Source organism: Agrobacterium sp. El2ro-1b (assembly GCF_048298475.1).
Lineage (GTDB): Bacteria > Pseudomonadota > Alphaproteobacteria > Rhizobiales > Rhizobiaceae > Agrobacterium > Agrobacterium fabrum.
Genome location: NZ_CP103458.1, coordinates 2,662,501 through 2,719,641 on the forward strand (window position 1 = coordinate 2,662,501; position 57,141 = coordinate 2,719,641).

The window sequence follows — 57,141 nt, forward strand, 5'->3', positions numbered from 1 at the left end:
GATCGCTTGTCCGAGGCATTTTTGTTGTTGGAGCTTTGGCTCCTCTGATGGGAATGCTGGATTGATGTTGCCTGACCGCGCATCACCGGATGATATCTCGAGAAGCTGGTCTTAATGATACGACCTCGAAGTGCACCGGCGTGCCTTCAAAGAGGATTGTATCGAACACGTCGATGTCATCGTTGGTGTTGCGGTTGTAAAAGGTAATCGTAACCGTTGTTCCTCTCTTTATCGTTAGAGATGGAATGGCTTTCGCGGCAGATTGAGTTTTGCCCGGATGGCCCGATTTGGCACCCCTTTGAGCGTAAGCGAGAAGGAAAGGTTCTGCCAAATCCAACAGATGATGAGCATAGACAATGAGAACGAAGAAGTGAATTAAGGGCATTTGGTGGATGCCTTGGCATGCACAGGCGAAGAAGGACGTGATACGCTGCGAAAAGCCGTGGGGAGCTGCGAATAAGCTTTGATCCATGGATCTCCGAATGGGGCAACCCACCTTAAATGCTTGGAAAATCCAGTCTGTTTTAACGAACGGCCTGGGTTTCCAAGCATTATTATAAGGTATCTTACTTTCGAATACATAGGGGTAAGAAGCGAACGCAGGGAACTGAAACATCTAAGTACCTGCAGGAAAGGACATCAACCGAGACTCCGTAAGTAGTGGCGAGCGAACGCGGACCAGGCCAGTGGCAATGATGAATAAAGCGGAACGATTTGGAAAAGTCGGCCATAGAGGGTGATAGCCCCTTACGCGTAGAACAGTCATTGTCCTTGAGTAGGGCGGGGCACGTGAAATCCTGTCTGAACATGGGGAGACCACTCTCCAAGCCTAAGTACTCGTGCATGACCGATAGCGAACAAGTACCGTGAGGGAAAGGTGAAAAGCACCCCGACGAGGGGAGTGAAATAGAACCTGAAACCGGATGCCTACAAACAGTCGGAGCCCGCAAGGGTGACGGCGTACCTTTTGTATAATGGGTCAACGACTTAGTGTAACTAGCAAGCTTAAGCCGGTAGGTGTAGGCGCAGCGAAAGCGAGTCTGAATAGGGCGATTGAGTTAGTTGCATTAGACCCGAAACCGAGTGATCTAGCCATGAGCAGGCTGAAGGTTGGGTAACACCAACTGGAGGGCCGAACCCGTATCTGTTGCAATAGATTGGGATGACTTGTGGCTAGGGGTGAAAGGCCAATCAAACTCGGAAATAGCTGGTTCTCCGCGAAATCTATTTAGGTAGAGCGTCGACCGAATACCCTCGGGGGTAGAGCACTGGATGGGCTATGGGGACTCACCGTCTTACTGATCCTAACCAAACTCCGAATACCGAGGAGTACTAGTCGGCAGACACACGGCGGGTGCTAACGTCCGTCGTGAAAAGGGCAACAACCCTGACCTCCAGCTAAGGTCCCCAAGTCATGGCTAAGTGGGAAAGGATGTGAGGATCCCAAAACAACCAGGATGTTGGCTTAGAAGCAGCCATCATTTAAAGAAAGCGTAACAGCTCACTGGTCTAAATAAGGGTCTTTGCGCCGAAAATGTAACGGGGCTAAAGCCATGCACCGAAGCTGAGGATTTGCACTTTGTGCAAGTGGTAGCGGAGCGTTCCGTAAGTCTGTGAAGGCGGACCCGTGAGGGCTGCTGGAGATATCGGAAGTGCGAATGTTGACATGAGTAACGATAAAGGGAGTGAGAGACTCCCTCGCCGAAAGACCAAGGGTTCCTGCTTAAAGTTAATCTGAGCAGGGTTAGCCGGCCCCTAAGACGAGGCGGACACGCGTAGTCGATGGGAACCACGTTAATATTCGTGGGCCTGGTGGTAGTGACGGATCTCGTGTGTTGTACATTCTTACTGGATTGAATGTGCGGCGAAGAGGTTCCAGGAAATAGCTCCACCGTATAGACCGTACCCGAAACCGACACAGGTGGTCAGGTAGAGTATACCAAGGCGCTTGAGAGAACTATGTTGAAGGAACTCGGCAAATTGCACGCGTAACTTCGGAAGAAGCGTGACCCTTTTGTACGCAAGTATGATGGGGTGGCACAGACCAGGGGGTAGCGACTGTTTATCAAAAACACAGGGCTCTGCGAAGTAGCAATACGACGTATAGGGTCTGACGCCTGCCCGGTGCTGGAAGGTTAAAGGGAGGGGTGCAAGCTCTGAACTGAAGCCCCAGTAAACGGCGGCCGTAACTATAACGGTCCTAAGGTAGCGAAATTCCTTGTCGGGTAAGTTCCGACCTGCACGAATGGCGTAACGACTTCCCCGCTGTCTCCAACATAGACTCAGTGAAATTGAATTCCCCGTGAAGATGCGGGGTTCCTGCGGTCAGACGGAAAGACCCCGTGCACCTTTACTATAGCTTTACACTGGCATTCGCCAAGGCATGTGTAGGATAGGTGGTAGGCTTTGAAGCATGGACGCCAGTTCGTGTGGAGCCATCCTTGAAATACCACCCTTATCTTCGTGGATGTCTAACCGCGGTCCGTTATCCGGATCCGGGACAGTGTATGGTGGGTAGTTTGACTGGGGCGGTCGCCTCCGAAAGAGTAACGGAGGCGCGCGATGGTGGGCTCAGACCGGTCGGAAATCGGTCGTCGAGTGCAATGGCATAAGCCCGCCTGACTGCGAGACTGACAAGTCGAGCAGAGACGAAAGTCGGTCATAGTGATCCGGTGGTCCCGTGTGGAAGGGCCATCGCTCAACGGATAAAAGGTACGCCGGGGATAACAGGCTGATGACCCCCAAGAGTCCATATCGACGGGGTTGTTTGGCACCTCGATGTCGACTCATCGCATCCTGGGGCTGGAGCAGGTCCCAAGGGTATGGCTGTTCGCCATTTAAAGCGGTACGTGAGTTGGGTTCAGAACGTCGTGAGACAGTTCGGTCCCTATCTGCCGTGGGTGTAGGAATATTGACAGGATCTGTCCCTAGTACGAGAGGACCGGGATGGACGTATCTCTGGTGGATCTGTTGTCCTGCCAAGGGCATAGCAGAGTAGCTATATACGGAATGGATAACCGCTGAAGGCATCTAAGCGGGAAACCAACCTGAAAACGAGTGTTCCCTATCAGAGCCGTGGAAGACGACCACGTTGATAGGACGGGTGTGGAAGCACAGCAATGTGTGAAGCTTACCGTTACTAATAGCTCGATCGACTTCTTCGTTCCCATTGATTATGTTCATCGAACAAAGTTCGATGACATCATTCTTCTGTCCTGACGCCCGATGGGCTCCGGACGGGCCGCGCCACAGGGCGCGACGACCTCTGGTCTGTATGGCTGCCATGCTCACTGTTGAGCAAAGGTAGAATACGGACAGGTCAAGTAAGACGTGTAATTAAGATAAAAAGTGGCATCGCCACCCAGCTTCTCGAAAACAACAGTCCATGTTAAAACATGAACAATGTTGCGTTTTGCCGACCTGGTGGTTATCGCGGGGCGGCTGCACCCGTTCCCATTCCGAACACGGCCGTGAAACGCCCCAGCGCCAATGGTACTTCGTCTCAAGACGCGGGAGAGTAGGTCGCTGCCAGGTCTGCAAAACGCAACTCAACAATCAATATCTTCTCATCACACACTTCGGCCCAGCCGACAAAAAGGGCCGCCTAAAGCGGCCTTTCGTCGTTTAAGACAGAGCTCTAAAGGCAATAAAACGGCGCGCCAAATCAGGTGCGCCCATCACAGGAGATAAATTGCTCAGCAATTTACTCCGGCAGTGTGCATCACAGGGAAGCTGTTATGCAGTCGCGATAAATCCCATAGGGATTTACGCTGGTAACGCGGGGTGGAGCAGCCCGGTAGCTCGTCAGGCTCATAACCTGAAGGCCGCAGGTTCAAATCCTGCCCCCGCAACCAAAGATACAAAAACCCCGTAGCTCAAGCTGCGGGGTTTTTGCGTTCCTCCAGAAACGATAACAACCATCAGAAAAACCATCTCCGGCATTGCCAGGATGCCTGAAATGGACATGATGCGCCATCAAGCCTAGCGTGGAAAAACGACGTGAATGCCGATCCCTTAAATATCCTCAAGGCCGTCTATGGTTATGATGCGTTTCGCGGACGGCAGGGCGAAATCATCCAGCATGTGTTGGCAGGCAACAATGCGTTCGTTCTGATGCCGACGGGTGGCGGAAAGTCGCTTTGTTACCAAATCCCTGCGCTTGCCAGAGAGGGCATGGGGCTTGTCGTTTCGCCGCTGATCGCGCTGATGGTTGATCAGGTTGCCGCACTGCGTCAGGCGGGTGTCAGGGCGGAAGCTCTCAATTCCGACCTCTCTCCGGAAGAGCGCCGCACGCTTTGGCGGGATATGCGGGCCGGCAATGTCGATATTCTCTACGCTGCGCCAGAAACCCTTCTGAAGCCTGATGTCCTAGATGCGCTTCAATCCATTGACCTGTCGCTGATCGCCGTCGATGAGGCCCATTGCCTGTCGCAATGGGGGCATGATTTCCGGCCGCCTTATCGGCAACTGGACATGTTGATGGAGCGTTTTCCAAATACACCGAGGATGGCGCTGACGGCGACGGCTGACGAACCCACCCGTGCCGAGATTCTCGGCCATCTCGCCATTGATGAAGGGGATGCCTTCATTGCCGGCTTCGATCGCCCCAACATCCGCTATGCGATTATGGAGAAGGACAATCCACGCGCCCAGCTGAAACGTTTTCTCAACGGCCGGGAAAATGAAAGCGGCATCGTTTATTGCCTGTCGAAACGCAAAGTGGATGAAACGGCGGCATGGCTGCGGGAAGAAGGGCGTGACGCGCTGCCCTATCATGCCGGCATGGATAAGGCCGCCCGCGAGGAAAACCAGACCCGTTTCCAGCATGGTGAAGCGGTCATCATCGTCGCGACGGTTGCTTTTGGCATGGGTATCGACAAGCCGGATGTGCGCTTCGTCGTTCATATCGATCTGCCCGGAAGCATCGAGGCCTATTATCAGGAAACCGGCCGGGCCGGGCGCGATGGCCTGCCGTCCGATGTGCTGATGCTCTACGGTTACGAAGATATTGCCCTGCGCAACCGTTTCATCGAGGAGTCGGATGCTGCGGACCAGCGCAAACACATGGAACGACAGAAGCTCGATGCGCTGCTTGGCCTTGCGGAAACCGCGGGTTGCCGGAGGCAGGTGCTGCTCTCCTATTTCGGTGACCGGTGCGAGCCCTGCGGCAATTGCGATACGTGCTCGTCGCCGCCCGATCTATTCGAGGGGGCCATTGCCGCACAGAAGCTGCTTTCCTGCATTTACCGCACGGGAGAACGTTTCGGGCAGGCCTATGTCATCAGCGTCTTGCTGGGCGCGCAGGATGAGCGGATTACAAAGTTCGGGCACGATCGCATCACCACTTACGGGATCGGCAAGGAACACGATAATCGCACCTGGCGGGCCATTTTGCGCCAGCTTGTGGCGTTGCGCCTGATAGAGGTGGATCTGTCCGGGCATGGCGGATTGTCCATTTCAGAGGAAGGCAGGCGGTTCCTGCGCGAAAAGCCTTCCCTGATGCTGAGAATACCATCCGCGCCGCGGTCGACACGCCGGGATGCGCCACGAAATGCAACATCGACGGCCCTGCCGGAGGCTGACCGTGGCCTCTTTGAGGCGCTGCGTGCCAGGCGCATGGAAATTGCCCGCGCGCAGAACGTTCCGCCCTATGTGATCTTTCACGACAAGACCCTCATTGAACTCGCGGCCGCGAGACCTGCTTCTGCGAAGGAGATGGCGCAGATCGCCGGCGTTGGGGAAACCAAGCTGGAGCGGTACGGTCCCGCCTTTCTGGAGACGATAATGCAGCACGCCGCGGGTGAATGATCGCGAGATCAGCCGAAAAAGAGCCGGGTAAAGAACCCGATAAGGCCGTCAGCCCGTCGTATCCTTGAACAGCACGTTCTGATCGATGAGATAACGCGAAAACAGCGGAAGGCTTGCGCCGCCGATTGCCCGGGCCTGGCTGCCAACCGCACCTTCGACGATTTCCGGAAGCGTGACACCCTGAAGATCGTGATGCTTCAGGGCAATCCGGGTGGCGGAAACGATTCTCGTCCGGACCCAGTCGGGAAAGCCGCCATCGATGATGACGCTGGAAAAATCGATGATGGAGGCGGCGGCAATAACAGCCTGGGCCAGCGCTGCGGCGGTTTTTTGGATCCAGTTTTCCAAGGGCTCACCGAAGTCGATCCACTCGTCCGGGGAGAACCATAGGGGACGGGGATCAATGCCCCTTTCGCGCAACATGTTTTCCAGAACGAAGATCGACGCGATTTTTAGAAGCTGAACCGTATTGCCATCCTGCCCCTGTACCGGCAATGGACCGATCGCGCCGGCGGTGCCCGTCTTTCCGGAAAACAGCGCTGAATTCAAGACGACACCACCGCCGATGAAGGAGCCGATGAAGACGTAAAGAAAATCCGCATAGTTCTGGCCCGCGCCGAAAACCAGTTCGGCACCGCAGGCGCTTGTGGCGTCATTCTGCAGAAAGACCGGATAGCTGATGCCATCGGCAATTTCTGAGCGGATATCGACGTCCCGCCACCGTTCCATTTCGGCTTGCGGCGCGCCCACTTCCTGGGCCCAGTTCCATAACTCGAATGGGGCGGCGATGCCGACACCGGCAATTTTTTGCCGCTCGGCCGCAGAGAGTTTTGATTCGAGCTCGGATATGCCCTCTATGACAAAGGGTAATATCCACTCCGGCATGGGATAGGGATAGGTCTTGCGGAGCTTGAGCCTGATGCGCCCAACGAAATCCATCAGCACGAGATCGACGCTGCGCCGGCCGATCTTGACGCCGAAAGAAAATACGGCATCGGGATTGAGGCGCATCGGCGTCGATGGCTGTCCCACCTTGCCGCGCAGTCTTTCGCCACGAATGAGAAGCCCATCCTTCTCGAGCGAACGCATGATGACGGAAACGGTCTGCGCCGAAAGGCCACAAAGTCTTGATATTTCGGCTTTTGACAGACCGCCATGGCGGCGAACGAGGGACAGCACGAGCCGCTCGTTATAAGCGCGCACCCCGATCTGGTTGGCACCGCCGCTCATATCCATGGTAGTGAGCGGCGCTTGCGGCGCCGTCTCGACAGATTGTCTCATAATGTCATCCTCCCGCCCGCCATATCCGCCGTGACCGATATAGGGGGCTTTATGGCAATCTTGCTATCGCAACGTTAAACGACGCGGCGATATTCCTCCTTGCCGCTTGTCAGAATGCCATACGGAATTAATAATTCAATCGGATTTATTTATTGACAGCCGTTTCCTTTGGTGGTTCCATCTGCATCAACGGTCGTCGATCTCGGAGGAGACGGGATCGTCGGGTAACCGTCACGGTGCTCAAATATCCATTGGGAGGATCTCATGAAGACCACTGTTTCCGCTCTTCTGGGCGCGCTCGCGCTTGGCGTTTCTTTCGCTTCCGCCGCATCTGCCGCCGATACGTCGGTTTGCCTGATTACCAAAACCGACACCAACCCCTTTTTCGTCAAGATGAAAGAAGGCGCGACCGCCAAGGCGAAAGAACTCGGCGTGACGCTGAAGTCCTATGCCGGCAAGATCGACGGTGATTCCGAAAGCCAGGTTGCCGCGATCGAGACCTGCATCGCCGATGGCGCCAAGGGTATCCTGATCACCGCATCAGACACCAAGGGCATCGTTCCGGCCGTACAGAAGGCGCGTGACGCCGGCCTTCTCGTCATTGCCCTCGATACGCCTCTGGAACCCGTCGATGCCGCCGATTCCACTTTCGCCACCGACAATCTTCTGGCCGGCGAGCTGATCGGCAAATGGGCCGCCGGTACCCTTGGCGACAAGGCCAAGGACGCAAAAATTGCCTTCCTCAACCTTACCCCCTCCCAGCCGACGGTTGACGTTCTGCGCAACCAGGGCTTCATGAAGGGCTTCGGCATCGACGTGAAGGACATCAACAAGATCGGCGATGAAGACGACAAGCGCATCGTTGGCCACGACGTTACCAACGGTAACGAAGAAGGTGGCCGTTCGGCGATGGAAAATCTGCTTCAGAAAGACCCGACAATCAACGTTGTCCACACGATCAACGAGCCTGCTGCTGCTGGCGCTTATGAAGCGCTGAAGGCCGTCGGCCGCGAAAAGGACGTACTGATCGTTTCCGTCGATGGCGGTTGCCCAGGCGTGAAGAATGTCGCGGAAGGCGTGATCGGTGCAACGTCACAGCAATATCCGTTGCTGATGGCGGCGCTCGGTGTCGAAGCCGTCAAGAAGTTTGCCGACACGGGCGAAAAGCCGAAGCCGACAGCTGGCAAGAACTTTTTCGACACCGGCGTGACGCTGGTAACGGACAAGCCGGTTAAGGGCCTCGATTCCATCGACACCAAGGAAGGCCTGAAGAAGTGCTGGGGCTGATGCCACGCCTTTGAAAAGCCGCGGGGGCAATCTGCCCCCGCCCTTTAACCTGAATGGTTTAAGAGCTCGATCTGGGTGATCGGACAGAAACAAACGAGCGCGCCGGGCCATCGCTGACGGAACTGAGGCACGCTTCTTAACAGTTTGAATCTACGCATTATCCCTATCCGGTGAGCGATCCCGGCTTCAGGGCTGATGTGATGGAGCGATCGGGAGGAAAATCCATGAGCGATCAGCCAGTGCGGGCGCAACCGCATAATGAATTTGAAAAAGTGCTGTCGGGAAGTTCGACCCAGGTCGCTGCTTTTGATACGCACAACAAGAGTCTGCTGGAAAAATTCCAGCACTTTCTGCATTCCAGCCCTGCGGCTGTTCCGCTGATCGTTCTGGTGCTGTCACTTGCCATCTTCGGCATGACGCTGGGCGGCAAGTTCTTTTCGGCTTTCTCGCTGACGCTTATTCTTCAGCAGGTGGCAATCGTCGGCATTGTCGGCGCCGCGCAGTCGCTGGTCATTCTCACCGCAGGTATCGATCTTTCGGTCGGTGCCATCATGGTTCTCTCCTCCGTCGTCATGGGCCAGTTCACCTTCCGTTATGGTCTGCCGGCGGAACTTTCCATTATCTGCGGTCTCGCAGTCGGCGCGTTTTGTGGTTTCATCAACGGTGTGCTGGTGTCGCGCATGCGGCTGCCGCCCTTCATCGTCACGCTCGGCATGTGGCAGATCGTGCTGGCAACCAATTTCCTCTATTCGGCTAACGAGACGATCCGCGCTCAGGACATTGTCCAGCAAGCGCCCATTCTTCAGTTTTTCGGCAATAATATTCGTATCGGCAATGCCGTCTTCACCTACGGCGTTCTCGCCATGGTTCTGCTCGTCGCTCTGCTCTGGTATGTGCTCAACCGCACCGCTTGGGGGCGCCATCTTTATGCGGTCGGTGACGATCCAGACGCGGCTGAACTTGCTGGCGTTAACGTCAAGCGCATGCTGACGACCGTCTATACCCTGTCCGGGCTTATCTGCGCCCTCGCGGGTTGGGCTCTCATCGGTCGCATCGGCTCGGTGTCGCCGACTGCCGGTCAGTTCGCCAACATCGAATCCATCACTGCAGTGGTCATCGGCGGCATCTCGCTGTTCGGCGGACGCGGTTCCATCATGGGCATGATCTTCGGTGCGTTGATCGTCGGCGTCTTTTCGCTGGGCCTCAGGCTCATCGGGACAGATCCGCAATGGACCTATCTGTTGATTGGCGTCCTCATCATCTTGGCCGTTGCAATCGACCAGTGGATTAGAAAGGTAGCAGGCTGATGGCAAAAGAACCTATCCTCACAGCGCGCAATCTCGTTAAACGCTACGGTCGCGTGACCGCACTTGATAATGCTGACTTCGATCTTTATCCGGGCGAAATTCTCGCGGTCATCGGTGATAACGGCGCCGGAAAATCCTCGCTCATCAAGGCGATTTCCGGTGCGGTGACGCCCGATGAAGGGGAAATCAGGCTTGAAGGCCAGCCCGTCCAGTTCCGTTCGCCAATCGAGGCGCGCAAGGCTGGTATTGAAACGGTCTATCAGAACCTTGCGCTCTCGCCGGCGCTTTCCATAGCTGACAATATGTTTCTGGGCCGGGAAATCCGTAAACCCGGCATTCAAGGCAGCCTGTTCCGGGCACTCGACCGTCCGGCGATGGAAAAATTCGCCCGCGAGAAACTGTCCGAACTCGGCCTGATGACGATCCAGAACATCAATCAGGCAGTGGAAACCCTTTCGGGCGGCCAGCGTCAGGGTGTGGCTGTGGCGCGTGCGGCAGCCTTCGGCTCCAAGGTCGTCATCCTCGACGAACCGACGGCGGCGCTTGGCGTCAAGGAAAGCCGTCGCGTGCTGGAGCTTATTCTCGATGTGCGCTCACGCGGTCTGCCGATCGTTCTGATCTCGCACAACATGCCGCATGTGTTCGAGGTTGCGGATCGCATCCATATTCACCGGCTGGGCAAGCGCCTTTGCGTCATCAATCCGAAGGACTATTCGATGTCGGATGCCGTCGCCTTCATGACCGGTGCCAAGGAAGCGCCCCAGGAAACGCTTGCCGCATGACGCTGAAGCTTGAGACGATCGTCGAAGACGTGCTTCGACGGGCAGAGGGTCGATCTCGTTTCATCATTGCCATTGCCGGTCCCCCTGGGGCCGGCAAATCCACGCTGGCGGATGCGCTTTGTGACGCTTTGCTGGCGCGGGGCGAAACGGCGGCCGTGCTGCCCATGGATGGCTTCCATATGGACAATGGACTTCTCGAAGAACGGGGTCTGTTGTCCCGAAAGGGTGCGCCCGAAACATTCGACGTGCGTGGTTTCCTTGATATCGTCTCCGCCGTCCGCAAGGGCGGGCAGGAAGTTCTTGTCCCGGTTTTCGACCGTTCCCGCGAGATTGCCATTGCCTCCGCCCGCGCGATTGCGCCGGACACGCGCCTGATCCTTGCGGAGGGCAATTATCTGCTGCTCAACGAGGCGCCATGGACAGTGCTTTCCAGGAGTTTCGATCTCACCATTTTTGTGGGTCCATCTGTCGCGGTGCTTGAAGAGAGGCTGCGTAACAGGTGGCAGGGCTATGGGCTCGATGCCGCTCAAATCCACGCCAAACTGTTTGAAAACGATCTTCCCAACGGAAAAAGGGTGATCGAAAACGCCCGTCCCGCCGATATCCACATCGATATCTGGGAATAGATTAACACTTTTCCCCTCTTGAGCGGCCGTTCCGATCTGCCGTTAAGCCTTTGTTGACCATGTGTTGAATCTTTTTGATCAACAGGGTGGGGCTTTTGTATGTCTATTTATTGACGAGAAAATTTCCTCATATACTATATGTGGTGTTCGAGGTTCTTCCGATTCGCAAGGGTTGGGAGCTAAGACGGGAATTCGGTGCGTAACGCCATCACGGCGGATCAAGGCCGAAACTGCCCCCGCAACTGTAAGCGGCGAGCATCGTTCCAATTTGGGCCACTGGGGCTGAAAGCTCCGGGAAGGCCGGAATAGATGTTGTGACCCGCAAGTCAGGAGACCTGCCTTGAGCGCAAACGTCCACGGGCGGGGTGTCCGGAGGAAGGTGTCTGACGCAAATGATTTGCGTGCGCCCTTTTCTGCCCCCTCCAGAACAAGCTTCGGGGTGAAGTCATGCCAGTGCATTTCTTTGAGTTGCTACGCTCATCGGCGTAGAAAGGGATTTTCCGCGGCTTGGAGTATGTCAGGGAAAGGGGACCCGGTTTCCCGCCTGAAAATACGACGAACTCTCAAGCCGCGCGCCTTGCCTGAATGACAGATCCATCGCCACCCGATTGCGATTGCAATCGGCAATGTTGAGCCGTGTCCGAAATCGGCTTCGAAAGGGAAATTATGACCGTCACCGTTTACAGCAAGCCCGCCTGCGTCCAATGCACCGCCACCTATCGCGCGCTCGACCGCATCGGCGTTCGCTATGAGATTATCGACATTTCCGAAGATACGGATGCCCTCGATCATGTTCGCGGCCTCGGCTACATGCAGGTTCCCGTCGTCGTCGCTGGCGAACGCCATTGGGCGGGTTTCCGGCCTGATATGATCGGCGCGATCAGCTGAGGCGGCGGGGGCGATGGGCCTGATCGTCTATTATTCCAGCCGTTCTGAAAATACCCATCGTTTCCTTCTGAAACTGAGACGGCGTTTGTTTCGCCTGCCGCTCGGCGCTGAGGAAGATGTGCCTCAGGTGTCGGAGCCCTATGTGCTCGTCACCCCTACCTATGGGGGCGGCGGCACCAAAGGGGCCGTGCCGAAGCCGGTCATCCGGTTTTTGAACGAGCCCTCCAACCGAAATCTCATTCGCGGCGTCATCGCGGCGGGCAACACGAATTTTGGCGCAGCTTTCGCATCCGCCGGAGATATCGTCTCGCGCAAATGCGCAGTGCCGTTTCTCTATCGTTTCGAGCTTCTCGGCACGGAAGAAGATGTCGCCAACGTCAAACATGGATTGGAACGATTTTGGACACGCTGACCTCAAGCGCGCTGCGCAAGGATGCCAAACAGCCCGTAGCCGCAAACCAGAAACCGGTTGATACGGGACTGGATTACCACGCGCTGAACGCGATGCTGAACCTTTACGACGAGAACGGGAAGATCCAGCTCGACAAGGATCGCCTTGCGGCCAAGCAATATTTCCTCCAGCATGTCAACCAGAACACCGTGTTTTTCCATAATCTGCGGGAAAAGCTCGATTATCTGGTCACGGAGGGATATTATGAGCAGGAAGTGCTGGACCAGTACTCCTTCAATTTTGTCCGTGACCTCTATGACGAGGCCTATGCCCGGAAGTTTCGTTTTCCGACTTTTCTCGGCGCGTTCAAATATTACACGTCCTATACACTGAAGACCTTCGACGGAAAACGTTATCTCGAGCGTTACGAGGACCGCGTCTGCATGGTGGCGCTGGCTCTTGCGCGCGGTGACGAGCAGCTGGCGCGCGACCTCATGGACGAGATTATTTCCGGCCGCTTCCAGCCGGCAACTCCCACATTCCTCAACGCCGGCAAGAAAAGCCGCGGCGAGCTGGTCTCGTGTTTTCTGCTGCGCGTGGAAGACAATATGGAAAGCATCGGCCGCTCCATCAATTCGGCGCTGCAGCTTTCCAAGCGCGGTGGTGGCGTGGCGCTGTCTCTGACCAATATTCGCGAATTCGGGGCACCGATCAAGCAGATCGAAAACCAGTCTTCCGGCGTCATTCCGGTCATGAAGCTTCTGGAAGACAGCTTTTCCTACGCAAACCAGCTCGGCGCACGCCAGGGCGCGGGTGCGGTCTATCTGCATGCCCATCACCCTGACATCATGCGTTTCCTCGATACCAAGCGCGAAAATGCTGATGAAAAAATCCGAATCAAGACCCTGTCGCTCGGCGTGGTGATACCCGACATTACTTTCGAGCTCGCCCGCAACAACGAGGATATGTACCTGTTCTCGCCCTATGATGTGGAGCGGGTCTATGGCGTGCCGTTGACGGAGATCTCGGTCACCGAAAAATATCACGAAATGGTCGCCGACAGCCGCATCCGCAAGAAGAAGATCAAGGCGCGCGAATTCTTCCAGGTGATCGCCGAAATCCAGTTCGAAAGCGGTTACCCCTACATCATGTTCGAGGATACGGTGAACCGCGCCAATCCGATCGCGGGCCGCATCAGCATGAGCAATCTTTGCTCGGAAATTTTGCAGGTCAGCGAAGCGAGCGAGTTCAATGCTGATTTGTCCTACAGCCATATGGGCAAGGATATTTCCTGCAATCTCGGTTCGCTCAATATTGCCTCTGCCATGGATTCCGCCGATTTCGGCAAGACGATCGAGACCTCCATCCGGGCACTGACCGCCGTATCGGACATGAGCCACATCTCTTCCGTTCCCTCGGTCGAAAAGGGCAATGATGCGAGCCACGCCATCGGCCTTGGCCAGATGAACCTGCACGGTTATCTGGCGCGTGAGCGCATCTTCTACGGTTCGGAAGAAGGTATCGATTTCACCAATATCTATTTCTACACCGTAACCTATCACGCTATCCGCGCCAGTAACCGGCTCGCCGTGGAACGGGGCCAGAGCTTCAAGGGCTTTGAGAACTCCAAATATGCTTCCGGCGACTATTTCGACAAATATACCGACCGGGAATGGTTGCCCGCGACGGAAAAGGTCCGCGAGTTGTTCGAAAAGGCCGGTATCGCCATTCCGACACAGGAAGACTGGACGGCCTTGAAGCAGGACGTCATGGCATCAGGCCTCTATAACCAGAACCTTCAGGCCGTGCCGCCGACGGGCTCGATCTCCTATATCAACCACTCCACCTCTTCCATTCATCCGATCGTTTCGAAAATCGAAATCCGTAAAGAGGGCAAGATCGGTCGCGTTTATTACCCGGCTTCCTATCTCTCGAACGACAATCTCGAATATTATCAGGATGCCTATGAGATAGGTCCTGAGAAGATCATCGACACCTATGCGGCGGCCACCCAGCATGTCGATCAGGGCCTGTCGCTGACGCTATTCTTCCGCGATACCGCCACGACGCGCGATATCAACCGGGCGCAGATCTACGCCTGGAGACGAGGCATCAAGACCATCTACTACATTCGGTTGCGCCAGATGGCGCTGGAAGGCACGCAGGTTCAGGGCTGCGTTTCCTGCACGCTCTGATTTGAGGGACAAGAGAATGAATATCGCCGTAAAACCCGCGTCCCGCATCCGCGCGGTCAACTGGAACCGCATCGAGGACGACAAGGATCTCGAAGTCTGGAACCGCCTGACCTCGAACTTCTGGCTGCCGGAAAAGGTGCCGCTTTCCAACGACATTCCCTCCTGGGGGACGCTCAAGCTGGAAGAACAGAAGCTGACGATCCGTGTCTTCACCGGGCTGACATTGCTCGACACCATCCAGAACGGTGTAGGCGCCGTGCGCCTGATGCCGGATTCGGCGACGCCGCATGAGGAGGCGGTGCTCTCCAACATCTCCTTCATGGAGGCCGTACACGCCCGTTCCTATTCGTCGATCTTCTCGACGCTGTGCTCCACACCTGACGTCGATGATGCCTATCGCTGGTCGGAGGAGAACGAGTTCCTGCAACGTAAATCCGCGATCATCATGCGGGAATATGACAGCGGCGATCCGCTGAAGAAGAAGATCGCCAGCGTGTTTCTGGAAAGCTTCCTGTTCTATTCCGGCTTCTACCTGCCGATGTTCTGGTCAAGTCGCGCCAAGCTCACCAACACGGCAGACCTCATCCGCCTCATCATCCGCGATGAGGCCGTGCACGGCTATTATATCGGTTACAAGTTCCAGCGGGCGTTGGACCGTCTTGGCGAGGCGCAAAGGCAGGAGATCAAGGACTTCGCTTTCGATCTCTTGCTCGAGCTCTACGACAATGAGGCGAAATATACCGAGGACCTTTATGATGGCGTCGGCCTGACGGAAGACGTGAAGCAGTTCCTGCATTACAACGCCAACAAGGCCCTGATGAATCTGGGTTACGAAGCGCTGTTTCCCGCCGAAGCCTGCCGGGTCAATCCGGCGATCCTCTCGGCGCTCTCGCCCAATGCCGATGAAAATCACGACTTCTTCTCAGGTTCCGGCTCGTCCTATGTCATCGGCAAGGCGGTCGCCACCGAGGATGAAGACTGGGATTTCTGAAGCCGGGACTGTCGGCAGGAACCCGCAAACTATTGCGGGTTCACCACCTGGCTCGCAAGCCGGAAGGGGCTGGAGACGGTTGCGCCGATTGCATCGAACACGAAGGCGCCGGCACGACCGATGCCGTTTTGTCCATTGCCGTTCCGGCTTGCCTCCAGCTGTGGCACCAGCGACGCCAGTGCGGCATAACGGTCATGGTTGAGCGGGTCCGAGGCTTTCAGGTTGGAAATATCCACGAACTGGACACCTTCCTTCAACGCCGCTTCCTGCACCTGGGGATCGGTGACATCCAGCGCACCGATCCGCGTCACGTCAGCGCCCAGGATGGAAGACGCCTTGAGGGCGCGGTCATCCTTGGAGACCAGGACCGTGAGCGCCGGATTGAGCCGCCCGACCACCTCGACCTGCTTGCGGAAAACATCGGCATCGATATCGGGTGCGGCCAGCACCACTTGCAGCTTGGCGATAACGTCATTTCGGCCCTCGAAGCGCAGCTGTCGCAACGCCTCCATGACCAGCCAGCCGCCCATGCTGTGACCAAACACGACAATGCTTTTGCGCGGGGTCTGCCGGGTAAGGTCGGTCAACAATGTGGCCAGTGCATCACGCGAGTAGGTCGCTGATTCCTTATCGGCCACATAACCGGTGAGGTTGGCTTGCGACGGCCAGGAAAAGACCAGCGGTACACCATCCATATTGGCATCAGCAGCCATCTGCGCCGCGCGGAAGAGTGCTTCCTGATAGCTGTAATTATAACCGTGGACGAAAAGCGCGATCTGTTTGCCGGAGCGGGAAATATCGCCGAGATCGGTGGTGAAACTTGTCTTGCTCAGCATCTGCGCCTTTGTGACGACGAAATCCTTTTTCGCATCAGGCTTGCCGGTCGACCATTCGATTTTTCCACTTTTGTGGGTCGGTGGTATCGAAATATCGAAGCGGGCATAGTTTGGCTCGGCCGCGCGAAGGGCGCTGAACCCCTTTTTTGCCTCTTCGCTTTTTTCACGCGTACTCGCCACATAGGCAGTAACGATTTTAGCGTCCTTCGCCCTCGTATCGACGGCTTGCAATACATCCGCTCCCGGCCGTCCGGCGCAGGACGACAGAAGGCTGATCATAAGAACGAGAGAAAGAATGAGGCGCATGGACGGGTTACCGGTGACAACGAAAGTCCATAAATAGCTGCCCGCTAAAAAAGTTGCCACTACTGAATAATTCGCGTGGTTTTGGCGCTCGTCGATGGGCTCGGGCATTCGCCACCTTGCCATCCGGCCAGCTTCGTTTTAGGCCGTAAAGATGACGAACAAGGTGTCGCTTTCCCGACTGAAACTTACGGACTTCCGCAACTATGCGGCCGCCGCACTTGTGCTTGATGAGCGGCATGTGGTGCTGACCGGTAACAACGGTTCAGGCAAGACCAACCTTCTGGAGGCGGTTTCGTTTCTTTCGCCGGGACGCGGCCTGCGCCGTGCCGTCCTGTCCGACGTTACGCGCGTTGGCGCGGAGGCCACCGGTTTTTCGATCTTCGCCGATGTTGATGGCATGGATGGTGAGGTCGCCATCGGCACCGGGATAGAGGGTGATGGCGAGGTGGTGTCGCGTCGGCTGCGGCTGAACGGTACGCCGGTGAAGTCCGTCGATGAATTGACCGACCATCTGCGGGTTCTGTGGCTGACGCCCGCCATGGATGGCCTCTTTACCGGCTCATCATCGGACCGCCGGCGTTTTCTCGATCGGCTGGTGCTGTCCCTCGATCCCGGCCACGGCCGGCGGGCAAGCGATTTCGAAAAAGCCATGCGTGGCCGCAACCGCCTGCTTTCGGAAGGCCGTTTTGATCCGGTCTGGCTGGATGGCATCGAAAAACAGATGGCCGAACTCGGCATCTCCATGGCGGTCGCCCGTTATGAAATGCTGGGCCTGTTGAAGACCCTGATTGAAGGCAGGGCCGGCAATGCAGCCTTTCCGTCGGCAACGCTGTCGCTTGCCGGCTTTATGGATGACGGGCTGAACCGCCCGGCTGTCGATCTGGAAGACGAATATCGTCTCATGCTGCGGGATGGTCGGTATCGGGACGCGGCGGCAGGCCGCACGCTGGATGGGCCGCACCGGGTCGATCTTTTCGTGCGCCACGCGGAAAAGAACATGGAAGCCGAACGCTGTTCGACCGGGGAGCAGAAGGCGTTGTTGGTTGGGCTGGTGCTTGCCCACGCGCAGCTGACAGCCAATATGACCGGTTACGCGCCGATTCTGCTGCTGGACGAAATTGCCGCCCATCTGGACGAGGGCAGGCGGGCCGCCCTGTTCGATCTCATCCACGCGCTGGGCGGTCAGAGTTTCATGACCGGAACGGATGCGGCTATGTTCTCCGCTCTCGGCGAGCGGGCACAGTTCTTCAATGTTTCCCATGGGGGCATCACGGCATGACGGCAGAGAAATGGAGTACGGCATGGACCCGCTGAGTCCCGAAGAAATCGAACGCTACAAGCGCCAAATCCTGCTGCCGGAGATCGGTGGCACCGGCCAGCAGCGGCTGAAAGCGGCGCGGGTGCTGGTGATAGGTGCCGGCGGTCTCGGCGCTCCCGTCCTTCAATATCTTGCCGCCGCCGGTGTCGGCACGCTCGGCATGATCGATGATGATGTGGTCTCGCTCTCCAATCTCCAGCGGCAGGTGATCCATGACACCGGCACCATTGGCGAGTTGAAAACGGAAAGTGCCCGCAAGACCATCGCCCGTCTCAATCCGCATGTCCGCACGCTTATGTATGAAGAACGTTTCTCGCAGGTCTGGGCGCATGACCACCTGCCATCCTTCGATCTCCTGATCGATGGTTCGGACAACTTCGATACACGTTACGCCGCAGCGGATGCCGCGGAGGCGGCAAAAAGACCGCTGGTCACGGGCGCTGTTGGTCGTTTCGATGGCTCGGTAACGGTCCTGAAACCCTATGAGACCAACGCGGAAGGCAGTTTGCTGCCGGGTTATCGCGACCTGTTCCCGGCGCCGCCGCCACAGGGCCTCATTCCCAACTGCGCGGAAACGGGCATTGTCGGCGCGCTGACCGGGGTCATCGGTACGCTGATGGCGATGGAAGCAATCAAGGTGATTACCGGTGCCGGTGAGCCCCTCATTGGAAGACTGCTGCTTTACGATGCTTTGTCGGCGCGGTTCGAAACGGTAAAATACAAACGTCGGGCAAGGGAAAAATAAACCATGATCGAGATAGCAAAGATCGGCGATGACTTTGATCGCTGGCAGGATCTGCTGGCACTCATCATGACCTCCTTTGCCTATATGGATGCTGTCATTGACCCCCCATCGTCGGCCCACCGTCTGACGCTCGAAAATCTAGCCGAAAAAGCCAGGGTAGAAATCGCTTTCCTGGCGCTCGATAGGGATGAGCTGCTCGGCTGCCTGTTTTGCCGGCCGGAACCGCCGGCCTCGCTTTATGTCGGCAAGCTCTGCGTTTCTCCGAAAGCGCAGGGAAAAGGCATCGGCAAGCTGCTTCTGCTGCAGGCTGAAGCGCTGGCTCGGGACCTGGCGCTGCCGGCGCTCAGGCTGGAAACGCGTATCGAGCTTCTCTCCAACCATACGAAGTTCGCCGCCTGGGGTTTCGTCAAGACCGCTGAAAACGCTCATGCGGGTTATGATCGGACCACCTCGATCGAAATGACAAAATTCCTCGGCTGAAGCCGCCTATTGCAAAAGGCCGGATTGCACCATCTGGGAGAGGAAGACGGAAGACACGCGGTCAATACCGGTCTGCGGTCGGACTTCTGCCGTTCCCACTCGCCAGATGCTCTTGTCCGGCCCGCTGACGAGCTGAACTTCCGTCGTGACCTTGTGGGTCAGCGGAGCCGTCCTCGTCGCTTCCACCATTTGTTTCATGAGTTTTACGGAAGGCATACGGGTTCTGTCACCAATCTCATCGGCATTTGTGGCGGCCTTCAGCCGCTGGAAGGCTGGCCCGACATCCGGCAGAGAGCAGTTCATTTTTATACGCGCGACAAAAACACCGGCAGGCGTTTGCGAGCCGACATGTGCAGGCTCCGCCTTGCAGAGCGCCCGCGCAGTACTCGCCACCCACAGCTTTGCGAACTGGTCCGATTGTTCGCTCGTTGTCCCCTTGGGGGAATGCATGCCCTTGTATTTACGTTGCCATGCGATCGGGTCTGCAACCAGTTCCATATCGGTATAGCGCTGCCCGCCGCCAGACGATCCCCACTCTTTGTCCAGGCGGACCATGCTGGCGCGATCAAAATTCAGCCACGCGCGGTAATAGAGTTCGGCGGTCTCTTCCGGTGAAGGCGGTTGAGCCCGGGCCGGGCTGCCGACCAGCACGAGCAGAACGGAGATCAGCAACAAAAACTTTGCCTGTATTCCCATTGAACTCTCACTCCCTGTGTTGCATCGAAAGATGCTTGGCTAAGCCGGCTTAGTTCCGCCCCGGCAGCACCCGGTTCGGTGGGCGGTGCCCGTCGAACAATGTGCGGATATTGATGATGACCTTGTCGCCCATTTCGATGCGGCCTTCGATCGTTGCCGAGCCCATATGCGGCAGCAGCACGACCTTGCCTTCCTTGGCGAGCTTGATGAGTTTGGGGTTCACCTGCGGCTCATTCTCATAGACATCAAGACCGGCGCCGGCGATCTTGCCCTCGCGCAGGCACTGGATCATCGCCGCCTCGTCGATGATATCGCCGCGCGCTGTGTTGACGATGTAGCTGGTCGGCTGCATCAGGGCCAGCCGCCGTGCCGAGATCAGGTGATAGGTCGCTGGCGTCGAAGGGCAATTGACCGATACGATATCCACCCGCGCCAGCATCTGGTCGAGACTGTCCCAGTAGGTGGCCTCAAGCTCCGCCTCTGTCGCCGGATTGACGCGCTTGCGGTTGTGGTAATGGATGGAAAGCCCGAAGGCCTTGGCGCGCCGGGCAACCGCGGTACCGATGCGGCCCATGCCGACAATGCCGATCCGCTTGCCGGAAATGCGGCGTCCGAGCATCCAGGTCGGAGACCAGCCCAGCCATTCATCGGCGCCATTGGCGAGCACGCGCGTTCCCTCGATCATGCGGCGCGGCACGGCCAGCACCAGCGCCATGGTGATATCGGCGCTGTCCTCGGTCAGCACATTCGGCGTATTGGTGACGGTGATGCCTTTGCGGGCGGCGGCATCGACATCCACATGGTCGATGCCATTCGAGAAGCTGGCGATCAGCTTCAACTGCGGTCCGGCTTTCTCGATCATCGCAGCGGTGACGCGGTCGGTCACGGTCGGCACCAGCACGTCCATACGCTGCATGGCGGCGACAAGCTCTTCCTCACTGCGTGGGCTGTCGTCGATATTGAGTTCCGCATCGAAGAGTTCGCGCATTCTGGTCTCGACGACGTCAGGCAATTTGCGGGTGATATAGACTGTCGGTCTCTTCTTGTGGGTCATCGTTTGCCGCTGCCTTGTTCAGAAGTCATTAACCAGAAAGAGCGATAATTTCTTTCAATCAGGGCGTTTCTACCAGACCCACCGGCGAAGACAAATAAAACTCGCCGTGGCTTGAGGCATGTGGAAACGCGCCCCCTCGAATATCATCCGGTTTGCAGAAGGCGGGAAACGGAAATGGGCATGCGCAGTGTGGTTTCTATCGTTTGCATTGCATTGTCTCTCGGCATCCTCGGTGCGGCGGGAGAAGCCATGGCGCAGGGTGCGGCCAAGGGCGCAAGCGGCCTGCCGCTGCCGCGTTTCGTCAGCCTGAAATCCAAGCGCGTCAACATGCGCATCGGCCCCAGCACGGATTATGCCGTGTCTTGGATGTATCTGAAATCGGGAATGCCGGTGGAAATCATCCAGGAATATGAAAACTGGCGACGCATCCGCGATGCCGACGGCACGGAAGGCTGGGTCAATCAGGCGCTGCTATCAGGCGAACGCACGGCTGTCGCCGCCCCGTGGATGCGCGGCAAGGGCAAGGAAGTCTATGTGAACATGCGCCGTGAGGCACAGTCTGGCGCTGCCGTGACCGCCCGGCTGGAGCCGGGCGTCGTCTTCCGGATCGGCGAATGTAATGGTGACTGGTGCCGTGCCGAGGCCGGTCAGGCCTCGGGCTGGGTATCGCAGGGGGAAATCTGGGGCGCTTACCCTGGCGAAGCCTTTAAATAAGGCCGTGCTTTTCGCCCAGCGCCTTCAGGGATGACATGGGACGAGGTCCAACCTGCTGAATGACGGCGGCAGCCGCAAGGCAGCCAAGCTTGCCGCAATCTTCAAGCGAACGGTCCTGCGTATAGCCGAACAGGAAACCTGCGGCGAAAAGGTCGCCCGCACCGGTCGTATCGACCACGTCATGCACGGGATAGGCTTCCACCTTCACGCGCTCAGTGCCGCGCAGGATAACGGCGCCTTCTTCGCTCATAGTCACCGCGGCGATCTTGCAATCGGCGGCGATTTTCGTCAGCGCCAGTTCGAAATCCTCGGTTTCGTAAAGCGAAAGCGCTTCCTGCTTGTTGGCGAAGACGATGTCCACCGTGCCGGACCGCATCAGGTCCAGAAACTCGTCGCGGTAGCGGCCGACGCAGAAGCTGTCGGAGAGCGTCATGGAGACTTCGCGGCCGTTTTCATGGGCAATGCGGGCGCATTCGCGAATGGCATCCTTGGCGCGCGGCGGATCCCACAGGTAACCTTCGAAATAGGTGACCTTGGTCTCAGCCACGACGTCGTCTTCCACATCTTCCGGGCCGAGATCGACGCAGGCGCCGAGATAGGTATTCATCGAGCGTTCGCCGTCTTCGGTCACGAAGATCATCGAACGCGCGGTCGGTGGGAATGTGCCTTCCGGCTTGGTTTCGAAATAGACGCCCTGGGCGCGGATATCGTGCTGGAAGATTTCACCGAGCTGGTCTTCGGCCACCTTGCCGAAATAAGCGGCTTTGCCGCCGAAATTCGCAACGCCCGCCGCCGTGTTGCCCGCGCTGCCGCCGGAGGCTTCGAGTGCCGGTCCCATCAGCGAATAAAGCAGTTCGGCGCGCTCCGCGTCGATCAGGTTCATCGCACCCTTGGTGATGGCATTGTCGTTGAGGAAGCGATCATCGCAGCGGGAGATGATGTCGACGATGGCGTTGCCGACAGTCAGTACGTCGAATTTCGTCATAGGCCCTATCCGGTTCGCACGGGGTGTGCTTTTTTGAATGGTCTTAAACATTTCTGGCTGCAAGAAAAGCCCAAAGAGAAAATATGCGGTTCGCCCAAAAGAGCTAAGGCGCGTCATTTGTCTGTAATGTAGTTGAGCTATCTCTGCTTTCAGAGCAAACGGTGGGTGATTACACACTGTAATCGAAGACATCAGGTCTTCGGGCTCAACCGTTATCTCCGCCACGGATGTACTGGCGGCGCTTAACGGACATAAAAGGCGGGGGTGACCCCGCTTTTTCTTTTTTGGGGGACGTTCCAGCTTGCGGCATCGCGTGGGCGGTGAGCGGCGGTTCTGCCCATGGCTCTCAAAGTTCCTTCCCTGCGGCACGCCTCATTTGATGAAAACAAAGAGTGAAAGCGTATTCGCGATTCCATTCCCGCGCAAAAGGCTCTAAAGCGGAGTATCTCCCGCAAAAGCCGCGAAAGCTTTCCCTCCATGTCTGCCGTTGCCGCGAATGTCGCCCCGATTTTCATTCTTATCCTGATCGGCTGGCTGACCGTCAAGGCTGGCCTGTTCAGGGCGGATGCCGGCGATATCCTGAGCGACTTCGTGTTCAAGATCGCGGTGCCGACATTGATCTTCCGCACGCTGGCGGAGGCGAATTTTCACGGGGCATCGCCCTTCCGCCTTTGGATCACCTATTTCGCCGGCGTGGCCGTCACCTGGACGGTCGGGCATATCGTCACCCGTTATGTCTTCAAGCAGGATGTGCGAATCGCCGTCATCGCCGGCATTTCCTCGGCTTTCGCGAATAATATCTTCATCGGTCTGCCGCTGGTCGGGCGTTCGGTGGGGGATGAAGGGCTGGTGGCTCTCTCCATCCTGCTCGCCATCCATTTGCCAGTCATGATGATCGCCGGCACCATCCTGATGGAAAATGCCACACACAAGGCGGTGGGTGGCGAAAAGCGTGGCATGGCTGCGGTCTTCAAACAGGTGGGCCGCAACCTCATCACCAATCCGCTGGTGATCGGACTTGCCATCGGGCTCTCGACCAATGTTTCCGGCGTCGCGCTGACACCCATTTTGAAAACCGTGGTCGATCAGATTGCCTCGATGGCGGGGCCGGCGGCTCTTATCTCGCTCGGCATGGCGCTGACGAAATACACCATTCGCGGCAATATGGGCATTGCCGTCACCATGACCGTTTTCAAGCTGCTGCTTCTGCCTGCCTGCGTATGGGCCATGGGCCATGCGCTTGGCCTCAGCCACGAATGGACGGCGGCGCTCGTGCTCACCTCGTCGGTCCCGACGGGCGTCAATGCCTGGCTGATCGCCAACCGCTTCGGTATCGGCCACAGTGTTGCGGCCTCCACCATCAGCATTTCCACAGCGACCGGCGTTCTGTCCGTATCGCTATGGGCCTGGCTGCTGAGCTGATCCAGATTACTTCTGGGCGCTCAGGATCTTGAAACGGGCGTTGCGGCACACTTCGGCGGTCGTGCGGAATTCCGCCGCCAGAACCGGTTCGTAGGGCAGACCGCGATTGGCCACCATCAGCAGCTTGCCGCCGCTGCGCAACGCGCCGGCCGCAGCTTTGATGAAGGCCTGGCCAAGCGCCGGTTCCGCTGCCTGTCCGGCCGCATGGAAAGGCGGGTTCATGATGATGAGGTCGTATTTTTCCTTCGGCGGCTCGTTTGCCAGATCCTGCCAGAAGAAGCGCGCCGTCAGGCGCGGATTGTTTTCGAGAAGATTGGTCTTGGCGAACTCAAGCGCATGCCAGTCCGCTTCGAAAAGATCGATACGGGCGGTGCGCGGCGATTTTTCCGCCAGCATGATGGAGAGATAACCCCAGCCAGCACCAAAATCGGCGGCATTGCCGTCAAAGTCGGTCGGCAGGCGCGATGCGAGAAGTTCCGAACCGTCATCCACGCGATCATGGGAGAACATGCCGGGCAGAGCGGTAAAGCGGCCCTCGACCGTGGCGGCCTTCTGGGCAAGCTTGGAGACGGCGGCGGACACATCCTCCGGTCGTTTGAACCAGATTGCGACGCCGTGATATTTCGGTGTCGATTCCGAGTCGATGCCGAGCTTCGCCAGCGTCTTGCGCAGCGTCACGATGCCATCTTCCTTCGATCCGGCCGCGACGATCAAACCGCCGGCCTTAACCCGCGAAAGCGCTTCTGCGACACGGTTTTCGTTCTCGCCACGGTGCTTGCCGCAAAGCAGCAACGCCGCATCGTAGTCTTCGCCCGAAACGTCTGGGGCGACCCCGGTGCCCTGGACCTCAAGAGCGCGATAGAGCGGGCGAAGATGCTGAACCGCGACGATCTCCGCATCGAAGCCATCCAGCCGTGGGCCGGCTTCCGCTCCCAGAAACAGAACGCGTTCGCCTTCTTTCGGCATGGCAAGCATGTCCGAGGCAAAGGGATGGAAAAGGGTTTTCACGGCGTCACGGCTCATTGGAGCGTCCTCAAGGTAGGATGGAGTTTGTCAGGGAAAAGTGGAAACCGGTTTTCCCGAAAAGGCAAACGATAACAAAACGAAAAAAAGGCGCGGGCAGAACCCGCGCCTCGATAGGGTCTGGCGACGCAGCCTTATTCGGCAGCGGCTTCGCCGTCTTTCTTGTCGGCAGCGACTTCCTTGCCGGTTGCCTGGTCGACAACCTTCATGGACAGGCGAACCTTGCCGCGCTCATCGAAGCCCATCAGCTTGACCCAGACCTTGTCGCCTTCCTTGACGACGTCGGAGGTCTTGGCAACGCGCTCGGAAGCGAGCTGCGAGATGTGGACGAGGCCGTCACGAGCGCCGAAGAAGTTGACGAAAGCGCCGAAGTCAGCGGTCTTGACAACAGTACCTTCGTAGATCTGGCCGACTTCCGGTTCCGCAACGATCGAGTGGATCCACTTGCGGGCCGCTTCGATTTCCTTGCCGGAAGCAGAAGCGATCTTGACGGTGCCGTCGTCTTCGATGTTGATCTTGGCGCCGGTCTTTTCGACGATTTCGCGGATGACCTTGCCGCCCGAACCGATGACTTCACGGATCTTCTCGACCGGAATGTTCATCACTTCGATGCGCGGTGCAAATTCACCGAGCTGGCCGCGGCTCTCGGTGATGGCGTTGGCCATTTCGCCGAGGATGTGTTTGCGGCCACCCTGTGCCTGCTCCAGAGCGATCTTCATGATCTCTTCGGTGATGCCGGCGATCTTGATATCCATCTGCAGCGAGGTGATGCCGTCGGCCGTACCTGCGACCTTGAAGTCCATGTCGCCGAGGTGATCTTCGTCACCGAGGATGTCGGAGAGAACTGCAAAGCGCTCGCCTTCGAGGATCAGGCCCATGGCGATACCGGCAACCGGCTTAGCGAGCGGAACGCCAGCGTCCATCAGAGCAAGCGAGGTGCCGCAAACCGTTGCCATCGACGAGGAGCCGTTGGACTCGGTGATTTCGGAAACGACGCGCAGCGTGTAGGGGAACTGTTCCGCAGTCGGCAGCATCGGACGGATAGCGCGCCATGCGAGCTTGCCGTGACCGATTTCGCGACGGCCCGGGGAGCCCATGCGGCCTGTTTCGCCCACCGAGTAGGGCGGGAAGTTGTAATGCAGCAGGAAGCGTTCCTTGTACATGCCGGTCAGGCTATCGACATACTGTTCGTCTTCGCCGGTGCCGAGCGTCGCAACAACGATCGCCTGGGTCTCACCACGAGTGAACAGCGCCGAACCGTGGGTGCGCGGCAGGATGCCGACTTCGGAAACGATCGGGCGAACGGTCGACAGGTCGCGGCCGTCGATGCGGCTCTTGGTGTCGAGAACGTTCCAGCGAACGATCTTGGCCTGGAGGTGCTTGAAGACAGCGCCGATTTCTTCCGGTGTATACTTGGCTTCGCCTTCTTCCGGGAGGAAGTGTGCCTTGACCTTCGCCTTGACGGCGTCGACGGCAGCGTAACGGGCAGCCTTTTCGGTGATCTTGTAGGCGGTGCGCAGTTCGGTTTCGGCAAGGCCGAGCATTTCGTTTTCGAGTGCGGAGAAATCTTCCGGCTCGAATTCGCGTGGCTCCTTGGCGGCAACTTCAGCGAGCTTGATGATCGCGTCGATGACCGGCTGGAAGCCCTTGTGGCCGAACATGACGGCGCCGAGCATGATCTCTTCGTTGAGTTCCTTGGCTTCCGATTCCACCATCAGGACGGCGTCCTGCGTGCCGGCAACAACCAGATCCAGAACCGATTCATCCATCTCGTCGAGATGCGGGTTCAGAACGTATTCGCCGTTGATGTAGCCAACGCGCGCGCCGCCAACAGGACCCATGAAAGGAATGCCAGACAGTGTAAGCGCAGCGGATGCGGCAACCATCGACAGAACGTCCGGATCATTTTCCAGATCGTGCTGGATGACGGTGACGACAACCTGCGTGTCGTTCTTGTAGCCTTCAGGGAAAAGCGGGCGGATCGGACGGTCGATCAGGCGGGAAACGAGGGTTTCCTTTTCCGACGGACGACCTTCGCGCTTGAAGTAACCACCGGGGATCTTGCCGGCTGCGTAGGTCTTTTCCTGATAGTTGACGGTCAGCGGGAAGAAGTCCTGGCCGGGCTTCGGAGACTTTGCGGAAACCACGGTCGCGAGAACCATCGTCTCGCCGTAGGTTGCGATGACGGCGCCGTCAGCCTGACGGGCAACCTTGCCGGTCTCGAGCTTCAGCGGGCGGCCTGCCCATTCGATTTCCACGGAGTGTTTATTGAACATATCTTGTCCTTGTTTGTGCGTGCCACCCAAAAGGGGCAACGAATGACGCAATCACGGGCAAGACAGCGGGAGGCTTTCAAGATCAAGCATCCTGCAATCCTGCCCCATGACAGGTCTGCGGTTGAAAAGGCGACACCGGCCCATCCGGGTCTACCTTATCGGTCCGGGGCCACATCTGCGGCAGACGCCCGGAAATTCATGTGGCCTTCAAAAGGCCCGATATAAAAACCGGCGGGTATCGTTGTGAAACCCGCCGGATAAGATTTTAGCGGCGAATGCCGAGAGCACCGATCAGCTTGGTGTAACGGGCTTCGTCCTTCTTCTTCAGATAGTCGAGAAGCGAACGGCGGCTCGAAACGAGCGTCAGAAGGCCACGACGGGAGTGGTTGTCCTTCTTGTGGTCCTTGAAGTGACCGGTCAGGTTGTTGATCCGCTCGGTCAGGATTGCGACCTGAACTTCCGGAGAACCGGTGTCGCCTGCCTTGGTGGCATATTCCGTGATGAGGGCGGCTTTGCGCTCTGCAGTAATCGACATCGTACGATCCTTTCTTGTTTTAAGGAAAAACGGGGACGCCTAGAGCCGGGATGTCGTCCAGCTCTGGCCATTCAGCAGCACAGGCAAAGCCCAAGCTGGCGCTGCCTATAAACTATTCCGGGTGCAATTGAAAGAGGCGATTGACAGCGCCTCCGAGCCGTATGGTTAGCCAAAAACCCGCTTTGGCCTGAACTCGCCTTCGCCGATCTCGCCTATGGCGACCAGTTTGCCTTGCGCGGTGGCATAGGCTTCCGGGTGATTGGCTGGCGCATCGCGCCCGCGCAGCAGGATGGGGTTGCCCATCTTAAGCCTGTGCGCCTGATCATCGTTGATGATGAGGCGGGGAAGGGAGGACAGCGCCTCGGCGGTATCGATCAGGAAGGCATCCAGTGCTTCCAGCCGTTCGTCACGATCTTCTATCGCTTCCAGCGCCGTCAGCGTTTCGAGCGGCACCATCATGTCTTCGCCGAAGGGGGCGACCATGGTGCGGCGCAGTTCCGAGATATGGCCGAAACAGCCGAGATCGCGGCCCATGTCGCGGGCCAGCGCCCGCACGTAGGTGCCCTTGCCACATTCCACTTCGAAATGCGCGGTATCGGCGTCCGGGCAGGCCAGCAGCGTCAGGCGATGGATTTCTACTTCGCGTGCAGGAATTTCCACCGTCTCGCCGTCACGCGCCAGATCATAGGCGCGCTCGCCAGCAATTTTGATGGCGGAAAACTGCGGCGGGGTCTGCATGATCACGCCGGTATAATTGGGCAGAATATCGCGGATCGCCTGCTCTTCCGGGCGCTGGTCAGAGGATTCGACCACCTCACCCTCGAGATCGTCGGTCGCGCGCTGTTCGCCCCAGGTCACGGTAAATTCGTAGATCTTCCGGCCGTCCATGACGTAGGGCACGGTCTTGGTGGCGTCACCGAGCGCGATCGGCAGCATGCCGGAAGCGAGCGGATCAAGCGTACCGGCGTGGCCCGCCTTCTGGGCGTTGAACAGCCATTTGATCTTGGAAACGGCCTCTGTGGAGCCGAAATCGAGCGGCTTGTCGAGGATGAGCCAGCCCGAAATCGGACGGCCCTTGGGTTTGCGGTGCTGCTGTTTGCGTGGTTTGGACATGCTTCAGTTCTGTTCGTCGTCTTTTTCGTTTGAAGGACCGAGATCGCGCTGAACTTCGGGCGAACGCAGGAGCGCGTCGATCTTCTGGTAATTGTCGAAACTCGTATCGTCGCGGAAACGCAGTTCCGGCATGTATTTCATCTGCCGAAGCTGCGGGCCGAGGCGGCCGCGCATGAATTTTGCGTGGCGGTTCAGTGCGCTGATGATGTCGGTGTGATCGGCAACGCCAAGCGGCGTCACGTAAGCTGTCGCGATCTTGAGATCGGGCGACATGCGCACTTCCGAGATGGAAATGACGGTGCCTTCGATCAGATCGTCGCGGACTTCGCCGCGCTGGAGAATTTGGGTAAGGGCGGCGCGCACCTGTTCGCCAACACGCAGCATGCGTTGCGAAGGGGCCGATGATGTAGCTTTTGCCATGGGTAATGCCTCAAACGGAGCGAGCGCCGGTAAGCCGGCGCCCGACAGTAAATTCCTGTTTTGCGGCGAGAACGCTTAGAGCGTTCTCGTGATGTGTTCGACGCGGAAGCACTCGATGGTGTCGCCGGCGCGGATGTCTTCGTAGTTTTCGAAGGCCATACCGCACTCCTGACCGACCGGCACTTCGTTGACTTCGTCCTTGAAGCGCTTGAGGGTCTTGAGCTTGCCTTCGTGGATGACGACGTTGTCGCGCACCAGACGCACACCCGCACCACGTTCCACCTTGCCCTCGACGACGCGGCAACCCGCGACCTTGCCGACCTTGGTGATATTGAACACCTCGAGAATTTCGGCATTGCCGAGGAAGGTCTCGCGACGTTCCGGCGAAAGAAGACCCGACATCGCCGCCTTCACGTCATCCACCAGATCGTAGATGATGTTGTAGTAGCGGATTTCGATACCGGCGCGTTCGGACGCCGTACGTGCCTGTGCGTTGGCGCGTACGTTGAAGCCGATGATCGCGGCGTTCGATGCCTCGGCAAGCGAGATATCCGATTCCGTGATGGCACCAGCACCAGAGTGAACGACACGAGCGCGGACTTCGTCTGTGCCGAGCTTGTCGAGCGAAGCGATAATGGCTTCGACCGAACCCTGCACGTCCGCCTTGATGACCAGCGGGAATTCCTTCAATCCCGAAGTCTGCAACTGGCTCATCATCTGTTCGAGCGAGCCGCGCTGGCCGGTCTGACGGGCGACAGCCTTGTCGCGGGCCAGACGCTGGCGATACTCGGAAATCTCGCGGGCGCGGCTTTCGTTTTCGACGACCGCAAAACGGTCACCGGCTGAGGGCGTGCCGGAAAGGCCGAGAATTTCGACCGGCATGGCCGGACCGGCTTCCTTGACGTGGTCGCCCTTGTCGTTGACGAGCGCGCGCACACGGCCCCACTGGTCGCCGGCGACGATGATCTGGCCGGGCTTCAGTGTACCCTTCTGTACGAGAACGGTGGCGACGGCGCCACGTCCACGGTCCAGCTCGGCCTCGATGACCGTGCCTTCCGCCGTGCGGCTCGGATCTGCCTTCAGATCGAGGATTTCGGCCTGAAGCAGGATCGCCTCGAGCAGCTTGTCGAGATTGAGCTTGTTCTTGGCCGACACTTCGACGTCAAGAACTTCACCACCCATCGATTCCACGAACACTTCGTGCTGCAGCAGCTGCTGGCGAACCTTGTCCGGGTTTGCCTCGTGCTTGTCGATCTTGTTGATCGCAACGACGATCGGAACACCGGCCGCCTTGGCGTGATTGATCGACTCGATCGTCTGCGGCATCACGCTGTCGTCTGCGGCAACAACCAGAACGGCAATGTCGGTTGCCTGTGCACCACGGGCACGCATGGCCGTAAAGGCGGCGTGGCCGGGCGTGTCGATGAAGGTGATCTTGTGACCGTTCTTCTCGACCTGATAGGCGCCGATATGCTGGGTGATACCACCGGCTTCACCGGAAACCACATTTGCCTGACGGATGGCGTCGAGCAGCGAGGTCTTGCCGTGGTCGACGTGACCCATGATGGTGACGACCGGCGGACGGGAAACCATCTCGCCTTCATCGTCCGTCTGGTTGAAGATGCCTTCTTCGACGTCGGATTCCGACACGCGCTTGACGGTGTGGCCGAATTCGACCGCGATCAGTTCGGCCAGATCGGCGTCGATCACGTCGCCCGGCTTCAACATCTGGCCTTCCTTCATCAGGAACTTGATGACGTCAACTGCCCGTTCGGACATACGCTGCGACAATTCCTGAATGGTGATGGTTTCCGGCAGGATGACCTCGCGCAAAACCTTTTCGCGGGTTTCCTGCATCTGGCTGCGGCGGAATTTCTCCTGCCGGCGGCGCATGGATGCCATGGAGCGGCCGCGCGGCGTGCCGTCTTCCTCCAGATTGGATGTGACTGTCAGCTTGCCACGACGGCGTTCTTCTTCCGTCTTGAGACGAGCAGCGGGCTTGGCCGGAGCCGGAGCCACGACCTTGCCGCGGGCCGGAAGGCTGCTGCCGCGACGCACGGCACCACGATCGTCCTCATCGTCACCACCGGTACGGCGTCCGCGCGGAGCGGCAGCGTCGGGTGTGGCGGGAGCGGAACGGGGAGCGGCGGCCGCAGACTGCGGGCGGGCGTCAGTGCGAGGCGCCGGCGCGGCGGCCGCAGCCGGCCTTTCGCTGGCAGGCTCGGCTCTTACTTCAGCGGCAGGCTGGCTTGCAGCCACCTTGGCAGCCGCAGCCTCTTCGGCGGCGCGGTTTGCTGCTTCCACTTTTTCGGCGGCGATACGCTGTTCTTCCTCGACCTTGCGGCGGGCTTCATCTTCGGCGCGCTGCTTGGCTTCAACCACGTCGCGAGCCTGCGCTTCCATCAGCGCGCGGCGACGGGCTTCCATTTCGCCTGCCGAAAGATCATGCAGAACATTGCCACGCGGACGGTCGGCCTGGCGCTGCTGGGGCGCGGACGAGCCGGAGCGTTGCTGCGACTGGGAGGAACCCGGACGCTGCTGCTGGCCGCCTGGCTGGTGAATACGCGGCTGCGGAGCCTGCGGACGCGCCGCCACCGGGGCAGGGGCGGCAGGCTTCGGTGCTGCCACAACAGGCTGAACCGGCTTCTCGTCTTCAGGTCGATGGGGGCGGCGCTTGCGTGTTTCCACGACAACCGCGTTGGTGCGACCTCGACCCATATCCTGCCGCACGGTGCCCTGATTCATCCCGCCCGGTTTCAGGGTAAGAGTCTTCTTGGCCGGCGCATTGAGTGTCTTGTCGTCGTTGTTGTCCGTCATTCCGTTCCCGTTCCTTCGGACGAGAACCGGATGACGTCCATCAGGTCTCGTCGTTCAATTGCTGCATCGGAACGCGGCGACCGTTGATGTCGGTTAACCGCGTCATTGTTCTGTCCGGGCAGCGTCGCGTTCCGCCTGAGATCGACCGCCAAGGCGGTACTGCTCAAGCATCGTTGCGCGCTTCACTACACCCTCACCCGCCTGCCCTGCAAGCGCGCAGGCATGGATAAAAGCATTCTGGCCCATCAACTCGTCCATTTCGGCTTCGCTAGAGAGCCGGAAGGACGGAATTTCATTGCCGGCATCGCTGCCGAGCGCCCAGGCCTTGCGGGCCTGGTCCAGTTTTCTAACACCGTCGGCCGCAGCATCGGTCGCGTGGAACACGGCGATCGCGTTCCCGGACCGGACGGCTGCATCGACCTTCGTCGCGCCGCTGATGAACTGGCCCGCCTTGCGCGCCATGTTCATCATTCCTGCAAGCTGCTGCGCCATCAGCCGGTCGAGAAGAGCGAGAAGCTCGGGTCCGGCCTTGACGTCACGTTTGAGAGCCCGCGCGAAGAGCTTCTTCGCGATGGCCTTTTCGATCAGGGCGCGCTCGGGTGTCACCCAGCAGCCGCGCCCCGGCAATTGGCGTTTCAAATCCGGAACGACGCTGCCGTCCGGGCCTGCAACGAAGCGGATCAACTCATCTGGCGATCCGCTCTGCCGTGTCACAATGCACATACGTCCATTAACGTCGCCCTTGATCCGCCCGTCATCGTCAGTCTCGGGCAGATCGTCCGGCTCATGCGCCTGCGATGTCATTCCTGTTCGGCGGTATCCGCCTCCTCGGCAGCTTCCGCCTCGACTTCCTGTTCGGAAGCAAGCTCTTCAGCGGTGATCCAGCCTGCCAGAAGACGGGCCTGCACCACCATGTTCTCGGCTTCGACGCGCGAAACATCGAGCTTGGAGAAGATGCCTTCGAACTTCTTCGTCTCGCCGTCCTTGCGCTCACTCCAGCCGACCAGATCGTCCGCTGCGCAGCCGGCAAAGTCCTCGATGGTCTTGATGCCGTCTTCACCGAGCGCGACCATCATCTGCGAGGTCAGGCCATCGATCTGGCGCAGCTCGTCGGTAACGCCGAGTTCCTTGCGCTTGGCGTCCATTTCGGCTTCCAGGCGTTCCAGATATTCGCGGGCGCGGGTCTGGATTTCATCGGCAGTGTCTTCGTCGAAGCCATCGATCGAGGTAATTTCGTCAAGATCGACATAGGCCAGTTCTTCAACCTGTGCGAACCCTTCCGAAGCCAGAACCTGGCCGACCATTTCGTCGACATCCAGCGCTTCCATGAAGAGTGCCGTGCGCTCGTTGAATTCCTTCTGGCGACGCTCGGATTCTTCCTGCTCGGTCATGATGTCGATATCCCAGCCGGTCAGCTGCGATGCCAGACGCACGTTCTGACCGCGGCGGCCAATGGCGAGCGACAGCTGCTCGTCGGGAACAACCACTTCGATACGCTCGGATTCTTCATCCAGAACGACCTTGGCGACTTCCGCCGGCTGCAGGGCGTTGACGATGAAGGAAGCCGGTTCCTGGCTCCACGGAATGATGTCGATCTTCTCGCCCTGGAGTTCGCCGACAACGGCCTGGACGCGCGAACCGCGCATACCGACGCAAGCGCCGACCGGATCGATCGAGCTATCGTTCGAGATGACGGCGATTTTGGCGCGCGAACCGGGGTCACGGGCAACCGACTTGATCTGGATGATGCCGTCGTAGATCTCAGGGACTTCCATGGTGAACAGCTTCACCATGAACTGCGGATGGGTACGCGACAGGAAAATCTGCGGGCCGCGCTGTTCGCGGCGAACGTCGTAGACATAGGCGCGAACGCGGTCGCCATAACGCATGTTTTCGCGCGGGATCATCTCGTCGCGACGGATGATGCCTTCGCCACGGCCGAGATCGACGATGACATTGCCATATTCGACGCGCTTCACGGTGCCGTTGACGATTTCGCCGATGCGGTCCTTGAACTCGTCATACTGACGATCGCGCTCGGCTTCACGTACCTTCTGCACGATGACCTGCTTGGCGGACTGAGCAGCGATACGGCCGAAATCCATCGGCGGCAGCGGATCGGCGATGAAGTCGCCGAGCTTGGCGTCGGGGTTGCGGTCGCGGGCGAGCTCCAGCGGGATCTGGGTCGAATAGTCTTCAGCCGCCTCGACCACTTCCAGAAGACGCTGCAGGCGGATTTCGCCGGTCTTGGAGTTGATGTCGGCGCGGATGTTGGTTTCCGAACCATAGCGCGAGCGGGCAGCTTTCTGGATAGCGTCGGCCATTGCGGCAAGCACGATTTCGCGGTCGATGACCTTTTCGCGCGCCACAGCATCGGCGATCTGCAGAAGCTCAAGCCGGTTAGCACTCACTGCCATTTTTTTATCTCCGTAAGTCGCATAATTGCGGGGATCGCCCGTTTTCCGGGCTTTACGTTGGAATTAGTCTTCGTCTGCTTCGTTTTCGTCGTTTTGGTTTGCGGCGGCGGCCTTTGCCGCCTTGTCTGCCCGCAGCGCATCACGAATAAGGTCGTCCGTCAGAATGAGCTTCGCATCGGAAAGCGCATTGAACGGAACGACGACCGTCGGCTCTTCGCCATAGGCAATCTGATCGCGTTCCAGCTTGAAACCGTCAGCATCGACCTCAACGATCTTGCCGCGAAACCGCTTGCGGTTTTCGACCAGAATGGAGGTCTCGACCTTCACCAGATGGCCCTGCCAGCGGGTGAAATCCGTTTTGCGAACCATCGGCCGGTCAATGCCGGGCGAGGAAACTTCGAGATGATACGCTTTCTCGACCGGATCTTCCACATCAAGAACCGGTGAAATTGCCATGGAGATGGCTTCACAGTCCTGAACGTTCATCGTTCCGTCTTCGCGCTCGGCCATCACCTGCAGCGTCATGCCGTTCTGGTTGGAGAGCCGCACGCGCACCAGGAGATATCCCATGCCCGTCAGAACAGGCTCGATGATCTCGGCAATGCGCTGGTCAATGCCCGTTTCGGTTATCAGTCGCGGTTCGTGTGCGGTGTCTGCCATCTGGCCTTCCGGTCTTTAGATTTTCACCGGGCACTCAGCCCGTGGTTTCCGGTTCGCCTAACGAAAAAGAGCGGAGCCTTGCGGCCCCACTCTTCATCAAGCGATCAAGAATTTCAGGGGTCATATAGACCCATCGGGGCAGGATTGCAAGGTTTTACCGGGCTCTTCCGCTTTGGGTGCCGCCTCCGCCACATTTTCACCCTTACCGTGTCGGAAAGGCTGGCATGATCGCCGGCACTGTCTATAGTTGCCGTTTGACAAATCGCAGTTGCATCAAGTGGACTGATCGTGCCTGACCGTAAATCGCCACTCGCGCCTTTAAGGCATTTGACTTACAGACGAATCTGGATCGCGAGCCTTGCCTCGAATTTCGGCGGATTGATCCAGGCGGTGGGTGCCGCGTGGATGATGACCTCGCTGTCGAGTTCGGAAAACATGATCGCGCTGGTGCAGGCCTCCACCTCTTTGCCGATCATGATGTTCTCGCTGATTTCAGGCGCGCTGGCCGATAGTTTCGACCGTCGCCGCATTATGATTTCGGCGCAGCTTCTGATGCTGACGGCCTCCGTGATGCTCACCGTCTTTGCCTGGTCCGGCTGGCTCACGCCCTGGCTGTTGCTGTTCTTCACCTTCATGATCGGTTGCGGCACGGCGCTCAACAATCCGTCCTGGCAGGCCTCGGTCGGCGAAATGGTACCGCGTGAGGATTTGCCCGCCGCCGTGACGCTGAACAGCGTCGGCTTCAACATCACCCGCAGCGTCGGCCCGGCCATCGGCGGTATCATCGTTGCCGCCGCCGGTGCTGCGGCTGCGTTTTTCGTGAATGCGCTGAGCTATTTCACTTTGATTTATGCGCTGTTTCGCTGGCAACCGCCCAAATATGCCTCGACGCTGCCGCGCGAGCAGCTTCTGGCGGCCATCTCGGCCGGCATGCGGTATGTGGCGATGTCGCCCAATATCGGCAAGGTGCTGGTGCGCGGCTTCCTTTTCGGCCTTTCCGCCAGCGCCATTCTTGCCCTGATGCCGATTGTCGCCCGCGATCTGGTCGAGGGCGGCCCGCTGACCTACGGCGTCATGCTCGGTGCCTTCGGCGTCGGCGCCATTGGCGGTGCGCTCATCAGCGCCCGGCTGCGGGAAGTCATGTCCAGCGAATGGATCGTGCGCGTCGCCTTTCTCGGCTTCGCTTTCAGCTCCGGCGTAACTGCGGTGAGCACGAGCGCGATCGTCACCTCGCTGGTTCTCGCCATTGCCGGTGCCTGCTGGGTGCTGGCGCTGTCGCTTTTCAACACCATCGTCCAGCTCTCCACCCCGCGCTGGGTGGTCGGCCGGGCACTGTCGCTTTATCAGACGCTGACCTTCGGCGGCATCGCGGTCGGCAGCTGGTTGTGGGGCGAGCTGGCGGAAGATTACGGCATTTCCTATTCACTTCTCTGTTCGTGCGTGCTGATGCTGCTCGGCGTTGTCGTCGGCCTCAAGCTCGCCATGCCGGCCTTCGCGTCGCTCAATCTCGATCCGCTCAACCGTTTTGTGGAGCCCCCGCTGAGACTGGACGTCAAGCCGCGCAGCGGCCCAATCGCCATTCTCATCGATTATGAAATCCATGACGAAGATCTCGGCGAATTCCTGCCGCTGATGGCGGAACGCCGCCGCATCCGTCTGCGCGATGGCGCACGCAACTGGAACCTGATGCGCGATCTCGAAAACCCCGACATTTGGACGGAAAGTTACCACGTGCCGACATGGGTGGAATATGTCCGTCACAACCACCGCCGCACCCAGGCGGATGCGGAAGCCTGGGACCGGCTGCTGGAGCTTCACCGCGGCAAGACGCGGCCGCGGGTGCATCGGATGATCGAACGGCAGACCATTCCGCCGACCGATGATATCTTCCACAAGCCACATACCGACCAGCATTAGGATACAATGGGCCGGAGGCGGATTATTTCAGCTTCGTCTTCAGCGTCGCATCGGGAAAACATGTCGGCGCGAGGCCGTTTTTCGACTGCCAGTCGCCGAGTGAGCGGCGCGTCTTGAAGCCCGCCAGCCCGTCCGCCTTGCCGACATCGTAACCCTTGGCGACCAGCGCCTTCTGCATGGCCAGCACGTCAGAGCGCAGCATCGACCCGACATTGCCCCATTCCCCCTTGAACGGTCCTGCCCCATGGGCGATGCGGTCGGCGAGATTGCCGATGAAGAGGGCGTAGAGATCGGAATTATTATACTCCTTGATGACGTAGAAATTCGGCGTCACCACGAATTCCGGTCCGTGCCGTCCGGCCGGCACCAGCATCATGCCGTCGGCAGTCAGGTCATTGGCAGGAAAGGCTTTTCCGGAGATGCGGGTAATGCCCATCTTCGCCCAGTCGGCCACTGGCCGGGCCAGATCAGGGCCTTCCTGCGCGCAGGAAACATTGGGGGGGATGGAGACTTCGAAGCCCCAGTCGCGATTGCGCTGCCAGCCGCGCTGGGAAAGATAGTTCGCTATGGATGCCAGTGCATCCGGCACGGAATTCCATATATCGCGGTGGCCATCGCCATCGAAATCCACGGCGTATTTCAGATAGCTCGACGGCATGAATTGCGGCTGGCCAAGCGCGCCGGCCCAGGAGCCCATCATGCGTGAAGCCGCTATATCGCCGCTTTCGACGATCTTCAGCGCATCGATCAACTCCGTTCTGAACATCTCCTTGCGGGTCGACATATAAGCTTTCGTGGCCAGCACATCGACCACCGAATGCGGCAGTTTTGCCCGGCCGAAACCGGATTCGCGGCCCCAGATCGCAATGATGATATCGCCGGGAACACCATATTTCGCCTCGATCCTGCGCAGCGTCGCCGCATGCGTTGCCGCAAGCGAACGGCCGGTGCCGGCAAGCCCCTGCAGCCTCTTTTCGGAGAAATAAGCGCCAGGCGAGGAGAATTCCGCCTGGCTTTGGCTCTGTTCCTTCGGCGGTTTCTGGCCGGGAATGACAAGATCGGGCAGGTCCCAGCTGATGGAAAGACCGCTGAGCGTGGCTTCCAGCGTCTTTTGCGAAATACCGGCTTTGCGGGCCTCCGGCCAGATTTCCTTTTTCAGCCAGGCATTGAAGTCTGCATCATATTTGGCGGCAGCCGCACCTGTTGGGGCCGACTGTGCAAGAACTGTCGTTGCTGAAAAAACGGAAAGAATGGCGGCCAGCGCCTTGGTAGCAAATCGGTGTCGCATTCGGTCTCCTCTTGGATTGTGGGGAGGGAAGGCTTCAGATCGTCGTTCGCGCCCGAAGCGCTGCCGTCAATGTGCCCTCGTCGAGATAATCAAGCTCGCCGCCCACAGGCACGCCATGTGCGAGCCTCGTGATCTTGATGCCGAGGCCGGAGAGGCGGTCGGTGATGTAATGGGCAGTCGCCTGTCCTTCCACCGTCGCATTGACGGCGATAATGAGCTCGCGAATGCCGCCGGCACTTACGCGGTCGATCAGTCCCTTGATGTTCAGGTCCTCCGGTCCGACGCCGTCGAGCGGCGACAGCGTGCCACCCAGAACGTGATAGGCGGTGTTCATCGCGCCCGCCCGCTCCAGCGCCCAGAGATCCGACACGTCTTCCACCACGATGATGACGGACTGGTCACGCCGGTCATCGGCGCAGACGGTGCAGGGATCGATCGTATCGACATTGCCGCAGCAGGAGCAGATCTTCACCTTGTCATAGGCTTCGCCCATGGCATGGCCGAGCGGCCCGAGAAGCTGTTCCTTCTTCCTGATGAGATGCAATGCCGCCCGCCGTGCCGAGCGGGGGCCAAGCCCCGGCACTTTTGCCAGAAGCTGGATCAGTTTTTCAATTTCGGGACCGGTGACTCGTTTTGCCATGAGCGCTTTCTACTGCATAAATCGGGAAACGGGAATCATGAAGCTTGAAGGGCAGTCGATGAAAATCAGGGCGGTGTGTCGGGGCGAGGCAAAAAGCCTGCCGGGAAAGACGACGAAGACGGGCATCTTCAAACATGCCGTGAACGGCCCGGTCATGGTCGACGCGGAAGGCATTGTCAGCGATGCCGTCTGCAATCGCAAACACCATGGTGGGCCGGATCAGGCGATTTACGTGATGGGCTCGGTCGATCTCGACTTCTGGTCCAGCACCCTGGGTTTTACGGTCGAACCCGGATTTTTCGGCGAGAACCTCGTGCTTGACGGTGTCGACAGCGCGAAACTGCATGTGGGCGACAGGTTTACGGCCAACGACATCGTGCTGGAGGTGACCGCTGCCCGCATCCCCTGCGCCACGCTGTCGGCCCGCATCGGCGATCCCAATTTTGCCCCGCGTTTCCGGCGGGCGGGCCAGCCGGGTTTTTATTGCCGGGTGCTGAAAGGTGGAATGTTTGCGGCCGGTGAGGAGGTGATGTTCGAACCTTATCCGGGAACGAAACTGCCGATACCGACTATCCTGCAGCGCTTCCGTCCCATGCAACTCAACGAGGCCGAACGCGTGGCCTATCTTGAAACACCGCTCGCAAGCCGGTTCCGTGCGATGCTGGAATCTTAAGGCCGTGTCCTGAGATGAGGATGGCGAATGCTCAACGCCATCCTCTTCAGTTGGAATATCTCAGAAAGGCAGCTTCATGCCGGGCGGTAGCGGCAGACCTGCGGTCAGGTCAGCCATCTTTTCCTGGGCCTGCGCTTCACCCTTTTCCTTGGCGTCCTTGTGGGCCGCAACGATCAGATCCTCGAGGATTTCGACCTCGTCTTCCTTGAAGAGCGAAGGATCGATTTTCAGGCCGCGCATTTCGCCCTTGCCGTTCAAAATGACGGTTACGAGACCGCCACCGGCCCGGCCTTCGATTTCGAGGGCGGCAATTTCCTGCTGCACCTTCTCCATCTTGGACTGCATTTCCTTGACCTTGCCCATCATACCCATGATGTCGCGCATGTGCCAATCTCCTGTTCTTCTTGTTTAAAACTCGATGTCGTCGCCGGGAAGGATGTCGCCTTCGCTCGATTCGGCAACTGATGGCGGGGTGATATCCTCCGCCTCATCCTGTATCGCCGCGCGAATACGCACGTCGGTGATTTTTGCGCCGGGAAACTGCGCCAGTATCGCGGCAACATCAGGATCCTGACGCGCATCGACCAGGCGGGCATCGCGGGCATTGCCTTCCGCCTCGACCAAGGTCGGCTCGCCCTGTTCCTTGCTGAGGCTGACGATCCAGTGGATACCGGTCCATTCCTTCAGCTTGACGCCAAGCTCACCGGGCAGCGAGCCGGGGGCGCCTTCGCCGAGGCGCATATCAAGGCGGCCGGGCTCCAGCCGCACCAGCCGCACGAAGTTGCGCACCTTCGCCCGCATCACGGGATCACGGTTTTTCTGGCAGAGATCGGCAATATCCTGCAGCGAATTGACGGGAACCTTCGGCTCCGGCCGTTCTTCGGTTTTCGGGGCGGCTACCTGCATCTCCTGCGGCCGGCTATCTGGAACGGCGCGCAGCATGGTGGAGGGCTGCGGACCGGCTTGCCTCGCGGCGGGAAATTCTGCAGGTCTTGCCGCTGCCACGGTCTGCGCCGACGAATAGGCGCGCGCGCCACCGCCATTGCCGCCGCCGGAAGGTCCGCCATTGGCGTAACCGCCGTCAGCGCTGGAAAGCTCCAACAGGCGCCGCGCCGCATCTTCCGGTGCCGGCAGGTTGGCGGCATGCGAAAGCCGGATCAGCACCATTTCAGCGGCACCCGCCGGGCGCGAAGCGTTTTCCGTTTCCGGAATGCCCTTCAGCAGCATTTGCCAGATGCGTGACAGTGCCGTCACCGCGATGGTTTCGGCAAACTCCGCGCCGCGCGTGCGCTCGATTTCGGAAAGCGAGGGGTCTTCCGCTGCGTCGGGAACGTATTTCATGCGGGTGACGAGATGGGTGAAATCGGCGAGGTCGTTCAAAACGACAACCGGGTTTGCGCCAGCCTCATATTGTCCGTTGAATTCCGAAAGGGCAGCCGCCACATCGCCTTTGACGACGTGCTGGAAGAGATCGACAATGCGCGCACGGTCGGCAAGGCCGAGCATGCCGCGCACCGCCTCGGCCTCCACACGGCCGCCGCCATGGGCAATCGCCTGATCGAGCAGGGAAAGACCGTCACGGGCGGAACCCTCGGCTGCACGGGCGATCATCGACAGTGCCTGCGGCTCAGCCTCAAAACCTTCCTTGCCGGCAATGGAGGTGAACAGGCCGACAAGATCGGCGGCGCTGATGCGGCGCAGGTCGAAACGCTGGCAGCGCGACAGAACGGTAATCGGCACCTTGCGGATTTCGGTGGTCGCGAAGATGAATTTCACATGCTCCGGCGGCTCTTCCAGGGTCTTCAGAAGACCGTTGAAAGCCTGCGTCGACAGCATGTGCACTTCGTCGATGATATAGACCTTGTAGCGCGCGGAGACCGGGCGATAGCGCACCTGCTCGATGATCTCACGAATATCGTCGATGCCGGTATGGGAGGCGGCGTCCATCTCGATGACGTCGACATGCCGGCCTTCCATGATCGCCTGGCAATGTTCGCCGGGAATACGAAGGTCGATGGTCGGTTTGTCGATGGTGTCGGTCTTGCAATTCAATGCACGCGCGAGGATGCGCGCCGTGGTCGTCTTACCCACGCCGCGAACGCCGGTCAGCATATAGGCCTGCGCGATGCGTCCGGTCTCAAACGCGTTGGTCAGCGTTCGAACCATCGGCTCCTGACCGACCATCAGATCGGAGAAATCCTTCGGGCGATATTTGCGCGCCAGTACCCGGTAGCCGGTCCCGACCTGGGATTCGCTTGATTTGGGGGGTACGGTATCGCTCATTGCCTCGCCAGTTTGTTTTGCCAGTTGTCTCGGGGCGCGGAACTGGCCCGGCGAAAGCTGAGCACGTCTTTTAAAAAAGGTGGGAGGCTGGCACGGCGACCCGTGCCTGGCTCGTTAGGGCTGCTTCCTTCCGGACCTGACCCGGTTGGCGAGTGGCTCGTCCACCACCAACCTCCCGGGGCCACATATCGGCAATATCGACAGCAAATGCAAGCCAAGCCTTCAAAAAACTGCTATCACGATGAAAACAAACATGGAGGACACCTTGGAGACATTCCGGCTGGACGAGAGACTGGCGCGCGACAGCGTCCTGGTGACACGATTAGGTCTTTGCGAGCTTCGCTTGCAGAATGACAATCGCTGGCCCTGGCTGGTGCTGGTGCCGCAAAGAGACGGCGTTAGCGAATTGTTCGATCTCACCCCGCTCGATCAGGCTGTGTTGACATTCGAGACCAATCTCGTCGCATCCGCCTTGAAGGAAATCACCGGAGCCACCAAGATAAATGTCGGTGCCTTGGGCAATATCGTCCGGCAGCTGCATGTCCATATTATCGCCCGCAATGAAGGCGACACCTGCTGGCCCGGTCCCATCTGGGGGCACGGAACGGCGGTGCCTTATGCGGCGGGCGAGAAGGAAAGTTTGATGAAAAAAATCTCCGGCGCGCTCTGATGATGTCAATGAAAATTTTTGAAACCACTGCCCCCCATCCCGAAGCAAGCCTGCTGACGGCCTTTTCCAAAAATGCTCTCGACCGTTTCGCTGAAAAGCGGACGGAGGAATGTGTTGCCGAGGCTCTGAAAGTTGATGGCACTCATATTTTTGCCTTTTCGGGCAACCGGCTTGTTCTGAAACATGACGAGCAGGTCATCGATCCCCTGTTTTCCGCCTATGAGCTGGCCGAGTTGCAGCCGGATTTCGACAATGCTGTGCTGCTCGGATATCGCGAAACCGGCGAACCGAGGATCGCCGTGCCGGTTGCGGTGGCAGAAGACCAGCTGGCGAGCCACTACAAGCTGGCCGATGTCCGCACGCTTTATCGCGATCATCTGCTCGACGAGGAATTGCTGAGCGAGGTCGCCCAGGCCGTCAGCCTCACCCACTGGAATGCCGATAACCGCTTCTGCGGGAAGTGCGGCGGGACCATGGAGTTGCGGATCGGTGGCTACAAACGCATCTGCGCCGCCTGCAACCACACCATTTTTCCGCGGACCGATCCGGTCGTCATCATGATGACGATCGATATCGAGCGTGATCTCTGCCTGCTCGGTCGCGGCACGCATTTTGCGCCGGGCATGTATTCCTGCCTTGCTGGTTTCGTGGAGCCGGGCGAGACGATCGAACAGGCTGTGCGCCGGGAAACGCATGAGGAAGCCGGCGTCGAAATCGGCCGGGTGCGGTATCACGCCTCCCAGCCCTGGCCGATGCCGCATACGCTGATGATAGGCTGTTACGCCGAGGCACGTTCTTTTGAAATTGCGCGCGACGAGATCGAGCTTGAGGATTGCCGCTGGTTCACCAGGGAAGACGTGGCCAAGATGCTGGAGGCCCCGGCGGGCGAAGGTTTTTCAGCCCCGCCGATCGGCGCCATCGCGCATCGGCTGATGCGCGACTGGGTGGAATGGCCCAAGTGAGGGGTTGCGGCAGGCTCAGCTCTGGTTGAGCTTGCCGCGCATCGCATGGCCCTTGTAGACGCCGAGAATGCGGACTTTTTCCGAGAAAAAGCGCAGCTCGTCCAGCGCATGCCGCACCGGTTCGTCATCGGGGTGGCCTTCAATATCAGCATAAAACTGCGTCGCCACGAATTTGCCGCCGAGCTGGTAGCTTTCGAGCTTCGTCATGTTGATGCCGTTGGTGGCAAAACCGCCCATGGCCTTGTAGAGCGCGGCCGGAATGTTGCGAACATTGAAGACAAAAGTCGTGACGACGATTTCGTCGCTCGACTGACGCTTGGCCCAGTTTTCATCGCGGGAGAGCACAACGAAGCGCGTAACGTTGTTTTCCGAATCCTCGACATTTTCAGCCAGAATATCGAGACCGTAGAGATCTGCGGCAAGGCGCGGCGCGAGAGCCGCCATGCTGCGGTCACCCATTTCGGAAACCAGCCTTGCGGAGCCCGCCGTGTCGCCGGCGATGACCGGCTTCCAGCCGTTCGAACGGATGATTTTGCGGCACTGGCCCAGTGCATGGATATGGCTGTGGACGGTGCGGATCTCATCCTTCGACACGCCCGGTACCACCATCAGCTGGAAACGGATCGGCATGAAATATTCGCCGATGATGTGCAGGCGTGATTCGGGCAGCAGGTGATGAATATCGGCAACGCGGCCGGCCAGCGTGTTTTCAATCGGGATCATGCCGAGATCGGCTTCGCCATTTTCGATGGCGTTGAAGGCATCCTCGAATGTCGGGCATGGCAATGGCTCCATATCCGGAAACATGTCACGGCAGGCCATGTCGGAATTCGCGCCGAACTCGCCCTGAAAGGCAATGCGATTTGTAATCAAATTCATGGGACTGTCCCTTAGAGGGTTCTGCTTGCAAGAATCTTGCGGGCTTTTTCGAGATCGTGCGGCGTGTCGACGCCAAGCGGAACGGATCGGACGATTTCCGCATCGATGCGCATGCCTGCTTCCAGCGCACGCAGCTGCTCCAGCCGCTCGCGCAATTCCAGAGGCGAGGGCGGCAGGCGCACGAATGTTTCGAGTGCGGCGCGGCGATAGGTGTAAAGCCCGATGTGATGATAAAGCGGCCCATCGCCATAAGGCGCGGTGGTGCGGGTGAAATAAAGGGCGCGCAATCGTGTCTCTGAAAGCGGGCTGCCAACGACTTTCACGACGTTAGGATTGGTTTTTTCCTCTTCATCGGTGATTTCGACCGTCAGCGTCGCAATATCGACGGCAGCATTCTCAAGCGGGCGCAATGATGCACGAATGGTTTCCGCCTCGATAGTCGGCAGATCGCCCTGAACGTTGATGACGTATTCCGCCTTGCCATAGGGGTCGGCCTTTTGCAGCGCCTCGAAAATGCGGTCCGAGCCGGACTGGTGGTCGTCGCGTGTCATCATCACGTCAAAACCGGCATTTTGAACGGCTGCAAATACCTGCTCGTCATCGACTGCGACAACGATTCGCTCCGCACCGGCCTCGCGTGCGCGCAACGCCACCTGCACGATCATTGGCTTGCCGCCAATATCCGCGAGCGGCTTGCCTGGAAGGCGTGTGGATGCCATCCGGGCCGGTATAAGGACCACCGCTTTCTCGAAATCCCGATTCTTCATCCGACACCCTTCAAATCCCGCCCGAAAAGTGTCAAAACGTCACGGAGTGGGGACCATCATTCAAGTTGCGCAGGCTGTGCAAAAGCCATAGCTTTCGAGTAATTTCAAGATGCCCGGTTATATGGAGCGGATGCGAGGGAGCGCATATAGATGAATTCTTATGTTAATATGGGCGTTGGGGCGTTGCTCGGCACGGTTTTCGTCCTGATGTCGGTGTCGATTGCGTCTGAGGGCATTTTTCATGCGCCTGCGCCCGAAAAGGAAGGTTACACCATCGTTGCGGCAGAAAGCGGCGGCGGTGAAGCCGGTGGCGGTGAAGCCGCTGCAGCCGCGACGCCGATCGCAAAATTGCTTGCGAGCGCCGATGCCGCCAAGGGCGAGACGGTCTTCAAGAAGTGTACGAGCTGTCACACCGGAGAGAGTGGTGGTGCAAACAAGGTCGGCCCCAATCTCTTCGATGTCGTCAACCGGCCGATCGCCAGCCACGAAGGTTTCAGCTACTCCGCTGGGATGAAGGATTTCTCCAAGGGAGCTACCGTGCATTGGGATTACGATCATCTCAACTTCTTCCTCGAAGCCCCCAAGAAACACGTTCCCGGCACGGCCATGGGCTTTGCGGGTGTGAAGAAGGAAACGGAAAGAGCCGACCTCATCGCTTATCTGCGCTCACTTTCTGCAAACCCGGCTCCGCTTCCGGATCCGAATGCGGCTCCCGCACCGATGAACTGATCATCACGATGGTTTCATGATAAAAGCCCGGCATCGCTGCCGGGCTTTTATTTTTGGACGGGTGGATTGCAAATACGGCAATAGCGCCTGAAGAATCAGAAGCCCTTGCCGCCGCGCAATTCGGAAATCACCGTTCCGACCATGATCTTGATGTCGAGCCAGACCGAAAAATTCTCGACATAATAGAGATCGGAGACGATCCGGGCACGAGCCTTGTCGCTACGATCCGTGGGGCCGCGTAGTCCCCGCATCTGGGCGAGGCCGGTAATGCCGGGCCGCATCCGGTGCCGCATGTGATAATGGGGAACCAGCTCCTCATAAAGACGGCCGGCCGCCAGCATGCCAATGGCGTGGCAGCGTGGGCCCACCAGCGACATGTCGCCTTTGAGGACGTTGATCAGCTGCGGCAGTTCGTCGATATTCGTGCGGCGGAGAATGGCGCCGATACGGGTTATCCGCGGGTCGTTCTTCACCGTTTGCGCCACTCCGGTAACATCACCCAGTTCGGCCTGCATCGAGCGAAATTTATAGACGCGGATTTTTCTTCCATTCATGCCCCAGCGGACCTGGGAAAACAGGACCGGGCCTTTGCTGTCGAGCTTTACCAGCAATGCGACGGTCGCCAATACGGGGGCAAGTGCGACAAGGGCGATGGACGCCCCTGCAATGTCGATGGTTCTTTTGAGCGCAAACTGGCCGCGCTGCAATGAAGATGGTTTTTTATCCGATATGGGAGATTGCATTTCCGCCGTTTCAAACGGGACGGCGGGATAGGGAGCGCCGTAAAAAACGGCATGCGATGAGCTTTTAGTACCCAGCATAATATGGAACCCTGAAAAGTTATTTTGAAACAAGAAAATTAATTTATATGAACGATTAATAATTCATTCACCCTAAAAAGTCACCCAAAATGTAGTCGTATTTGCGCAAATGGCAATCTAGGGTTAATCGGCGCGCACGCATATGTTGCGGCGTCGCACCGTCTCCGCTCATGGCTGCGGATGCGAAGGGCAAAGTCTTTGGAAAAGCGGGGTTTTGCGGGAGGGTGAGCGTGTCGCGGCCATCTCGCCATGCGTTATGAAATCCGCTGGCCCGTTACGCGGCGCCGCTTAATTTCCCATCAGAATGTCAAGCAGCGTCGTCTGCTTCGGCCCCGATTGTGCGGGGGCCTGGCCGCCTATGTCGGCGGGTGGCACGGGCCCGTTGCCGGCCTGGTAGCCTGGTTCGATATTGCGGGAGGGTATGCTCGCCGGCGGCATGGCCATGCCCTGCTGGTTGGGTGAAGCCGGCGCATCGGGATAGGCGCGGGTGTCCGTCGTTCCGCCACCCAGCGCATTGGAAATGATGTCGCCGATGGATGAGGGGGCGGCGTCCGGTGCCGGCTGCTGCATGTCCCCGAGCGGCGGTACGCCACCTGCGCCGAGGCCGAAAAGCGGCGAAGGCGAGAGCCCGGAATGGGCAGCGGTCATGAAATCCTTCCATGCCCGTGCCGGCAGTCCGCCGCCGGTGACCTTTTTCATGGAGGTGCCGTCGTCATTGCCGAACCAGACGCCGGTGGTGAGGTTGCTTGTGTAGCCGACAAAAAGGGCGTCGCGGAAGGACTGGGTCGTGCCGGATTTTCCTGCCGCCTGCCAGCCTTGCAGGCGCGCGGCCTTGCCGGTGCCTTCGGTGATGACGCGCGACAACATGCCGTTCATGGTCGCGGCGATCTCTTCGCTCAGCACGCGCGGCGGATTATCGTATTTGTTTTCGTAAAGAACCTTGCCATCGGCATCGGTGATGCGCTTGACGATGTGAGGCGTCGCCTTGTAGCCACCATTCATGAAGGGAGCATAGGAAGCGGTCAGCTCCATCAGCGACACTTCAGAAGTGCCGAGTGCGATGGAGGCATTGTTCTGCAGCTCCGATTCGATGCCCATGCGATGTGCCACCTGCGTCACCCGTTCCGGGCCGACCTCCATCACCAGCTGTGCGGCGATCGTGTTCAGTGAATTGGCAAGCGCGGTGGCGAGCGTGACTTCGCCGCGATATTTCTTTTCGTAGTTTTCCGGTGTCCAGTTTCCGATGCGCACTGGCCCGTCGTTGCGGATCGTGTAGGGGGTAAGCCCCGATTCGAGTGCGGCGACGTAAACGAAAGGCTTGAAGGCAGAGCCCGGTTGCCGTTTTGCCTTTACGGCGCGGTTGAACTGGCTTTGCGCATAATCCGCCCCGCCGACGACGGCCCGGATCGCGCCCGTACCGTCGATGGAAACCAGCGCCGCCTGCGAGGCACCCTGTTTTTTGCCGTCACCCTGCAGCACATGGGTCAGCGCCTTTTCGGCGTCGCGCTCGAGATTGGGGTCGATGGTGGTATCGACAACGATGTCCTGCTTGACCTCGCCAACCAGGCCGCGGACTTCCTCCAGCACCATATCGGCGGCGTAATGTTCGGCACCCGACCAGAACCGCTTCGCCTTGGTCGGCGGCTGCGACATCGCAGTCTTGATTTCGTCATCGGTGATGAAGCCGACATCGCGCATGGATTGCAGCACCACCTGCGCCCGCTCTTCCGCCGCCTGCGGATCGCGCGCCGGCGAAAGGCGTGAAGGCGCTTTGAGAAGCCCGGCCAGCATTGCTGCTTCGCCAAGATTGACGTCACGCGCGGATTTGTTGAAGTAGCGCCGGGAAGCCGCCTCGACGCCATAGGCATTGGAGCCGAAATAGACGCGATTGAGATACATCGCGAGGATCTGGTCCTTGGTGAACTCGTGCTCCAGCCAGAAAGACAGAAGCACTTCCTGCACCTTGCGTTCCAGCGTCCGGTCGGGCGAGAGGAACAGGTTTTTCGCCAGCTGCTGTGTCAGCGTCGAGCCACCCTGCACAGCTCGTCCCGTCAGCACATTCGTTACGATGGCGCGTCCGAGACCCAGCGGATCTACCCCGAAATGCGAATAAAACCGGCGATCCTCGATCGCCATGACCGCCTGTGGAATATAGGGCGACATGTCTTCCAGCGCGAGCGCCTCGCCGCCGGTGGTGCCGCGATTGGCAAGCACGCTGCCATTGACCGAAACGATCTTCACATTCGGCGGTCGTTCGGGAATGGACCAGCTGCTGGCGCTCGGCATGCGCGCACCATAATAAAGGACAAGCCCGGCAACGCCGATACCGCCCCAGATGCCGAGCACGATGCACCAGTAGAAGAGGGAGCGGATGAAGCCCGTCACGCCCCGGCCCGAATTGCGGCTACGCTTTTCTTTCTTCCGGGATTTGGTACGGCCGGATGCCGGCCTCGGTTTCTTGGCTTGCTGTTTTGTGGTTCCGCTGATGCGTTCGCTGGCGTCAAGACGCAGGTCATCACCGGACTCGTGAAAATCCCCGAAGGAAGGTTCTACCCGTTCGCGTGATTTACCCTTGCCTGCCATCCAGCCGAAGTCACTCCTGTTACGCGTCTCTATGCCTGCGCGATCCTTAATCCAGGATGAAGAGTGTAAATGCGGCGATTTAAGGCGGGGTTAAGTCCTTGGCCGGATCAAATCGGCGTCATTGACAGACGTCGACCCATTCCGCTCCCGTCAACTCCACCATGACATCAGGCGAAATCTTCACCGCCGCGTTGGTGGCGCCAGCCGCCGGAACTACCTCGTGATAGTTTTTCAGCGATATGTCGCAAAACACTGGTAGGGCCGAAGGAAGGCCGAAAGGACAGACGCCGCCGATGGGATGGCTGGTCACCGCAACCACCTCTTCCGGCCCGAGCATGCGTGGCTTCGCACCGAAATGATCGCGGAATTTGCGGTTGTCGAGGCGTTTCGTGCCGGTTGTGACGACGAGAAGAATGGTGTCGCCAGCCTTCAGGCAGATGGTCTTGGCGATCTGGTCGGGGTCGACACCATGTGCTTCAGCGGCCAGTGCGACCGTCGCCGAACTGGCTTCCGTTTCAATCACGGTCACTTCGGGCGATTTCTCGATGAAAAAGGCTCTGACGGATTCGATAGACATGCGTATTTATTAGGCGCTACGCGGGCGGGCTTCAAGTCGCCCTGAAATAGCTATGCGTTTTTTGCAATGCTGCGCTGCGATGAAACGTCTGTTTTTTAAGCTGATATCCTGTATCTTCAAATCATCGAAGCGACGCACTCCTCCTCCCAGCGTCGCCCGATTGGACTGACAATACTCCTCCTCCCAATTGTCAGTCAGTTTCAAGAACCCGGCGCACCTCCTCCCGCGCCGGGTTTTTGCGTTTTGGCGATTGCGGTTTTGGCGGTCTGGCTGCCCCCTTACTCGTCTCTCCTCAAGGGCTGTCCTGTTCAAAGAAACTTGACTTTGAGACCCTTCCAACCTACGTACTTCGCCATCGATATTTGTTTGACGACCAGAGCTTCGGCGTCTTTCCAGACGCTCACGACGATCTTTTCCTTCAAATTCGACCCAAGTCCGCACTGCTTGCAGTGCAAATACAATTGCCAACGGAAGGAAATCGTTATGGCGACTGGTACAGTAAAGTGGTTCAACGCAACCAAGGGCTACGGCTTCATTCAGCCGGACGACGGTTCGCAGGACGTATTCGTTCACATCTCCGCTGTTGAGCGTGCTGGTATGACCGCCCTCAACGACGGTCAGAAGCTCTCCTACGAGCTGATGCAGGACCGCCGCTCGGGCAAGATGTCCGCAGGTGAGCTCGTCGCTTCCTGATAAGCGCTTTGTCCTTAAGGGTCATTCGCATGAATGGAAAGGCCGGATTTTTCCGGCCTTTTTCTTTTGAAAGACGTGCCGAACAGGCAGACCTTGAAAAGGCGGGAGTGCATACCAATATAGGGTTCAGCAGTGTTTCGGATGAAAACTGTCAGGCGGGCATTTTGAAAGTGCCGCTGTTATCGTGTTAACCAAAGATTAACCGAAGCAGCCGATCCTGATGGTGAAAGGCAGCGGCCATGAAAATGGACGCGCCCTGGAACATCAGACCGTTGAACGCTTTGACCACGGATGTACTGGCACTGACGAAAAACGGATGGAAAGGTCGGGCTCGCCCGGCCTTTTTGTTTTTGCGATGCGCAAACGGAAAAGAGGAAGCGCCGGATTACCCGGTGCTTCCTCTTTTTTGTCATTTCGCTGCGAGTGCGTCCAGAATGCGGACCCAGGAGCGGATGCCCTTATGGAAGGACTGCAGCTCGTATTTTTCATTCGGCGAATGAATGCGGTCATCAGTCAGGCCGAAGCCGACGAGCAGCGAATCCATGCCCAGCATCTTCTGGAAATCGCCGACGATCGGGATCGAGCCGCCCATGCCGATGACAACGGCGGGTTTTGGCCACTCTTCCGATAGTGCGTTTTTGGCCTTGGTGAGCACGGGCGAGTCGTAAGACAGCTGGATGGCTGGTGATGCGCCATGCTCGTGGAACTCCACGGAGCAATCGGCCGGAATTTTGGATCGCACATAGGCCCGGAAGCTGTCGCGAATGGCCGCGGGGTTCTGCTCGCCGACGAGGCGGAACGACACTTTGGCGGAGGCTTTCGCCGCAATCACGGTCTTGAAGCCATCGCCGGTGTAGCCGCCGATGATGCCGTTGACTTCCGCTGTCGGCCGCGCCCAGGTCTGCTCCAGCACGGAACGGCCCTTTTCACCCGAGGGAACCGAAAGGCCGACTTCACCGAGGAAGGCTTCCGCCGAACGTCCGAGCGTTTCCCAGGATGCTTTGATATTGGCAGGGGTTTCTTCCACACCGTCATAAAAGCCTGCAAGCGTCACGCGGCCCGTCTCGTCATGCAGACCGGCGAGGATATCGGTGAGGATGTGGATCGGATTTGCGGCGGCGCCGCCAAAAAGGCCGGAGTGCAGGTCGCGGTCTGCCGCGGTGATGACGATCTCTTCGCCAACCAGCCCGCGAAGGGCAGCGGCGATGGCGGGCGTATCCCGGTCCCACATGCCGGTATCGCAGACCAGCGCATAATCGGCCTTCAGCTCCTGCGCGTTGGCGTCGAGGAACGGTTTCAGCGAAGGCGAGCCGGATTCCTCTTCACCTTCAAACAGAATGGTGACGCGCACCGGCAGGCCGCCATTGACTGCCTTATAGGCCCGGCAGGCCTCCACGAAGGTCATCAACTGGCCCTTGTCGTCAGCCGTGCCACGTCCGGTGATCACCTTCCGGCCGGCGCCGATATCCTTGATGGCAGGCTCGAACGGATCATTTTCCCAGAGATCAAGCGGATCGACCGGCTGAACGTCATAATGGCCGTAAAAAAGCACATGCGGTGCATCCTTGGCCGCCGCATCGTGATGCGCAACCACCATCGGGTGACCGGCCGTATCGCGCACCGAAGCCGTAAAGCCGAGCGCGGAAAGCGTCCTCACCAGCCAGTCCGCGGCCTTGCGGCATTCTGCCTTATAGGCGGGATCGGTGGAAATCGACGGAATACGCACGAGTTCGAACAACCGCTCCAGGCTGGAAGTCAGATTGTCGTCGGCGTTGGAAAGAATAGGGGAAACGTCTGTCATCGCTGATCCTGTCATGTCTGTCGTGACCCGGCGAAGACCAGATATCCGGGCATCGCACATCGCGGGAAACAAGGGCGGGCGTGCCGTGAATCGGCAAGCGCGTGGCCGCCGGAACGATAGAGTAGTTCACGAAAACTGCGAAGCGGTTTTGGCCCGTTGGGGTTATTTTGCTTTTTTAGCGCTTTCGATCGCCCGGCGCATATATTCCAGCAAAAGCTGTCGCTCAAAGCGCCGGAAATCCGCAAGCAATGTGTCTTCGGTAGCCTCGGAAGCGGCAATGGCATTCGCCTCCAGATCCCGGCCGCGCTGGGTCAGTTCGATGATCTGGGCGCGCCGGTCACTTGGATGGGATTTGCGGACAATCAGCCCGTCACGTTCCATGCGTGACAGCGTATTGGCAAGCGTTGCCTGTTCGACATCGATTCGATCAAGCAATTGCCGCTGCGTCAGGCCTTCTTCATGCCAGAGCTCGATGAGGATGGGAAATTGGCCGGGAGAAAAACCGAGTGCAGCGGCTCTTTTCTGCAGCGACATGGTGAATTCCCGCGCCATCTTCGCGGCGAGATAGATTGCCGATTCATCCCGGGAAAAACCCATTCTTCCGTCCATGCACATCGTCGCCAGCGGAAAGCCGGTCACTTTAATAGCGTGGTATATATCGCACGGTATGTTTAGACCAGCCCAAACAGGGCGCAAAATAAAACCGCCATGGCCGGGAGGGGTCGGCCATGGCGGTCATATTGGAGGACAAAGGCCCGGAGAGGGGGAAAGGCCTTTGTCCGGTCTGACGCGGCGGGGGACGAGCCAGCTATCAGACTACGGCGTGATCAGGCGCCGTCCTCTAAGAAATGTGTGTGCAAATGCGGCTTTTCAAGGGAAGAGCGGATTACAAATCGGTAACGTTGCGGTGAATTTTGTGGGCCTCGTGATCGGCTGCATTACCCGCGCTTTACAGTGTGTTGTGCGAAGTTTCGGTGGACGCCAAAACGGCCCCGCGCTATCCATGCTACCCATGAAAAAAGGCGATCATCTCTTCCTCGTTGACGGCTCCGGTTTCATTTTCCGGGCCTTCCATGCCATCCCGCCGCTGAACCGCAAGTCGGACGGGCTGCCGGTCAACGCCGTCTCCGGCTTCTGCAACATGTTGTGGAAGCTCCTGAAGGATGCGCGCAATACCGATGTCGGCGTCACGCCGACCCATTTCGCTGTCATTTTCGACTATTCGTCAAAAACCTTCCGCAACGAGCTTTACGATCTCTACAAGGCCAATCGCTCTGCGCCGCCGGAAGATCTGGTGCCGCAATTCGGTCTGATCCGCGAGGCGACGCGCGCTTTCAACCTTCCCTGCATCGAGACGGAAGGCTTCGAGGCGGACGATATCATAGCAACCTATGCCCGGCAGGCCGAGGCGATCGGCGCCGATGTCACCATCATCTCGTCCGACAAGGATCTGATGCAGCTCGTCACCGCCAATGTGCATATGTACGACGCCATGAAGGACAAACAGATCGGCGTTCCCGATGTCATCGAAAAATGGGGCGTCGGCCCGGAAAAGATGATCGACCTGCAGGCGATGACCGGCGATTCCACCGACAATGTCCCGGGCATTCCCGGCATCGGGCCGAAGACGGCGGCGCAGCTGCTGGAGGAATATGGCGATCTCGATACGCTTTTGGCGCGGGCAGGCGAAATCAAGCAGCAGAAACGCCGGGAAAACATCATCGCCAATGCGGAGCTTGCCCGCCTTTCCAGACAGCTCGTGGCGCTCAGAACCGATGTGCCGCTGGAGCAGTCTCTCGAGGAACTGGTGCTTGAGCCGCAGAATGGCCCGAAGCTCATTGCCTTCCTGAAGGCCATGGAATTCACGACGCTGACCCGCCGTGTTGCCGAAGCCACTGACAGCGATGCCTCTGCCATCGACCCTGCCAATGTGCCGGTGCAATGGGGCACCGATGCCCATGGTCCCGATCTCGATGCGCCGGCCGCCGCTATGGCTGGCGACGTGTCCGCCGAGGCTAACAATAGGCCGGCTTCGGCTGTAGCTCCCGCAAAAAGGATGATTGGCGAAGGCAGCACGCCCGCCGATCTCGCCACGGCGCGACAGGCGCTTTTTGCCGCCACCAAGATAGATACCACCGCCTATACGACGATCAGGGATCTTGCGACGCTGGATCGCTGGATTGCCGCCGCCCGGGAGACGGGCGTCGTCGCCTTCGATACGGAAACGACCTCGCTCGACCCGATGCAGGCGGAACTCGTCGGTTTTTCGCTGGCCATTGCCGATAATGACAAGGACGCCTCGGGCACGGATATCCGCGCCGCCTATGTCCCTTTGACCCACAAGACCGGCTCAGGTGATGATCTCTTCAGCGATGGCATCAAGCTCGCCGAAGGGCAGGTGCCCTTTGCCGAAGCTCTGGAGCGTCTGAAGGGCCTGCTTGAGGACGATGCTGTCCTCAAGGTCGCGCAGAACCTCAAATACGATTACCTGCTGATGAAACGCCACGGCGTCGTTATGCGCAGCTTCGACGATACGATGCTGATTTCCTATGTTCTCGAAGCCGGCAAGACGACGCATGGCATGGATACGCTTTCCGAACGCTGGCTGGGTCACACGCCGATCGCGTATAAGGACGTGGCGGGATCGGGCAAGTCGAGCATCACCTTCGATTTTGTCGACATCGACAAAGCGACCGCCTATGCGGCTGAAGATGCCGACGTCACCCTGCGGCTGTGGATGGCGCTTAAGCCCCGGCTCGTCTCGGAACGGCTGACCAAGGTTTATGAGCGGCTGGAACGCCCCCTCGTGCCGGTACTGGCGCATATGGAAGAGCGCGGCATCACCGTCGACCGTCAAATCCTGTCGCGCCTTTCCGGCGAACTTGCGCAGAAGGCTGCGAGCTTCGAAGAGGAAATCTACGAGCTGGCGGGCGAGCGTTTCAACATTGGCTCGCCGAAGCAGCTCGGGGATATCCTGTTCGGCAGGATGGGGCTGCCGGGCGGCTCCAAGACCAAGACCGGCCAATGGTCGACATCGGCGCAGGTTCTGGAAGACCTCGCGGCGGAAGGTGCGGAGCTACCGCGCAAGATCGTCGACTGGCGGCAACTGACCAAGCTGAAATCCACCTATACGGATGCGCTGCCCAGCTATATTCATCCCGAGACGAAACGGGTGCACACCTCTTACGCGCTCGCCTCCACCACCACGGGGCGTCTCTCCTCATCGGAGCCGAACCTTCAGAACATCCCGGTCCGCACGGCCGAAGGCCGCAAGATTCGCACGGCCTTCATCTCCACGCCCGGACACAAGCTTCTCTCGGCCGACTACAGCCAGATCGAACTGCGCGTGCTTGCCCATGTCGCCGATATCCCGCAGCTCAGAAACGCCTTCGAAAACGGGATCGACATTCATGCAATGACCGCATCGGAAATGTTCGGCGTGCCGGTGGAAGGCATGCCGTCGGACGTGCGCCGCCGCGCCAAGGCGATCAATTTCGGCATCATCTATGGCATTTCCGCTTTCGGCCTCGCCAACCAGCTCAGCATCGCCCGCTCCGAGGCGGGGGACTATATCAAGAAATATTTTGAGCGGTTTCCCGGCATTCGCGATTACATGGAAGCGACCAAAGCCTTTGCCCGCGAGAACGGTTATGTCGAGACGATTTTCGGCCGCCGCGCCCATTATCCGGAAATCCGCTCTTCCAACCCGTCCGTGAAGGCCTTCAACGAACGCGCGGCCATCAATGCGCCGATCCAGGGCTCGGCGGCCGATATCATCCGCCGCGCCATGATCCGCATCGAGCCGGCGCTGGAGGCGGAAAAGCTCTCCGCCCGCATGCTGTTGCAGGTGCATGACGAACTCATCTTCGAAGTCGAGGAAGCGGAAATCGAAAAGACCCTGCCTGTCGTCGTCTCCGTCATGGAGGATGCGGCCATGCCGGCTATTTCCATGAGAGTGCCGCTGAAAGTGGATGCGCGCGCGGCCGACAATTGGGATGAGGCGCATTGACCGGCCTTTGAGCGGTCGATGTCATTGCCTTGTCGTCTGTGCAGACTAGGGGGAAACATCTCACAAGGAGTTTCCCATGCACGCCCCGCTCGTTTCGAAAGACCTCGACTATATCTCTGCCGCCAACCACGATCAGCCACCACGCCATCTGGGCAGCCGTTTCAGTGCAGAGGGTGAGTTTTTGCCGGAGCCCGGCAATACGGTCGTGTGCCATCTTGTCGAGGGATCGCAGACCGAAAGCGCTATCGTCTCGACCCGTCAGCGTTTCCTTTACATGCCGGAGGCGTCGCAACTCGCCTTCACACCGGTTTCCAGCCTGCATATGACGGTTTTTCAAGGCGTTATCGAGTCGCGCCGGGCTCTGCCCTACTGGCCGCAGACCTTGGCGCTCGATACGCCTATCGACGCGGTGACGGACTATTATCGTGATCGTCTTTCTACTTTTCCGACACTGCCGGCATTCAACATGCGGGTTA

47 protein-coding genes, 1 tRNA gene, 2 rRNA genes, 1 other RNA gene and 1 riboswitch (1 of these 52 only partly in view) are annotated in these 57,141 nt (G+C 58.7%); of the genes, 25 read left to right on the forward strand and 26 right to left on the reverse strand.

Features of this window, described 5'->3' with window-relative positions; all coding sequences use genetic code 11:
• The first annotated feature begins 364 nt into the window (after positions 1-364).
• The 4 genes from NYR50_RS12990 to recQ all read left to right on the forward strand — a co-directional run bounded on the left by NYR50_RS12990 (position 365) and on the right by recQ (position 5,808).
• A 23S ribosomal RNA gene (locus NYR50_RS12990) occupies positions 365-3,164 on the forward strand.
• Positions 3,165-3,419: 255 nt separating this feature from the next.
• A 5S ribosomal RNA gene (gene rrf / locus NYR50_RS12995) occupies positions 3,420-3,534 on the forward strand.
• A gap of 243 nt (positions 3,535-3,777) precedes the next feature.
• Positions 3,778-3,854, forward strand: a tRNA-Met gene (locus tag NYR50_RS13000).
• Positions 3,855-3,999: 145 nt separating this feature from the next.
• Entirely contained in the window at positions 4,000-5,808 is a 1,809-nt protein-coding gene (gene recQ / locus NYR50_RS13005; protein WP_418136214.1) for a DNA helicase RecQ, read from the forward strand.
• A gap of 48 nt (positions 5,809-5,856) precedes the next feature.
• Here the strand turns inward: recQ and NYR50_RS13010 are convergent, their stop codons facing one another.
• Positions 5,857-7,089, reverse strand: coding sequence for an ROK family transcriptional regulator (locus tag NYR50_RS13010; protein WP_418136215.1), 1,233 nt, complete (start codon positions 7,087-7,089; stop codon positions 5,857-5,859).
• A 264-nt stretch (positions 7,090-7,353) separates the two neighbouring features.
• Here NYR50_RS13010 and NYR50_RS13015 point away from each other — a divergent pair, with 264 nt between their 5' ends.
• The 8 genes from NYR50_RS13015 (at position 7,354) to nrdF (ending at position 15,556) form a co-directional block, all read left to right on the forward strand.
• Positions 7,354-8,376, forward strand: a complete 1,023-nt coding sequence (locus tag NYR50_RS13015; protein WP_006309888.1) for a sugar ABC transporter substrate-binding protein — start codon at positions 7,354-7,356, stop codon at positions 8,374-8,376.
• 224 nt (positions 8,377-8,600) lie between these two features.
• Positions 8,601-9,683, forward strand: coding sequence for an ABC transporter permease (locus NYR50_RS13020; RefSeq protein WP_418136216.1), 1,083 nt, complete (start codon positions 8,601-8,603; stop codon positions 9,681-9,683).
• Positions 9,683-10,465, forward strand: coding sequence for an ATP-binding cassette domain-containing protein (locus tag NYR50_RS13025; RefSeq protein WP_006309890.1), 783 nt, complete (start codon positions 9,683-9,685; stop codon positions 10,463-10,465). Before NYR50_RS13020 ends, NYR50_RS13025 begins: the two co-directional genes overlap by 1 nt.
• Entirely contained in the window at positions 10,462-11,091 is a 630-nt protein-coding gene (locus tag NYR50_RS13030; RefSeq protein WP_418136217.1) for a nucleoside triphosphate hydrolase, read from the forward strand. Before NYR50_RS13025 ends, NYR50_RS13030 begins: the two co-directional genes overlap by 4 nt.
• Before the next feature lie 133 nt (positions 11,092-11,224).
• Positions 11,225-11,449: riboswitch (cobalamin riboswitch) on the forward strand.
• A gap of 308 nt (positions 11,450-11,757) precedes the next feature.
• Positions 11,758-11,979: a glutaredoxin-like protein NrdH gene (nrdH, locus tag NYR50_RS13035; RefSeq protein ID WP_418136218.1), complete on the forward strand. Its 222-nt coding sequence runs from the start codon at positions 11,758-11,760 to the stop codon at positions 11,977-11,979.
• 13 nt (positions 11,980-11,992) lie between these two features.
• The gene (nrdI, locus tag NYR50_RS13040) at positions 11,993-12,391 is read left to right on the forward strand and encodes a class Ib ribonucleoside-diphosphate reductase assembly flavoprotein NrdI (protein ID WP_418136219.1); all 399 of its coding nucleotides are present in this window, start codon (positions 11,993-11,995) and stop codon (positions 12,389-12,391) included.
• Complete coding sequence (gene nrdE / locus NYR50_RS13045) at positions 12,379-14,565, forward strand: class 1b ribonucleoside-diphosphate reductase subunit alpha (protein ID WP_418136220.1); 2,187 nt, start codon at positions 12,379-12,381, stop codon at positions 14,563-14,565. The genes nrdI and nrdE overlap by 13 nt, the downstream gene beginning before the upstream one ends.
• A gap of 16 nt (positions 14,566-14,581) precedes the next feature.
• Entirely contained in the window at positions 14,582-15,556 is a 975-nt protein-coding gene (gene nrdF / locus NYR50_RS13050) for a class 1b ribonucleoside-diphosphate reductase subunit beta (RefSeq protein ID WP_418136221.1), read from the forward strand.
• Between the two features lie 29 nt (positions 15,557-15,585).
• Here nrdF and NYR50_RS13055 read toward each other — a convergent pair whose 3' ends face one another.
• A complete protein-coding gene (locus tag NYR50_RS13055; RefSeq protein WP_418136222.1) occupies positions 15,586-16,698 on the reverse strand; it encodes an alpha/beta hydrolase in 1,113 nt (370 codons plus the stop codon).
• A 151-nt stretch (positions 16,699-16,849) separates the two neighbouring features.
• Here NYR50_RS13055 and recF point away from each other — a divergent pair, with 151 nt between their 5' ends.
• Genes recF through NYR50_RS13070 form a run of 3 tightly spaced genes read left to right on the forward strand, consistent with a single transcriptional unit; the run spans position 16,850 to position 19,241 of the window.
• A complete protein-coding gene (gene recF, locus NYR50_RS13060) occupies positions 16,850-17,977 on the forward strand; it encodes a DNA replication/repair protein RecF (RefSeq protein WP_418136223.1) in 1,128 nt (375 codons plus the stop codon).
• A 22-nt stretch (positions 17,978-17,999) separates the two neighbouring features.
• Positions 18,000-18,761 (forward strand): molybdopterin-synthase adenylyltransferase MoeB, encoded by a 762-nt coding sequence (locus NYR50_RS13065; protein WP_418136224.1) that lies wholly within the window; start codon positions 18,000-18,002, stop codon positions 18,759-18,761.
• Between the two features lie 3 nt (positions 18,762-18,764).
• Positions 18,765-19,241, forward strand: a complete 477-nt coding sequence (locus NYR50_RS13070; RefSeq protein ID WP_418136225.1) for a GNAT family N-acetyltransferase — start codon at positions 18,765-18,767, stop codon at positions 19,239-19,241.
• 6 nt (positions 19,242-19,247) lie between these two features.
• Here NYR50_RS13070 and NYR50_RS13075 read toward each other — a convergent pair whose 3' ends face one another.
• Entirely contained in the window at positions 19,248-19,937 is a 690-nt protein-coding gene (locus NYR50_RS13075) for a hypothetical protein (RefSeq protein ID WP_418136226.1), read from the reverse strand.
• Positions 19,938-19,986: 49 nt separating this feature from the next.
• Positions 19,987-20,991 carry a 2-hydroxyacid dehydrogenase gene (locus NYR50_RS13080; protein ID WP_418136227.1) on the reverse strand — a complete coding sequence of 335 codons (1,005 nt, stop codon included), beginning with the start codon at positions 20,989-20,991 and terminating at the stop codon, positions 19,987-19,989.
• 180 nt (positions 20,992-21,171) lie between these two features.
• Between NYR50_RS13080 and NYR50_RS13085 the strand changes: the two genes are divergently transcribed.
• A complete protein-coding gene (locus tag NYR50_RS13085; protein WP_418136228.1) occupies positions 21,172-21,705 on the forward strand; it encodes an SH3 domain-containing protein in 534 nt (177 codons plus the stop codon).
• Here the strand turns inward: NYR50_RS13085 and NYR50_RS13090 are convergent.
• Complete coding sequence (locus NYR50_RS13090) at positions 21,698-22,690, reverse strand: adenosine kinase (RefSeq protein ID WP_006309903.1); 993 nt, start codon at positions 22,688-22,690, stop codon at positions 21,698-21,700. The two genes, NYR50_RS13085 and NYR50_RS13090, sit on opposite strands and share 8 nt — an antisense overlap.
• A 477-nt stretch (positions 22,691-23,167) precedes the next feature.
• On the opposite strand from NYR50_RS13090, the gene NYR50_RS13095 reads away from it, so the two are divergent.
• The gene (locus NYR50_RS13095) at positions 23,168-24,112 is read left to right on the forward strand and encodes an AEC family transporter (RefSeq protein ID WP_418136229.1); all 945 of its coding nucleotides are present in this window, start codon (positions 23,168-23,170) and stop codon (positions 24,110-24,112) included.
• Positions 24,113-24,118: 6 nt separating this feature from the next.
• Here NYR50_RS13095 and NYR50_RS13100 read toward each other — a convergent pair whose 3' ends face one another.
• The 9 genes from NYR50_RS13100 to rimP form a co-directional block, all read right to left on the reverse strand.
• Complete coding sequence (locus tag NYR50_RS13100) at positions 24,119-25,135, reverse strand: class I SAM-dependent methyltransferase (protein WP_418136230.1); 1,017 nt, start codon at positions 25,133-25,135, stop codon at positions 24,119-24,121.
• Positions 25,136-25,269: 134 nt separating this feature from the next.
• Positions 25,270-27,411, reverse strand: a complete 2,142-nt coding sequence (gene pnp / locus NYR50_RS13105) for a polyribonucleotide nucleotidyltransferase (protein WP_418136231.1) — start codon at positions 27,409-27,411, stop codon at positions 25,270-25,272.
• A 265-nt stretch (positions 27,412-27,676) separates the two neighbouring features.
• The gene (gene rpsO, locus NYR50_RS13110; protein WP_006309908.1) at positions 27,677-27,946 is read right to left on the reverse strand and encodes a 30S ribosomal protein S15; all 270 of its coding nucleotides are present in this window, start codon (positions 27,944-27,946) and stop codon (positions 27,677-27,679) included.
• Positions 27,947-28,111: 165 nt separating this feature from the next.
• Positions 28,112-29,059 (reverse strand): tRNA pseudouridine(55) synthase TruB, encoded by a 948-nt coding sequence (gene truB, locus NYR50_RS13115; protein ID WP_006309909.1) that lies wholly within the window; start codon positions 29,057-29,059, stop codon positions 28,112-28,114.
• Between the two features lie 3 nt (positions 29,060-29,062).
• A complete protein-coding gene (gene rbfA / locus NYR50_RS13120; protein ID WP_006309910.1) occupies positions 29,063-29,479 on the reverse strand; it encodes a 30S ribosome-binding factor RbfA in 417 nt (138 codons plus the stop codon).
• Positions 29,480-29,554: 75 nt separating this feature from the next.
• Complete coding sequence (infB, locus tag NYR50_RS13125) at positions 29,555-32,296, reverse strand: translation initiation factor IF-2 (protein ID WP_006309911.1); 2,742 nt, start codon at positions 32,294-32,296, stop codon at positions 29,555-29,557.
• A 102-nt stretch (positions 32,297-32,398) separates the two neighbouring features.
• On the reverse strand, positions 32,399-33,100 hold the full coding sequence (locus tag NYR50_RS13130) for an RNA-binding protein (RefSeq protein WP_006309912.1): 702 nt from the start codon (positions 33,098-33,100) through the stop codon (positions 32,399-32,401).
• The gene (gene nusA, locus NYR50_RS13135; protein WP_006309913.1) at positions 33,097-34,713 is read right to left on the reverse strand and encodes a transcription termination factor NusA; all 1,617 of its coding nucleotides are present in this window, start codon (positions 34,711-34,713) and stop codon (positions 33,097-33,099) included. Before nusA ends, NYR50_RS13130 begins: the two co-directional genes overlap by 4 nt.
• A 63-nt stretch (positions 34,714-34,776) precedes the next feature.
• Positions 34,777-35,373, reverse strand: a complete 597-nt coding sequence (rimP, locus tag NYR50_RS13140) for a ribosome maturation factor RimP (RefSeq protein ID WP_111805891.1) — start codon at positions 35,371-35,373, stop codon at positions 34,777-34,779.
• Between the two features lie 288 nt (positions 35,374-35,661).
• Here rimP and NYR50_RS13145 point away from each other — a divergent pair, with 288 nt between their 5' ends.
• Positions 35,662-37,290 carry an MFS transporter gene (locus tag NYR50_RS13145; RefSeq protein WP_111805889.1) on the forward strand — a complete coding sequence of 543 codons (1,629 nt, stop codon included), beginning with the start codon at positions 35,662-35,664 and terminating at the stop codon, positions 37,288-37,290.
• A gap of 22 nt (positions 37,291-37,312) precedes the next feature.
• Here the strand turns inward: NYR50_RS13145 and NYR50_RS13150 are convergent, their stop codons facing one another.
• The gene (locus tag NYR50_RS13150) at positions 37,313-38,578 is read right to left on the reverse strand and encodes a lytic murein transglycosylase (RefSeq protein WP_111805887.1); all 1,266 of its coding nucleotides are present in this window, start codon (positions 38,576-38,578) and stop codon (positions 37,313-37,315) included.
• Positions 38,579-38,612: 34 nt separating this feature from the next.
• Complete coding sequence (gene recR / locus NYR50_RS13155; protein WP_418136232.1) at positions 38,613-39,218, reverse strand: recombination mediator RecR; 606 nt, start codon at positions 39,216-39,218, stop codon at positions 38,613-38,615.
• A gap of 37 nt (positions 39,219-39,255) precedes the next feature.
• Between recR and NYR50_RS13160 the strand changes: the two genes are divergently transcribed.
• Positions 39,256-39,891 carry an MOSC domain-containing protein gene (locus tag NYR50_RS13160; protein WP_162688011.1) on the forward strand — a complete coding sequence of 212 codons (636 nt, stop codon included), beginning with the start codon at positions 39,256-39,258 and terminating at the stop codon, positions 39,889-39,891.
• A 60-nt stretch (positions 39,892-39,951) separates the two neighbouring features.
• On the opposite strand, the gene NYR50_RS13165 is transcribed toward NYR50_RS13160, so the two are convergent.
• The 3 genes from NYR50_RS13165 to ffs form a co-directional block, all read right to left on the reverse strand.
• On the reverse strand, positions 39,952-40,275 hold the full coding sequence (locus NYR50_RS13165) for a YbaB/EbfC family nucleoid-associated protein (protein WP_006309920.1): 324 nt from the start codon (positions 40,273-40,275) through the stop codon (positions 39,952-39,954).
• Between the two features lie 24 nt (positions 40,276-40,299).
• Positions 40,300-42,174 carry a DNA polymerase III subunit gamma/tau gene (locus NYR50_RS13170; protein WP_418136233.1) on the reverse strand — a complete coding sequence of 625 codons (1,875 nt, stop codon included), beginning with the start codon at positions 42,172-42,174 and terminating at the stop codon, positions 40,300-40,302.
• 79 nt (positions 42,175-42,253) lie between these two features.
• Positions 42,254-42,350, reverse strand: an RNA gene (gene ffs, locus NYR50_RS13175) — signal recognition particle sRNA small type.
• A gap of 65 nt (positions 42,351-42,415) precedes the next feature.
• On the opposite strand from ffs, the gene NYR50_RS13180 reads away from it, so the two are divergent.
• Both NYR50_RS13180 and nudC read left to right on the forward strand, forming a co-directional pair.
• Complete coding sequence (locus NYR50_RS13180; RefSeq protein ID WP_006309922.1) at positions 42,416-42,844, forward strand: HIT domain-containing protein; 429 nt, start codon at positions 42,416-42,418, stop codon at positions 42,842-42,844.
• 2 nt (positions 42,845-42,846) lie between these two features.
• Positions 42,847-43,806 (forward strand): NAD(+) diphosphatase, encoded by a 960-nt coding sequence (gene nudC / locus NYR50_RS13185; RefSeq protein ID WP_418137304.1) that lies wholly within the window; start codon positions 42,847-42,849, stop codon positions 43,804-43,806.
• Positions 43,807-43,821: 15 nt separating this feature from the next.
• Here the strand turns inward: nudC and NYR50_RS13190 are convergent, their stop codons facing one another.
• Positions 43,822-44,685, reverse strand: a complete 864-nt coding sequence (locus NYR50_RS13190; protein ID WP_174006283.1) for a prephenate dehydratase — start codon at positions 44,683-44,685, stop codon at positions 43,822-43,824.
• Positions 44,686-44,696: 11 nt separating this feature from the next.
• Entirely contained in the window at positions 44,697-45,452 is a 756-nt protein-coding gene (locus tag NYR50_RS13195) for a 3-deoxy-manno-octulosonate cytidylyltransferase (RefSeq protein ID WP_418136234.1), read from the reverse strand.
• A 150-nt stretch (positions 45,453-45,602) separates the two neighbouring features.
• Here NYR50_RS13195 and NYR50_RS13200 point away from each other — a divergent pair, with 150 nt between their 5' ends.
• The gene (locus NYR50_RS13200) at positions 45,603-46,181 is read left to right on the forward strand and encodes a c-type cytochrome (protein WP_418136235.1); all 579 of its coding nucleotides are present in this window, start codon (positions 45,603-45,605) and stop codon (positions 46,179-46,181) included.
• Between the two features lie 95 nt (positions 46,182-46,276).
• On the opposite strand, the gene NYR50_RS13205 is transcribed toward NYR50_RS13200, so the two are convergent.
• The 3 genes from NYR50_RS13205 to NYR50_RS13215 all read right to left on the reverse strand — a co-directional run bounded on the left by NYR50_RS13205 (position 46,277) and on the right by NYR50_RS13215 (position 50,162).
• Positions 46,277-47,002: a sugar transferase gene (locus NYR50_RS13205; RefSeq protein WP_236776929.1), complete on the reverse strand. Its 726-nt coding sequence runs from the start codon at positions 47,000-47,002 to the stop codon at positions 46,277-46,279.
• Between the two features lie 288 nt (positions 47,003-47,290).
• Positions 47,291-49,585: a transglycosylase domain-containing protein gene (locus NYR50_RS13210; RefSeq protein ID WP_418136236.1), complete on the reverse strand. Its 2,295-nt coding sequence runs from the start codon at positions 49,583-49,585 to the stop codon at positions 47,291-47,293.
• A 118-nt stretch (positions 49,586-49,703) separates the two neighbouring features.
• Entirely contained in the window at positions 49,704-50,162 is a 459-nt protein-coding gene (locus NYR50_RS13215) for a YbaK/EbsC family protein (RefSeq protein WP_418136237.1), read from the reverse strand.
• 483 nt (positions 50,163-50,645) lie between these two features.
• Between NYR50_RS13215 and NYR50_RS13220 the strand changes: the two genes are divergently transcribed.
• Positions 50,646-50,855: a cold-shock protein gene (locus NYR50_RS13220; RefSeq protein WP_418136238.1), complete on the forward strand. Its 210-nt coding sequence runs from the start codon at positions 50,646-50,648 to the stop codon at positions 50,853-50,855.
• A 409-nt stretch (positions 50,856-51,264) separates the two neighbouring features.
• On the opposite strand, the gene NYR50_RS13225 is transcribed toward NYR50_RS13220, so the two are convergent.
• Together NYR50_RS13225 and NYR50_RS13230 are read right to left on the reverse strand one after the other, a co-directional pair.
• Positions 51,265-52,656: a dipeptidase gene (locus NYR50_RS13225; protein WP_418136239.1), complete on the reverse strand. Its 1,392-nt coding sequence runs from the start codon at positions 52,654-52,656 to the stop codon at positions 51,265-51,267.
• Between the two features lie 162 nt (positions 52,657-52,818).
• The gene (locus tag NYR50_RS13230; protein WP_418136240.1) at positions 52,819-53,253 is read right to left on the reverse strand and encodes a MarR family winged helix-turn-helix transcriptional regulator; all 435 of its coding nucleotides are present in this window, start codon (positions 53,251-53,253) and stop codon (positions 52,819-52,821) included.
• 415 nt (positions 53,254-53,668) lie between these two features.
• Between NYR50_RS13230 and polA the strand changes: the two genes are divergently transcribed.
• Both polA and NYR50_RS13240 read left to right on the forward strand, forming a co-directional pair.
• Positions 53,669-56,665 carry a DNA polymerase I gene (gene polA, locus NYR50_RS13235; RefSeq protein WP_418136241.1) on the forward strand — a complete coding sequence of 999 codons (2,997 nt, stop codon included), beginning with the start codon at positions 53,669-53,671 and terminating at the stop codon, positions 56,663-56,665.
• A gap of 76 nt (positions 56,666-56,741) precedes the next feature.
• Positions 56,742-57,141, forward strand: the 5' portion of a protein-coding gene (locus NYR50_RS13240; RefSeq protein ID WP_418136242.1) for a DUF1868 domain-containing protein. Its footprint extends 320 nt past the window's final position; 400 of the gene's 720 nt are visible here — the first part of the coding sequence; the start codon lies at positions 56,742-56,744; its stop codon lies beyond the right edge, outside the window.

Excerpts from the sequence above, each read along its gene's own strand:
- NYR50_RS13010 (WP_418136215.1), bottom strand. The coding sequence starts at position 7,089 with ATGAGACAATCTGTCGAGACGGCGCCGCAAGCGCCGCTCACTACCATG.
- NYR50_RS13015 (WP_006309888.1), top strand. The coding sequence starts at position 7,354 with ATGAAGACCACTGTTTCCGCTCTTCTGGGCGCGCTCGCGCTTGGCGTT.
- NYR50_RS13020 (WP_418136216.1), top strand. The coding sequence starts at position 8,601 with ATGAGCGATCAGCCAGTGCGGGCGCAACCGCATAATGAATTTGAAAAA.
- NYR50_RS13025 (WP_006309890.1), top strand. The coding sequence starts at position 9,683 with ATGGCAAAAGAACCTATCCTCACAGCGCGCAATCTCGTTAAACGCTAC.
- NYR50_RS13030 (WP_418136217.1), top strand. The coding sequence starts at position 10,462 with ATGACGCTGAAGCTTGAGACGATCGTCGAAGACGTGCTTCGACGGGCA.
- nrdH (WP_418136218.1), top strand. The coding sequence starts at position 11,758 with ATGACCGTCACCGTTTACAGCAAGCCCGCCTGCGTCCAATGCACCGCC.
- nrdI (WP_418136219.1), top strand. The coding sequence starts at position 11,993 with ATGGGCCTGATCGTCTATTATTCCAGCCGTTCTGAAAATACCCATCGT.
- nrdF (WP_418136221.1), top strand. The coding sequence starts at position 14,582 with ATGAATATCGCCGTAAAACCCGCGTCCCGCATCCGCGCGGTCAACTGG.
- NYR50_RS13055 (WP_418136222.1), bottom strand. The coding sequence starts at position 16,698 with ATGCGCCTCATTCTTTCTCTCGTTCTTATGATCAGCCTTCTGTCGTCC.
- recF (WP_418136223.1), top strand. The coding sequence starts at position 16,850 with ATGACGAACAAGGTGTCGCTTTCCCGACTGAAACTTACGGACTTCCGC.
- NYR50_RS13065 (WP_418136224.1), top strand. The coding sequence starts at position 18,000 with ATGGACCCGCTGAGTCCCGAAGAAATCGAACGCTACAAGCGCCAAATC.
- NYR50_RS13070 (WP_418136225.1), top strand. The coding sequence starts at position 18,765 with ATGATCGAGATAGCAAAGATCGGCGATGACTTTGATCGCTGGCAGGAT.
- NYR50_RS13075 (WP_418136226.1), bottom strand. The coding sequence starts at position 19,937 with ATGGGAATACAGGCAAAGTTTTTGTTGCTGATCTCCGTTCTGCTCGTG.
- NYR50_RS13080 (WP_418136227.1), bottom strand. The coding sequence starts at position 20,991 with ATGACCCACAAGAAGAGACCGACAGTCTATATCACCCGCAAATTGCCT.
- NYR50_RS13085 (WP_418136228.1), top strand. The coding sequence starts at position 21,172 with ATGCGCAGTGTGGTTTCTATCGTTTGCATTGCATTGTCTCTCGGCATC.
- NYR50_RS13090 (WP_006309903.1), bottom strand. The coding sequence starts at position 22,690 with ATGACGAAATTCGACGTACTGACTGTCGGCAACGCCATCGTCGACATC.
- NYR50_RS13095 (WP_418136229.1), top strand. The coding sequence starts at position 23,168 with ATGTCTGCCGTTGCCGCGAATGTCGCCCCGATTTTCATTCTTATCCTG.
- NYR50_RS13100 (WP_418136230.1), bottom strand. The coding sequence starts at position 25,135 with ATGAGCCGTGACGCCGTGAAAACCCTTTTCCATCCCTTTGCCTCGGAC.
- pnp (WP_418136231.1), bottom strand. The coding sequence starts at position 27,411 with ATGTTCAATAAACACTCCGTGGAAATCGAATGGGCAGGCCGCCCGCTG.
- rpsO (WP_006309908.1), bottom strand. The coding sequence starts at position 27,946 with ATGTCGATTACTGCAGAGCGCAAAGCCGCCCTCATCACGGAATATGCC.
- truB (WP_006309909.1), bottom strand. The coding sequence starts at position 29,059 with ATGTCCAAACCACGCAAACAGCAGCACCGCAAACCCAAGGGCCGTCCG.
- rbfA (WP_006309910.1), bottom strand. The coding sequence starts at position 29,479 with ATGGCAAAAGCTACATCATCGGCCCCTTCGCAACGCATGCTGCGTGTT.
- infB (WP_006309911.1), bottom strand. The coding sequence starts at position 32,296 with ATGACGGACAACAACGACGACAAGACACTCAATGCGCCGGCCAAGAAG.
- NYR50_RS13130 (WP_006309912.1), bottom strand. The coding sequence starts at position 33,100 with ATGACATCGCAGGCGCATGAGCCGGACGATCTGCCCGAGACTGACGAT.
- nusA (WP_006309913.1), bottom strand. The coding sequence starts at position 34,713 with ATGGCAGTGAGTGCTAACCGGCTTGAGCTTCTGCAGATCGCCGATGCT.
- rimP (WP_111805891.1), bottom strand. The coding sequence starts at position 35,373 with ATGGCAGACACCGCACACGAACCGCGACTGATAACCGAAACGGGCATT.
- NYR50_RS13150 (WP_111805887.1), bottom strand. The coding sequence starts at position 38,578 with ATGCGACACCGATTTGCTACCAAGGCGCTGGCCGCCATTCTTTCCGTT.
- recR (WP_418136232.1), bottom strand. The coding sequence starts at position 39,218 with ATGGCAAAACGAGTCACCGGTCCCGAAATTGAAAAACTGATCCAGCTT.
- NYR50_RS13160 (WP_162688011.1), top strand. The coding sequence starts at position 39,256 with ATGAAGCTTGAAGGGCAGTCGATGAAAATCAGGGCGGTGTGTCGGGGC.
- NYR50_RS13165 (WP_006309920.1), bottom strand. The coding sequence starts at position 40,275 with ATGCGCGACATCATGGGTATGATGGGCAAGGTCAAGGAAATGCAGTCC.
- NYR50_RS13170 (WP_418136233.1), bottom strand. The coding sequence starts at position 42,174 with ATGAGCGATACCGTACCCCCCAAATCAAGCGAATCCCAGGTCGGGACC.
- NYR50_RS13180 (WP_006309922.1), top strand. The coding sequence starts at position 42,416 with ATGAAAACAAACATGGAGGACACCTTGGAGACATTCCGGCTGGACGAG.
- nudC (WP_418137304.1), top strand. The coding sequence starts at position 42,847 with ATGTCAATGAAAATTTTTGAAACCACTGCCCCCCATCCCGAAGCAAGC.
- NYR50_RS13190 (WP_174006283.1), bottom strand. The coding sequence starts at position 44,685 with ATGAATTTGATTACAAATCGCATTGCCTTTCAGGGCGAGTTCGGCGCG.
- NYR50_RS13195 (WP_418136234.1), bottom strand. The coding sequence starts at position 45,452 with ATGAAGAATCGGGATTTCGAGAAAGCGGTGGTCCTTATACCGGCCCGG.
- NYR50_RS13200 (WP_418136235.1), top strand. The coding sequence starts at position 45,603 with ATGAATTCTTATGTTAATATGGGCGTTGGGGCGTTGCTCGGCACGGTT.
- NYR50_RS13205 (WP_236776929.1), bottom strand. The coding sequence starts at position 47,002 with ATGCTGGGTACTAAAAGCTCATCGCATGCCGTTTTTTACGGCGCTCCC.
- NYR50_RS13210 (WP_418136236.1), bottom strand. The coding sequence starts at position 49,585 with ATGGCAGGCAAGGGTAAATCACGCGAACGGGTAGAACCTTCCTTCGGG.
- NYR50_RS13215 (WP_418136237.1), bottom strand. The coding sequence starts at position 50,162 with ATGTCTATCGAATCCGTCAGAGCCTTTTTCATCGAGAAATCGCCCGAA.
- NYR50_RS13220 (WP_418136238.1), top strand. The coding sequence starts at position 50,646 with ATGGCGACTGGTACAGTAAAGTGGTTCAACGCAACCAAGGGCTACGGC.
- NYR50_RS13225 (WP_418136239.1), bottom strand. The coding sequence starts at position 52,656 with ATGACAGACGTTTCCCCTATTCTTTCCAACGCCGACGACAATCTGACT.
- NYR50_RS13230 (WP_418136240.1), bottom strand. The coding sequence starts at position 53,253 with ATGGGTTTTTCCCGGGATGAATCGGCAATCTATCTCGCCGCGAAGATG.
- polA (WP_418136241.1), top strand. The coding sequence starts at position 53,669 with ATGAAAAAAGGCGATCATCTCTTCCTCGTTGACGGCTCCGGTTTCATT.